Origin of the sequence: Nocardia sp. NPDC049220, assembly GCF_040647855.1 — a bacterium.
Taxonomy (GTDB): Bacteria; Actinomycetota; Actinomycetes; order Mycobacteriales; family Mycobacteriaceae; genus Nocardia.
Window position 1 is genome coordinate 57,672 of sequence record NZ_JBEZDA010000017.1, and the last position, 48,472, is coordinate 106,143.

Annotated in this window: 47 protein-coding genes and 1 tRNA gene (1 of these 48 running past the window's edge); 24 read left to right on the top strand and 24 right to left on the bottom strand. The window is 66.0% G+C overall.

Going from position 1 to position 48,472, the window contains the following annotated elements; translation table 11 throughout:
* Positions 1–1,498: the 5' portion of a 2-isopropylmalate synthase gene (leuA, locus tag AB0C34_RS26580; RefSeq protein WP_357078441.1), read on the bottom strand. It extends 296 nt beyond the left edge of the window; the window shows 1,498 of its 1,794 coding nt (coding positions 1–1,498); it begins with the start codon at positions 1,496–1,498; the stop codon falls past the left edge of the window.
* A gap of 270 nt (positions 1,499–1,768) precedes the next feature.
* Between leuA and AB0C34_RS26585 the strand changes: the two genes are divergently transcribed.
* The 4 genes from AB0C34_RS26585 to AB0C34_RS26600 all read left to right on the top strand — a co-directional run bounded on the left by AB0C34_RS26585 (position 1,769) and on the right by AB0C34_RS26600 (position 7,047).
* On the top strand, positions 1,769–2,536 hold the full coding sequence (locus AB0C34_RS26585; protein WP_357078444.1) for a sulfite exporter TauE/SafE family protein: 768 nt from the start codon (positions 1,769–1,771) through the stop codon (positions 2,534–2,536).
* Positions 2,537–2,750: 214 nt separating this feature from the next.
* Positions 2,751–4,370, top strand: coding sequence for an alpha/beta hydrolase (locus AB0C34_RS26590; protein WP_357078447.1), 1,620 nt, complete (start codon positions 2,751–2,753; stop codon positions 4,368–4,370).
* Positions 4,371–4,452: 82 nt separating this feature from the next.
* The gene (locus AB0C34_RS26595; RefSeq protein ID WP_357078450.1) at positions 4,453–6,072 is read left to right on the top strand and encodes a GMC oxidoreductase; all 1,620 of its coding nucleotides are present in this window, start codon (positions 4,453–4,455) and stop codon (positions 6,070–6,072) included.
* Between the two features lie 120 nt (positions 6,073–6,192).
* On the top strand, positions 6,193–7,047 hold the full coding sequence (locus AB0C34_RS26600; RefSeq protein WP_357078453.1) for an ion transporter: 855 nt from the start codon (positions 6,193–6,195) through the stop codon (positions 7,045–7,047).
* On the opposite strand, the gene AB0C34_RS26605 is transcribed toward AB0C34_RS26600, so the two are convergent.
* Entirely contained in the window at positions 7,025–8,236 is a 1,212-nt protein-coding gene (locus tag AB0C34_RS26605; RefSeq protein ID WP_357078456.1) for a low temperature requirement protein A, read from the bottom strand. The genes AB0C34_RS26600 and AB0C34_RS26605 overlap by 23 nt on opposite strands.
* Before the next feature lie 90 nt (positions 8,237–8,326).
* On the opposite strand from AB0C34_RS26605, the gene AB0C34_RS26610 reads away from it, so the two are divergent.
* The gene (locus tag AB0C34_RS26610) at positions 8,327–8,674 is read left to right on the top strand and encodes a sporulation protein (RefSeq protein ID WP_357078459.1); all 348 of its coding nucleotides are present in this window, start codon (positions 8,327–8,329) and stop codon (positions 8,672–8,674) included.
* A 3-nt stretch (positions 8,675–8,677) separates the two neighbouring features.
* Here AB0C34_RS26610 and AB0C34_RS26615 read toward each other — a convergent pair whose 3' ends face one another.
* Both AB0C34_RS26615 and AB0C34_RS26620 read right to left on the bottom strand, forming a co-directional pair.
* Positions 8,678–8,869, bottom strand: a complete 192-nt coding sequence (locus AB0C34_RS26615; protein WP_357078462.1) for a DUF1918 domain-containing protein — start codon at positions 8,867–8,869, stop codon at positions 8,678–8,680.
* A 65-nt stretch (positions 8,870–8,934) separates the two neighbouring features.
* Entirely contained in the window at positions 8,935–9,510 is a 576-nt protein-coding gene (locus tag AB0C34_RS26620; RefSeq protein WP_357078465.1) for a TetR family transcriptional regulator, read from the bottom strand.
* Between the two features lie 87 nt (positions 9,511–9,597).
* Between AB0C34_RS26620 and AB0C34_RS26625 the strand changes: the two genes are divergently transcribed.
* Positions 9,598–10,173, top strand: a complete 576-nt coding sequence (locus tag AB0C34_RS26625) for a dihydrofolate reductase family protein (RefSeq protein WP_357078467.1) — start codon at positions 9,598–9,600, stop codon at positions 10,171–10,173.
* Positions 10,174–10,211: 38 nt separating this feature from the next.
* Here AB0C34_RS26625 and AB0C34_RS26630 read toward each other — a convergent pair whose 3' ends face one another.
* Positions 10,212–10,625, bottom strand: coding sequence for a YjbQ family protein (locus tag AB0C34_RS26630; protein WP_357078471.1), 414 nt, complete (start codon positions 10,623–10,625; stop codon positions 10,212–10,214).
* Positions 10,626–10,788: 163 nt separating this feature from the next.
* On the opposite strand from AB0C34_RS26630, the gene AB0C34_RS26635 reads away from it, so the two are divergent.
* Entirely contained in the window at positions 10,789–12,054 is a 1,266-nt protein-coding gene (locus AB0C34_RS26635; protein WP_357078474.1) for an aspartate kinase, read from the top strand.
* A 2-nt stretch (positions 12,055–12,056) separates the two neighbouring features.
* The gene (locus tag AB0C34_RS26640) at positions 12,057–13,091 is read left to right on the top strand and encodes an aspartate-semialdehyde dehydrogenase (RefSeq protein ID WP_357078477.1); all 1,035 of its coding nucleotides are present in this window, start codon (positions 12,057–12,059) and stop codon (positions 13,089–13,091) included.
* Here the strand turns inward: AB0C34_RS26640 and AB0C34_RS26645 are convergent.
* The gene (locus tag AB0C34_RS26645) at positions 13,058–13,441 is read right to left on the bottom strand and encodes a hypothetical protein (RefSeq protein WP_357078480.1); all 384 of its coding nucleotides are present in this window, start codon (positions 13,439–13,441) and stop codon (positions 13,058–13,060) included. The two genes, AB0C34_RS26640 and AB0C34_RS26645, sit on opposite strands and share 34 nt — an antisense overlap.
* A 377-nt stretch (positions 13,442–13,818) precedes the next feature.
* On the opposite strand from AB0C34_RS26645, the gene AB0C34_RS26650 reads away from it, so the two are divergent.
* Positions 13,819–14,742 (top strand): aminotransferase class IV, encoded by a 924-nt coding sequence (locus AB0C34_RS26650; RefSeq protein WP_357078483.1) that lies wholly within the window; start codon positions 13,819–13,821, stop codon positions 14,740–14,742.
* Positions 14,743–14,854: 112 nt separating this feature from the next.
* On the opposite strand, the gene AB0C34_RS26655 is transcribed toward AB0C34_RS26650, so the two are convergent.
* Both AB0C34_RS26655 and AB0C34_RS26660 read right to left on the bottom strand, forming a co-directional pair.
* The gene (locus tag AB0C34_RS26655) at positions 14,855–16,213 is read right to left on the bottom strand and encodes a serine hydrolase (protein WP_357078485.1); all 1,359 of its coding nucleotides are present in this window, start codon (positions 16,211–16,213) and stop codon (positions 14,855–14,857) included.
* Positions 16,214–16,408: 195 nt separating this feature from the next.
* Positions 16,409–17,491, bottom strand: coding sequence for an aldo/keto reductase (locus AB0C34_RS26660; RefSeq protein ID WP_357078488.1), 1,083 nt, complete (start codon positions 17,489–17,491; stop codon positions 16,409–16,411).
* 173 nt (positions 17,492–17,664) lie between these two features.
* Here AB0C34_RS26660 and AB0C34_RS26665 point away from each other — a divergent pair, with 173 nt between their 5' ends.
* Entirely contained in the window at positions 17,665–18,558 is an 894-nt protein-coding gene (locus AB0C34_RS26665; protein WP_357078491.1) for an AraC family transcriptional regulator, read from the top strand.
* A gap of 4 nt (positions 18,559–18,562) precedes the next feature.
* Here AB0C34_RS26665 and AB0C34_RS26670 read toward each other — a convergent pair whose 3' ends face one another.
* Positions 18,563–18,859 (bottom strand): antibiotic biosynthesis monooxygenase, encoded by a 297-nt coding sequence (locus tag AB0C34_RS26670; protein ID WP_357078494.1) that lies wholly within the window; start codon positions 18,857–18,859, stop codon positions 18,563–18,565.
* A 603-nt stretch (positions 18,860–19,462) separates the two neighbouring features.
* Here AB0C34_RS26670 and AB0C34_RS26675 point away from each other — a divergent pair.
* Both AB0C34_RS26675 and AB0C34_RS26680 read left to right on the top strand, forming a co-directional pair.
* A complete protein-coding gene (locus AB0C34_RS26675; RefSeq protein WP_357078497.1) occupies positions 19,463–20,131 on the top strand; it encodes a hypothetical protein in 669 nt (222 codons plus the stop codon).
* A gap of 173 nt (positions 20,132–20,304) precedes the next feature.
* Positions 20,305–21,123, top strand: a complete 819-nt coding sequence (locus tag AB0C34_RS26680) for an SDR family oxidoreductase (RefSeq protein ID WP_357078500.1) — start codon at positions 20,305–20,307, stop codon at positions 21,121–21,123.
* A 35-nt stretch (positions 21,124–21,158) separates the two neighbouring features.
* Here the strand turns inward: AB0C34_RS26680 and AB0C34_RS26685 are convergent, their stop codons facing one another.
* Together AB0C34_RS26685 and AB0C34_RS26690 are read right to left on the bottom strand one after the other, a co-directional pair.
* Positions 21,159–21,653: a hypothetical protein gene (locus AB0C34_RS26685; RefSeq protein ID WP_357078502.1), complete on the bottom strand. Its 495-nt coding sequence runs from the start codon at positions 21,651–21,653 to the stop codon at positions 21,159–21,161.
* Entirely contained in the window at positions 21,650–22,873 is a 1,224-nt protein-coding gene (locus AB0C34_RS26690; protein ID WP_357078505.1) for a hypothetical protein, read from the bottom strand. Before AB0C34_RS26690 ends, AB0C34_RS26685 begins: the two co-directional genes overlap by 4 nt.
* A 275-nt stretch (positions 22,874–23,148) precedes the next feature.
* On the opposite strand from AB0C34_RS26690, the gene bla reads away from it, so the two are divergent.
* The 3 genes from bla (at position 23,149) to AB0C34_RS26705 (ending at position 26,522) form a co-directional block, all read left to right on the top strand.
* Positions 23,149–24,069, top strand: a complete 921-nt coding sequence (gene bla, locus AB0C34_RS26695; RefSeq protein ID WP_357078508.1) for a class A beta-lactamase — start codon at positions 23,149–23,151, stop codon at positions 24,067–24,069.
* 660 nt (positions 24,070–24,729) lie between these two features.
* Positions 24,730–25,935: a cytochrome P450 gene (locus AB0C34_RS26700; protein WP_357078510.1), complete on the top strand. Its 1,206-nt coding sequence runs from the start codon at positions 24,730–24,732 to the stop codon at positions 25,933–25,935.
* Positions 25,932–26,522 carry a helix-turn-helix domain-containing protein gene (locus AB0C34_RS26705; RefSeq protein ID WP_357078513.1) on the top strand — a complete coding sequence of 197 codons (591 nt, stop codon included), beginning with the start codon at positions 25,932–25,934 and terminating at the stop codon, positions 26,520–26,522. Before AB0C34_RS26700 ends, AB0C34_RS26705 begins: the two co-directional genes overlap by 4 nt.
* A 46-nt stretch (positions 26,523–26,568) precedes the next feature.
* Here the strand turns inward: AB0C34_RS26705 and AB0C34_RS26710 are convergent, their stop codons facing one another.
* The 5 genes from AB0C34_RS26710 to AB0C34_RS26730 all read right to left on the bottom strand — a co-directional run bounded on the left by AB0C34_RS26710 (position 26,569) and on the right by AB0C34_RS26730 (position 32,075).
* Positions 26,569–27,798, bottom strand: a complete 1,230-nt coding sequence (locus tag AB0C34_RS26710) for an FAD-dependent monooxygenase (RefSeq protein WP_357078516.1) — start codon at positions 27,796–27,798, stop codon at positions 26,569–26,571.
* 258 nt (positions 27,799–28,056) lie between these two features.
* Positions 28,057–28,758, bottom strand: coding sequence for an SDR family NAD(P)-dependent oxidoreductase (locus AB0C34_RS26715; protein ID WP_357078519.1), 702 nt, complete (start codon positions 28,756–28,758; stop codon positions 28,057–28,059).
* A 191-nt stretch (positions 28,759–28,949) separates the two neighbouring features.
* Positions 28,950–29,023 (bottom strand) — tRNA-Pro (locus AB0C34_RS26720).
* 59 nt (positions 29,024–29,082) lie between these two features.
* Positions 29,083–30,744, bottom strand: a complete 1,662-nt coding sequence (locus AB0C34_RS26725; RefSeq protein WP_357078522.1) for a hypothetical protein — start codon at positions 30,742–30,744, stop codon at positions 29,083–29,085.
* A gap of 368 nt (positions 30,745–31,112) precedes the next feature.
* Positions 31,113–32,075 (bottom strand): metallophosphoesterase, encoded by a 963-nt coding sequence (locus AB0C34_RS26730; protein WP_357078524.1) that lies wholly within the window; start codon positions 32,073–32,075, stop codon positions 31,113–31,115.
* Between the two features lie 142 nt (positions 32,076–32,217).
* Between AB0C34_RS26730 and AB0C34_RS26735 the strand changes: the two genes are divergently transcribed.
* Complete coding sequence (locus tag AB0C34_RS26735; protein ID WP_357078527.1) at positions 32,218–32,682, top strand: GatB/YqeY domain-containing protein; 465 nt, start codon at positions 32,218–32,220, stop codon at positions 32,680–32,682.
* Between the two features lie 61 nt (positions 32,683–32,743).
* Here AB0C34_RS26735 and AB0C34_RS26740 read toward each other — a convergent pair whose 3' ends face one another.
* The gene (locus tag AB0C34_RS26740) at positions 32,744–35,113 is read right to left on the bottom strand and encodes a transglycosylase domain-containing protein (RefSeq protein ID WP_357078530.1); all 2,370 of its coding nucleotides are present in this window, start codon (positions 35,111–35,113) and stop codon (positions 32,744–32,746) included.
* 369 nt (positions 35,114–35,482) lie between these two features.
* Between AB0C34_RS26740 and AB0C34_RS26745 the strand changes: the two genes are divergently transcribed.
* Positions 35,483–35,806: a WhiB family transcriptional regulator gene (locus tag AB0C34_RS26745; protein WP_063052033.1), complete on the top strand. Its 324-nt coding sequence runs from the start codon at positions 35,483–35,485 to the stop codon at positions 35,804–35,806.
* Between the two features lie 126 nt (positions 35,807–35,932).
* On the opposite strand, the gene AB0C34_RS26750 is transcribed toward AB0C34_RS26745, so the two are convergent.
* A complete protein-coding gene (locus AB0C34_RS26750) occupies positions 35,933–37,072 on the bottom strand; it encodes an ArsA family ATPase (RefSeq protein WP_357078533.1) in 1,140 nt (379 codons plus the stop codon).
* The gene (locus tag AB0C34_RS26755; protein WP_357078569.1) at positions 37,069–38,088 is read right to left on the bottom strand and encodes an ArsA-related P-loop ATPase; all 1,020 of its coding nucleotides are present in this window, start codon (positions 38,086–38,088) and stop codon (positions 37,069–37,071) included. The genes AB0C34_RS26750 and AB0C34_RS26755 overlap by 4 nt, the downstream gene beginning before the upstream one ends.
* Before the next feature lie 996 nt (positions 38,089–39,084).
* On the opposite strand from AB0C34_RS26755, the gene AB0C34_RS26760 reads away from it, so the two are divergent.
* From AB0C34_RS26760 to AB0C34_RS26770, 3 genes are read left to right on the top strand one after another with little or no spacing between them, the layout of a single operon-like run.
* Complete coding sequence (locus tag AB0C34_RS26760) at positions 39,085–39,246, top strand: DUF4177 domain-containing protein (RefSeq protein ID WP_327111756.1); 162 nt, start codon at positions 39,085–39,087, stop codon at positions 39,244–39,246.
* A 7-nt stretch (positions 39,247–39,253) separates the two neighbouring features.
* Positions 39,254–39,718, top strand: coding sequence for a RidA family protein (locus AB0C34_RS26765; protein ID WP_357078536.1), 465 nt, complete (start codon positions 39,254–39,256; stop codon positions 39,716–39,718).
* Between the two features lie 40 nt (positions 39,719–39,758).
* Positions 39,759–40,550: an MBL fold metallo-hydrolase gene (locus AB0C34_RS26770; RefSeq protein ID WP_357078539.1), complete on the top strand. Its 792-nt coding sequence runs from the start codon at positions 39,759–39,761 to the stop codon at positions 40,548–40,550.
* 74 nt (positions 40,551–40,624) lie between these two features.
* Here AB0C34_RS26770 and AB0C34_RS26775 read toward each other — a convergent pair whose 3' ends face one another.
* Entirely contained in the window at positions 40,625–41,299 is a 675-nt protein-coding gene (locus tag AB0C34_RS26775) for a Crp/Fnr family transcriptional regulator (protein WP_011206875.1), read from the bottom strand.
* 216 nt (positions 41,300–41,515) lie between these two features.
* A complete protein-coding gene (locus AB0C34_RS26780; protein ID WP_357078543.1) occupies positions 41,516–41,758 on the bottom strand; it encodes a hypothetical protein in 243 nt (80 codons plus the stop codon).
* A gap of 163 nt (positions 41,759–41,921) precedes the next feature.
* Here AB0C34_RS26780 and nth point away from each other — a divergent pair, with 163 nt between their 5' ends.
* The 4 genes from nth (at position 41,922) to AB0C34_RS26800 (ending at position 45,331) form a co-directional block, all read left to right on the top strand.
* A complete protein-coding gene (nth, locus tag AB0C34_RS26785; RefSeq protein WP_357078572.1) occupies positions 41,922–42,683 on the top strand; it encodes an endonuclease III in 762 nt (253 codons plus the stop codon).
* Positions 42,680–43,339, top strand: a complete 660-nt coding sequence (locus AB0C34_RS26790; protein WP_357078546.1) for a TlpA disulfide reductase family protein — start codon at positions 42,680–42,682, stop codon at positions 43,337–43,339. Before nth ends, AB0C34_RS26790 begins: the two co-directional genes overlap by 4 nt.
* An 85-nt stretch (positions 43,340–43,424) precedes the next feature.
* Entirely contained in the window at positions 43,425–44,141 is a 717-nt protein-coding gene (locus AB0C34_RS26795; RefSeq protein ID WP_357078549.1) for a CoA pyrophosphatase, read from the top strand.
* On the top strand, positions 44,138–45,331 hold the full coding sequence (locus AB0C34_RS26800) for a MarP family serine protease (RefSeq protein WP_357078552.1): 1,194 nt from the start codon (positions 44,138–44,140) through the stop codon (positions 45,329–45,331). Before AB0C34_RS26795 ends, AB0C34_RS26800 begins: the two co-directional genes overlap by 4 nt.
* Positions 45,332–45,391: 60 nt before the next feature.
* On the opposite strand, the gene AB0C34_RS26805 is transcribed toward AB0C34_RS26800, so the two are convergent.
* The 3 genes from AB0C34_RS26805 to nhaA all read right to left on the bottom strand — a co-directional run bounded on the left by AB0C34_RS26805 (position 45,392) and on the right by nhaA (position 48,196).
* Positions 45,392–46,327 (bottom strand): alpha/beta hydrolase, encoded by a 936-nt coding sequence (locus AB0C34_RS26805; protein ID WP_357078555.1) that lies wholly within the window; start codon positions 46,325–46,327, stop codon positions 45,392–45,394.
* A 46-nt stretch (positions 46,328–46,373) separates the two neighbouring features.
* Complete coding sequence (locus AB0C34_RS26810) at positions 46,374–46,880, bottom strand: phage holin family protein (protein ID WP_357078558.1); 507 nt, start codon at positions 46,878–46,880, stop codon at positions 46,374–46,376.
* Between the two features lie 101 nt (positions 46,881–46,981).
* Positions 46,982–48,196: a Na+/H+ antiporter NhaA gene (gene nhaA / locus AB0C34_RS26815; RefSeq protein ID WP_357078575.1), complete on the bottom strand. Its 1,215-nt coding sequence runs from the start codon at positions 48,194–48,196 to the stop codon at positions 46,982–46,984.
* Positions 48,197–48,472: the final 276 nt, after the last annotated feature.

The window sequence follows — 48,472 nt, forward strand, 5'->3', positions numbered from 1 at the left end:
CGGTCTCCGACGCGGTGACCTTCTGTCGCATCCGCTCCAGCGGATGGATCGGGCTCAGATACTCCTGGTGGAAGACGTCCCACATCTCCTTTGGTGTGACCTCGCCGCCCTCACCGTCGGTGATCCGCTGGATCGCTTGGGAGAATTCGATTTGCAACCGGCGCGGCAGGACCAGTCCGTGGTCGGTCTTCATGATGTAGGCGACTCCGCCCTTGCCGGACTGCGAGTTGACCCGGATGACGGCCTCGTAGGTGCGGCCGACGTCCTTGGGGTCGATCGGCAGGTAGGGCACTTCCCAGACGATGTCGTCGACGTCCGACCCGGCGGCGTCGGCCGCGGTTTTCATCGCGTCCAAGCCCTTGTTGATCGCGTCCTGGTGGCTGCCGGAGAACGCGGTGTAGACCAGGTCGCCGCCATACGGGTGGCGCTCGTGCACGGGCAACTGGTTGCAGTACTCGACCGTGCGGCGGATCTCGTCGATGTCGGAGAAATTGATCTGCGGGTCCACGCCGCGGGAGAACAGGTTCATCCCCAGGGTGACCAGGCAGACATTGCCGGTGCGCTCACCGTTGCCGAACAGGCAGCCCTCGATCCGGTCGGCGCCGGCCTGGTAGCCCAGCTCGGCCGCGGCTACCGCGGTGCCGCGGTCGTTGTGCGGGTGCAGCGACAGCACGATGGCGTCGCGGCGGGCCAGGTTGCGACTCATCCACTCGATCGAGTCGGCGTAGACGTTCGGTGTCGCCATTTCGACGGTGGCGGGCAGGTTGATGATCAACGGTTTGTCCGGCGTCGGCGCGATGATCTCGGAGACCGCGTCGCAGACCTCCTTGGCGTACACCAGTTCGGTACCGGTATAGGACTCCGGGCTGTATTCGTAGCGCCAGTGGGTGTCGGGGTAACGCTTCTCGACCTCCAGGCACAGCGTGGCAGCGTCGGTGGCGATCTTCCTGACCGCCGCCCGATCGGCGCGGAACACCACTTTCCGCTGCAGGATCGAGGTGGAGTTGTAGAAATGCACGATGACGTTCTGCGCACCGGCGCACGCTTCGAAGGTGCGTTCGATCAGCTCTGCCCGGCACTGGGTCAGCACCTGGATGGTCACGTCATCAGGGATCGCACCGTCCTCGATGATCTCGCGGACGAAATCGAAGTCGGTCTGGCTCGCCGACGGGAAACCGACCTCGATCTCCTTGAAGCCCATCCGCACCAGCAGGTCGAACATGCGGCGCTTCCGGGCCGGGCTCATCGGGTCGATCAGCGCCTGATTGCCGTCGCGCAGGTCGACGGCGCACCAGCCGGGTGCCCGGTCGATGACCTTGTTCGGCCAGGTGCGGTCGGGCAGCGTGATCGGCTCGACCTCCTCGGCGAACGGTCGATAGCGGAAGGTCGGCATCGAGGAGTTCTTCTGCCTGTTCCAGCCGGGCTGGTCAGCGGGAGCGGGTTTGCTCGGCACGGTGATGGTGCGCGTGCCGGATACGAAGGCGTCAGCGGGGGACATGGGCGATTTCTCCGAGGGTGTGGTGTTTCCCAAAGGGTGGGGTCGACCGGCGCAGCAATACCCCGCGGCGGGAGCCGGTCTGATCAGACCCCGTCGCGGCGGCCGAGAAGGAGTGCCCGCTGCATGATGTCCGAGAGCTTACCGTGCCGCGATTTCGGCGGAACGGGCGGTCCCGGCGTCGGATCATCCGATGACCCGGCTACCGTTCGGTTTGATAGTGGAAGCGCTTGTACGGACCCGGGGTCCGGCAGCACGTCGGAGGATTGTGCAATGACCTGGCTGCAGCAACTGGCCATCTTCGGTGCCGGTATCGCGGCGGGTGGTATCAACACAATCGTCGGCTCGGGCACTTTGATCACCTTTCCCATCCTGCTCGCGTTCGGTGTCCCACCGGTTACCGCGAATGTCTCGAACACCATCGGTCTGGTTCCCGGTTCGCTCAGTGGCGTACACGGCTACCGCCGCGAACTCGCTGGTCAGCGCGACAGGCTGATCCGAATGGGCACGGCGTCGCTGCTGGGCGGCAGCACCGGGGCGGTACTGCTCCTCGTGCTGCCCGCGGGCGCGTTCAAGGCTATCGTGCCCGTCCTGATCATCGTGGCTTTGGTACTGGTCGTGGTGCAGCCGCGGCTCGCGGGCTGGGTGAAGCGGCGGCGGGAGAACGACGGCACCGCGGCCCCGGCGCACGGCGGCGCGGTCCTGCTCGCCGCGATCTTCGCGACCGGTGTCTACGGCGGTTACTTCGGCGCCGCTCAAGGCGTGCTGCTGATCGGGCTGCTCGGCATCTTCGTGCACGAGGACATCCAGCGCCTCAACGGGGTGAAGAACACCCTGGCGCTGATCGTCAACGGTATGGCCGCCCTGATCTTCATCGTGGTCGCGGAGGTGGACTGGCGTGTGGTGGTGTTGATCGCGCTCGGCTCGATCATCGGGGGCCAGTTCGGGGCGCGGATGGGCAGGCGGATGCCGCCGACCGTGCTGCGCGCGGTCATCGTCGTGGTCGGTGTCATCGCGGTGTTTCGGCTGTTGACGTCGTAGCAGACAGGTGGTGCCCTGGCGAGTGGTCCGGTCGGCCTCCGCCGATGCGGGTGTGCCTTCGGCGCGCGGCGCGGCGACGAGCGCGGCGGCACGTGTGCGAACCGGAGAAGGGCCAGCGCCGTGCCCGATATCTGCCTCAGCGGCTGAATCTCAGGGTGCGATGTCACTCCTGAGGAGGACGACGGCGGCCATCGGCGCGGCACAGGATGATCCCGTGCGTAGCTGGAGGGCCGTCGTCGTCACCGCGCTGGTCGGGCTGCTGCCCGCACTGAGCGGCTGTGGTGGAACGCCGAGCAGGCATGATTTCGCCGTCGCGAACCTGGTCGCCCAGGCCGATGCCGTACCGACGCCACGGTTGGACTGGGCGGCCTGCGCGGAGCCGGAGTTGAGCAGGTTCCAGTGCGCGACCGTAGCGGTGCCGGTGGACTATGCGAACCCCGATGGGCCGACACTCGCGCTGGCGGTTCTGCGTCAGCGGGCCGCCGACCCCGAGCGACGGATCGGCACCCTGTTCACCGCGGCCGGCGGTCCCGGTGGATCGGGATTTCGGATGGCCGCGCGCGGCGAGTTGTCTAGCGACGAGATCGCGCGCAGATTCGACGTCGTCACCTTCGACCAGCGCGGTGTCGGACGCAGTGCGCAGGTCCGCTGTTTCGCGAATCCTGAACAGCAGCGGCGATTCTGGTCTGGGGCGCGGCTTCCGCCGGCGAATCCGGAACACGAGCGCGACGCCGCACGGGCCAGCCGTGAGTTGGCAGCGGGATGCGTCACGCACAGCGGAGCGTTACTCGGGCACCTGACCACCGTCGACGTCGCGCGTGACGTCGACCTCCTCCGTCGCGCGGTCGGCGATCCGCAGTTGAGTTACCAAGGTAGTTCCTACGCGAGCTATCTGGGTGAGGTGTACGGCGCGCTGTTCGGCGACCGGGTGCGCGCGTTGTACCTCGGCTCGATGGTGGATCCGGACACGTACACCAATGACACGCGCAGTGCGATCGAGGTCACCGCGAAAGGTACCGAAGAGGTGCTCGGCGAATTCCTGCGGTTGTGCGCCGCCGCGAGCCGCTTGCGCTGTGCCTTCGCCGCGGAGGGTGAGCCGAGCAACAGTGCGGTGCGGGGTGGTGTCGTCGAACCGGACCTTTCCGGTGCGCTACGTGCCCGCAATGACGCTGTGTTGCAACACTTGCGGGAGGCGCCGATCGTAGTCGGGGAGGGCGCGAGGGCGCGGGTGGTCAGGTACTCGGAGGTGGTGTCGTCGCACGCGCTCCTGCTGTACGACCCCGAGGAAGGCTGGCCCGCTCTCGCTGAACTGCTCGTCGAACTGGAACGCGGATCCGCGGGCGATCCGAGGATCGTCGGCGAGATACTGACGGCCACAGCGCAGTCATACGACTTCCTCGACTCGTTCACCGCAATTTCTTGCGCGGACAACATTTTTCCGCGTGACCCCGATCAATGGCCAACGCTCGCAACCGGACTCGCGAGTTCGAGTCCGACTTACGCTGCCTTCTGGCTCTATCTGCACCAAGCTTGCGCCTCGTGGCCTACTCCGCCCGAGGGAAATCCGCAGCGCTACGCCGGTCCGTGGATCCTGCGGTCGGACACCCCGGCGGTGCTGGTGAACAACCGTTTCGATCCGGTGACCCCGTTGACCGCGGCTCGGCGTGCTCAGCAGGAGTTGGTGAACGCGAGGCTGGTTGTCGTCGACGGCGGATATGGGCACACCACGGCCGGCGATTGTACCCGTCTCCTGCGGGAGCGCTACCTGATCGATCGACAGCTTCCCGCTCCCGGCGCGACCTGCCGAGCCGGCGCGCCGCCGTTCGGCGGGTAGGGCCGTACCCGGGAGACTGTTCACCACACGGGAATACCGGTAATCTTGCGCACCGCTATGGGTGATTTCGGAGGAGGCATGGTTGCGTAGACGCGCCTTGTTCAAGGCAGCGGGCGCAGCCGCGCTGCTCGGTACTGCGGCAACGACATTCGGCAACAATGTCGCTTCCGCGGATCCAGCGTGGAATGCTCTGTTCCGCACGCTGGTGCCGGAGATCTTCGCGCCACTTCCCGACCCGCCCGCGCACTCGCCCGCGATTGTTATCGGCTCCGGCTTCGGTGCCGCGGTGACCGCACTGCGGCTGGCCGAGGCAGGCGTCGCCAATACCGTTCTGGAGCGGGGCTCGCGCTGGCCCAACGATCCGTGGCGGGAGATTTTCACCGGCGACGATCTGCCCGACGGCCGCGGCTTCTGGCATCGCACCGAGTTCATCGGCGTCACCAAGGTGCCGATGCGGGTCGCCCCGTTCGGGGGCGTACTGGACTGCACCGAGTACCCGGGCATCGATGTCTGGCGAGCCGCCGCGGTCGGAGGCGGCTCGGTGATCTTCACCGGGGCCATGATCGCCCCGGAACGCCGCTTCTTCGACCACCTTTTCGGTGGCACGGTCGACTATGGCGAGATGGACCGCGTCTATTACCCGCGGGTCCGGGGAATGCTGCGGCTGAGCCCGATGCCCGCCGACATCTACAACTCCCCGCCTTTCGCGCATTCCCGGGCCTGGGACGAGCAGGTCCGCAAGGCCGGTTACCAACCGCAGGCCAGCGATTCGAACTTCACCTGGGATATCTTGCGCGCCGAGCTCGCCGGCGCCAGCAGGCCATCGGCCACGGCGGCTCGGAGCAATCTGGGCAACTCCAACGGCGCCAAGTTCGACCTCAACCAGAACTATTTGAAGTACGCGCAGAACACCGGCCGTTCCCAGGTCTACCCGGGGCACCGGGTAGACCTCATCGCGCAGGAGCCCGGTGGCCGCTACTCGGTCACCGTCACGAAATTGGCTCCCACCGGGGACGTGCTCGGCACTCGAACGTTGACCTGCGATCGGCTCTTCCTCGGCGCCGGCTCGATCGGTACCTCGGAACTGCTGGTACGTGCTCAGGCCACCGGGACGTTGCCGAACCTCAACGAACACGTCGGCGACGGGTGGGGCACCAATGGTGATGTCGCGCTCGCCCGCGGCGCGAGTGAAGGCGCTGGCAATGGCCAGGGTGTGGCGAGCGCAAGCCGGATCTTCGATGAATCCGAAGTGCCTTTGACCCTGGAGAGCTGGTATATCCCAGGTATCCCGTTCGAGACCGGCGCACTCGCCTCCCTCGGCATGGTCCTCGATCCGACCCGCGCCAGGTTCGGCTACGACAGGGCCACCAACCGGGTCGGGCTCAGCTGGTCGACGAAGAACCGGGACGACATCGTGGCCGCGGCCCGCGCGGTCGACCACCGCATCGCCGAGCGCGCGGGGGCGCTCAGCGAGTACGCCCAACTCGGATACGACGCGAACGCGCAGTTCACCGCGCATCCGCTCGGTGGAGCGGTGTTGGGGCGCGCCACCGACAACTATGGGCGCGTGCACGGCCATCCCGGCCTTTATGTGATGGACGGCGCCGCGGTGCCCGGCAGTACCGGAACGATCAACCCCTCGCTCACCATCGCCGCACTGGCGGAACGCAATATCGCGGCGATCGTTCGCGCGGGGAGCTGAGTCCGCAGGAGCGGCCGCGCCGCGGAACTCGAGGCCGAGGGCCTGATATTGCCAGTCCCGCCGAGCGGGATTTCCGCGTACTACTGTCGGCGGCATCGTTCGGCGTCGAAGGGATTCTCCGTGTCCGTTCCATCCACCAGTTCGGGTAGTCGTCGTATCGATCAGGCGCAGGAGTCGCAGGATTATCCGCGCAAGCCGCCCGCACTGTGGACCGATTTCCTGATGCTGACGCTGGCCGTGGTTTCCGTGGTGCTGGTCGCCTGGATCACCTTCTTCCCGGTCTCCGGTCATACCCATCGCGTGATCGTGCTGGTGGACTCGACGGTGTGCGCGGTGTTCGCCGCGGAGTTCCTGTGGCGCTGGCGCCGCGCGGGCTGGCCGTGGACCTTCCCGTTCGTCTATTGGTACGAGGTCCTCGGCATGATCCCGGTGACCAGTCCGTTCTTCCGCGGCTTCCGGTTGCTGCGGATCCTGGTCATCGTCGTCCGGCTCGCCAGGGTCGCCGATCGCGCCTTCGGTGACCGGGTGACCGCGGCGGTGGTGAATCGGTTCGTATCGACCATCGTGGACACCATCCGCCGTCCGATGACGATCGCGGTGATGGATGAGGTCGCTGACGTGCTGCGCACCGGCCACTACACGCGCAATATCGCCGCCGCGTTGGAGGAGAACCGCGCCGAGTTGGACGAGATGATCCTCGAGTTGATCAAGAAGGATCCGCAGGCTGGCCGGGTGCGTTACGTCCCGTTCCATGACGAGATCATCCGGCTGATCGCTGACACAACATTCCGGATCGTGTTCCAGGTGCTGGACGATCCGCGCACCGACGAGCTGGTGTCGGATATGTTGCGCGAGAACATCGATCAGATTCGTGACGCGGTCCGCGACGGCGTCCGGGTGGCGCCGTCCGCGTTCGGTCCGAGTCCCGCCGAGAACGGCATCCGGCATCAAATCAATCGTGTGCCGCGTGCCTGATCGCATCCCTCGACTGCGCGAATCGGATTGTCTCCCAACCGATCAGCGCGATGAGCACGGCGCATAGCAGCGACAGCGCTGCCAGTGCGGGCAGCGCGCAGGCCAGCGGGATGAGCGCGAGCAATACGACGATGGCCACCACGCGGGGCATGGTGACGGAGCCCGTGGCGTAGTGCTTGGAACCGACCAGTGCGATCAAATAGAGCGCGACGCCGCCGTAGAGCGCGTACAGCGGGATTCCGTACAGCGCGTCCCGCAGAGTGTGATGCGACGTGTCGCCGACGTAGTAGAGAACCTTTTTCAGTCCGAGCGACAGCGCGATGATTCCGACGATCATCGGGAAATGCCAAAAGGTGTAGGAACCTCGCGCGATCTTGATCTGCCGCGCGCCGTCGGCATGTTCCAGTTCGTGTTCCACCGACAGGGCGGACACATCGAAATAGGCCCACCAGAGCAGTCCGGAAATAGCGAGTCCCAGCATCGAGCCGAGCGCGATCGGCCAGGAAATCGGGAGCCCGGCCACCCCGATGCCGATCGAAACAATGGATTCGCCGAGGGCGACGATGATGATCAACCCGTATCGCTCGCTGAAATGCTTCCCGGAGTTCAACCGCCAGTCGGTGCCCGCGAACAGTGTCCACAGGTAGTCGCCGGCGACGGCGGCGATCCACAGCGCGACTTGGACGGCGCCCGAGGTCATCGCAGCGATCACCAGCAGCGTGGTGCCGATGGTGATCGAGCCGATCGACCAGCGCAGCACCTGGTTGCGCAATTGCGAGTCCTCGGCGCTGGCCAGCCAGAACATGCTGACGTGCACCAGTCGCACGATCAAGTAGGCGATCGCGAAAACCAGCGGACCGAACCAGCCGCCGGGCAGGTCCTGAAATGCCTCGGGGATGGTGAGCGCAGCGAGGAAACCGCCTCCCATCGCGGCGAACATCGCGACCCGTGCGATGCCTTCATCGGCGCGGACCACATTGCCGAGCCAGGAATAGGCGATCCACAACCACCACATCAGGGCCAGTACCAGCAGTGCGCGCAGCATGTTCGCCGCGCTGGTCTCCCCCGCGGCCAAATTGGTGACCATGGTGAACGCGAAAACGAGCACCAGATCGAAGAACAGTTCGAGTTGGGTGACCGAGGCGTCTTCGGCCACCGCTTGGAATCGAACTCGTTTGGAACCGATCATGCTGCACATCGTCGCACCGGTGTGTCCACCTACTATCGATAGGCTCGGTGCACACAACAGGACCCCGCCCGGCGGGGTGGGGAGGTTGCCATGAAATATTCCGATTTGCTGGCTCAGGCGCGAGATGCGATCACCGTCCGCCGGGTTTTCGGCGAGCCCTACGAATCCGACGGAGCAGTCGTTATCACCGCCGCATCGGTCGGTGGCGGCGGTGGCGGGGGTGGCGGGGGTGGCAACGGTCCCGACGGCCAAGGCGAGGGTGAAGGAGCTGCCTTCGGCTTCGGCGCCAAGCCCGCCGGCGTTTTCGTGCTGCGCGATGACAAACTCAGCTGGCACCCGGCTGTGGATGTCAACGCCATCATCGCGACGGTCGGCGCGGTGCTGATCGCCGGGATCGGTGCTTTCGCTGTGACGCGCCGCGGCAGGCGGCGCGCCTAGCGCTCAGTCGGACAGGGCGTGCTCGATGATCGCGTCCGGCCCGGGATATACGAGTGACTCGTGTCCGTCCGTGAAGCGCACCACGTAGGGTGGCGTCCCGTCCGGCCCGCGGACCTCGATGATCTCGGCCTCGTGATCAACTTCTCCCACAACGTGGCCGTGCACGCAGAGTCGGTCTCCCACATTCGCCATCATCGCCCCATTATCGAACGGGGTGAGGCGTGTCACAACCACCCGGCGGTAAATGGCGAGTGCGTGGCTCAGCGATCCGGGCCGACAACGCGCTCGACGGCGGCCTCGATCAGGTCTTGGCTCTGTTTTTCGGTGAACAGGTCCGGCAGTGTCAGCCGGTCGACGATCAGCCAGTTCAGTGCCAGATACAGCAGCACCGACTTCTCGTCGCCGGGCAGACCCGCCGCCAAGTGGTTGCGTACGTTGAATTCGATGTCTTCGCGTACCCGCGTGGTGAGTACCGCACGCAGTTCTGGTCGCCTGGTCGCTTCCAGGCGCAACTCGAGCAGCGCCAGGTAGCCGGTACGGAACGCCACGATCCGTCCGAATGTCTCGTTCATCAACTCGGTGATGTTCGCGCGATTCTTCGGTCCCTCGGTCAGCGTGGCCATGGTGGCCTCGCTCGGCTGCGACCGCTCGTAGAACCGGCTGCCCGCCTGGGTCAGTAGGTCGTCGCGATTGGCGAAGTAGTTGGACGCGGTACCCGGGGGCACCGCCGCTTCCTTGTCCACCGCGCGGAAAGTCAGTCCTCGCGCGCCCTCGCGCGCGAGGACTTCGATCGCCGCGTCCACGAGTGCTCGCCGCCGCTCGGGGTTCGTCCGCACTTGACACCACTCCATCCGTAGTACTAGCTTCAAATCACTACGATTAGAGTACTGCAAATGCAGTGATACAAAGGAGGCGGTTCCGCGGTGCGAAAGCTTGTCTACTACGTCGGTATGTCCCTGGACGGCTACATCGCGGGTCCAACTGGGGAATTCGACTTCTATCCGTTCGATGCCGAAATGGTGGCCTGGACCAAGGCCGACTATCCGGAGTTCATCCCGACGCACATACGCCCGCACATCGGAATGGCGGGAGACGAACCGAACAAACGATGCGACACCGTGGTGATGGGCCGCGGCACCTACGAGCCGGCACTGTCGATCGACGTGACCAGTCCATACGCCCACATGAAGCAGTACGTCGTGTCCAGCACTCTCGGCCGGATCGATGACCCGGCCGTCGAGTTGGTCGAGCGGGACCCGGTCGGGCTCGTGCGCCGGCTCGAGCGGGAAAAAGGCGGTGATATCTGGCTGGCGGGCGGAGGCAAACTCGCGGCCGAATTGCTCGGCGAAATCGACGAGATGATCATCAAGAGCTATCCGGTCGTCGCCGGTGGCGGCGTGCCCGCCTTCTCCGGTGCGTTCCGGCCAACGCTGTTCACCCCGACCGAGCGCAAGGAGTTCGGCAATGGCGCACTGGTCACCTGGTTCACCAGGGCTTGACGGTTCCGCGGGCCGGCGGGACGGGTGGGCCGGTACGCTCAGCCCGCGTCGGCGAGAAACGACAATCGCACCTGGCGGTCCGGATTGTCGATGTTGAGATCGACCACCGCGATCGACTGCCAGGTGCCGAGCGCGAGCCCGCCGTCGAGTACCGGAATCGTCGCGTACGGCGCGATGAGCGCGGGCATCACATGCGAACGCCCGTGTCCGGGCGAGCCGTGCGCATGCCGCCATCGGTCGTCGACAGGCAGTAGATCACCCAGGGCGGTCAGCAGATCATCGTCGCTGTGCGCACCCAATTCCAGTACGGCGACGCCGGCGGTGGCGTGCGGTACGAAGATGTGCAGCACCCCGTCGCCGCCCACCTCGCGGACGAATGTCGCGCATTGTGGCGTGATGTCCTGCACCACCTCGCGATGGCCGGTTTGCACCTCGAGCACTGTGGTCTTCACGCCCACATCGTCTCTCATTTCTCGCGGCGCGGAGGGTGTCATCAGAATCGGAGGCGACTGTAAGTTTTTGCACAGACCCGGTAGGTAGCAATAAATCGCTGGGCCGAGGCCGGTACTCTGAATCACCGTTACCAGCTTGTTGTCGATCTGGGAGGACCCTGTCGTGGCTCTCGTTGTTCAGAAGTACGGGGGATCCTCGGTCGCGACGGCCGAGCGTATCCGGCGTGTCGCTGAACGGATCGTGGAGACCAAGAAGCAGGGGCACGACGTGGTGGTGGTCTGCTCCGCCATGGGCGACACCACCGACGAGTTACTCGATCTCGCACAGCAGGTGGCGCCCACGCCGCCTGCCCGTGAGATGGACATGCTGCTCACCTCAGGTGAGCGCATCTCGAACGCGCTGGTCGCGATGGCCATCCATTCCCTCGGCGCCGAGGCCCGCTCGTTCACCGGCTCGCAGGCCGGCGTGATCACCACGCGAGCGCACGGCAACGCCAAGATCATCGATGTGACCCCGGGCCGCGTCCGCGCCGCGCTCGACGAGGGCCTCGTCGTACTGGTCGCCGGCTTCCAAGGGGTCAGCCAAGACAGCAGGGATGTCACCACGCTTGGTCGCGGCGGCTCCGATACCACCGCCGTCGCGCTGGCCGCGGCGCTGGACGCGGACGTCTGCGAGATCTACACCGATGTGGACGGTGTCTACACTGCCGACCCACGCATCGTGCCCGACGCACAGCGGCTCGAGCAGGTTTCCTACGAGGAGATGCTCGAACTCGCGGCCTGCGGCGCCAAGGTGCTGATGCTGCGCTGCGTCGAATATGCCCGCCGCTACAACGTGCCCGTGCATGTGCGCTCGTCCTACACCGACAAGCAGGGCACCCTAGTTTACGGATCGATGGAGGACATCCCCGTGGAGCAAGCACTCCTCACCGGCGTCGCGCACGACCGCAGCGAGGCCAAGGTGACGGTCGTCGGACTGTCGGACGAACCGGGATACGCCGCCAAGGTGTTCCGCGCCATCGCCGACGCCGAGATCAACATCGACATGGTCCTGCAGAACATCTCGAAGATCGAGACCGGCAAGACCGACATCACCTTCACGCTGCCCAAGGCCGATGGCGCCCGCGCGGTTGAGTTGCTGACCAAACGCCAGGGCGAGATCGGCTTCTCCCAGGTGCTCTACGACGACCACATCGGCAAGGTGTCGCTGGTCGGTGCGGGGATGAAGAGTCACCCCGGCGTCACGGCCACCTTCTGTGAGGCGCTGGCCGATGCGGGCGTGAACATCGACCTCATCTCCACCTCGGAGATCCGAATCTCCGTGCTGGTCAAGGACACCGAACTCGACGAGGCGGTCACGGTACTGCACAACGCATTCAACCTGGGCGGCGACGAGGTCGCGGTGGTCCACGCGGGGACAGGACGGTAGTCATGGGAATTCGAGTAGGCGTCGTCGGCGCGACCGGACAGGTCGGCGCCGTCATGCGCAGACTGCTGGAGGAGCGCAACTTCCCGGCCGACGAGGTGCGGTACTTCGCGTCCGCGCGCTCGGCGGGTAAGACGCTGCCGTGGCGCGGTCGTGAGGTCGTCGTCGAGGATACCGAGGTCGCCGATCCGTCGGGGCTGGATATCGCGCTGTTCTCCGCAGGCGCCACCATGTCCCGGGTGCAGGCCCCGCGCTTCGCCGCGGCGGGCGTCACGGTGATCGATAATTCCTCGGCCTGGCGCAAAGACCCCGACGTCCCGCTGGTGGTCAGCGAAGTCAACCCGGAGCAGGCTCGCAACCTGGTCAAAGGCATCATCGCCAACCCGAACTGCACCACCATGGCCGCCATGCCGGTGTTGAAACCGCTGCACGACATCGCTGGACTGCGTCGTCTGATCGTTTCCAGCTACCAGGCGGTATCCGGTAGTGGTCTGGCCGGTGTGGAAGAGCTGGCAGGCCAGGCGCGCGCGGTGATCGGCGACGCCGAGAAGCTGACCCATGACGGCCGCGCCGTCGACTTCCCCGCGCCGAACAAGTACGTGGCGCCGATCGCGTTCAACGTGCTTCCGCTGGCCGGTGCGCTGGTCGACGACGGCTCCGGCGAGACCGACGAGGACCAGAAACTGCGCAATGAGAGCCGCAAGATCCTCGGCATCCCGGATCTCGCGGTGAGCGGCACTTGCGTGCGCGTCCCGGTCTTCACCGGCCATTCGCTGTCGGTGAACGCTGAATTCGCCGAGCCGCTCTCGGTTGAGCAAGCCAAGAAGATCCTGGCCACGGCCCCTGGCGTGCGACTGGTCGACGTACCCACCCCACTCGCGGCGGCGGGCATCGACGATTCCCTCGTCGGCCGGATCCGCCAGGACCAAGGCGTCCCGGACGGCCGCGGCCTCGCGCTGTTCATCTCTGGCGACAACCTGCGAAAAGGTGCTGCCCTCAACACCATTCAGATCGCCGAGGTCCTACTCAGCGACCGCTGAATCACGATGGCTGCGGCGATTACTGCGCCCGCGGCACGCAGACACCTGCGGGTCTTGGAGTTGGCGGTGAACTTGCGTTCAGGTGAGCCGTGTCGGTCGTGCCAGCGGATGTCGGCGTCGATCGCGGCGCCGTGTTCGTGGCTGTGGTGCTCGGTGCTGTTCAACGCGAAACGCGGCACCGCGAATTCGGATTCGATCGAGTTCGCCGATGACGAGTAGGTCAGCAGGAACACCGATCTTACGTCGTCGGCCCAGTGGCGCCGGTAGTCGCCCGCAGTTTTCCTTCCGTTGAGCGTAGTCGAACGGTGGTCATCAGGGCGGAACAGCAGCCATAACACTGCGTTCAGCAAGAACTGCGCTCAGCGAGCAATCGGGACGTCAGCACCCCTACGGATTTCCTAGGGGTTGTCGGCTGCACTCCGGTGTTGATCGGCGGTGGACCACGGGCTGCGGAGGGCCCCGATGACCTGGGGTTGTCTGTTCGGTCCGCCGTTCACCGTACGCGCAGGCCGTCGAAGACGACGGCGAAGGTGCGGTCGCGCTGCGCAGGTGGTTGCGGTGCTGTGGGTAGCGAGGAAGGCGCCCTTGATGATGGTCTGGGTCCGCGGCGGCAAGGTTGTCTGTTCCGCGACTACATGGACACGGCCCGGTTCGCTCGCCCTGCCATGAGCTGACGAACGCGCAAATGCGCTCGCTTCGCTCGGTACGCCACTGTTAACCTGCGCCGATGGCGAACCCCCATCCTCACGTGTATCTCGGCGACCGGATCGTCGCGGCCGAAGCAGCCGCGGTCGGCGTCGCCTCCTCCGCGGTGCTGTACGGCCTGAGCGTCTACACCGTCTTCCCTGTGCATGTGGATGGGACGGCGCGCACCGCGTTCCGTCTGGAAGACCACTTCCGGCGACTCGAGGAGTCCTGCAAGATCATCGGGATCGATCGGTTCGCCGCGGAATGGGACTTCGCCCGGTTCCGCGCGACCGTGGTGGAATTGGTCGGTAGAAATGCTCCGGTCGAGGATGCATTCGTTCGCGCCACCGTGCACGTGGTCGAGTCGATTCCCGGCACCCGGGTGCGCGGCTGCGCGATCCAGGTCAGCATGTTCGTCTACGACGCGGTGCCGATTGTTCCGCAGCACGGCATGCGCCTGAAATCGAGTCCGTGGCGGCGTATTCCGGACAATGCGATCCCGTCGCGCGCCAAAGTCAATGGCGCCTACGTGAATTCGGTACTCGCCAAGCAGGACGCGATCGACAGCGGCTACGACGACTGTGTCTTTCTCGACGGCAACGGCCATGTCTGTGAACTGAGCGCGGCCAACATCTTCCTTGTCCGCAATGGCACCCTGATCACCCCCGACGTCTCCTGCGACATCCTCGACGGCATCAACCGCAGGACCGTCCTGACCCTGGCGGCCGAAGACGGCATTCCGATCGTCGAGCGCACCGTCGACCTCACCGAGTTGTACATCGCCGACGAAGTATTCGTCACCGGGACCTCTTCCGGCGCTGCCCCGGTCATCGAAGTCGACGGCCGCCTGATCGCAGACGGCACTCCTGGTCCGGTCGCCCAGTCGTTGCGCAAACGCCACCATGCCGCGTTGCGTTTCGACGAGATACACGGCTGGGTTACGCAGCTGCCTGCGACACAGTAGAAGTGAGCCCGGCCGGTGCCATACGCGCAGGACCGGCATTCGGCACCGCGACCGTGCGCCGGCAGCTCATGTCGTCGCGTGCGCCCTCCGACCCCCGGCATGCGGCACCCGCTCAGCGAATGCCCGGTGTCCGCGGATCGGGGCCGACGCAGACCAGGATGGCGCAGCCCGGCGGGATGTCGGTGAACGGCGGTGCCAGCGCGTTGTTCAGGCACGCGAAAACAGTGCAGCCCGGGTAAGCGGCGGGCCCGATACCGAAGACTGCGATCAGAAGGTTCACATCGATGAACCGCCTCGGGTCCAGCTGCAGCGGCGGCTCGACGTAGGGTCCAGGGTCGGGCACCGGCCGTTCGTCGAACGCCGCGAACACCTTGCGGAAGAACTCGTACGGCAGTTCCGCGATGTTCTGCAGAACCCCGGTGAAGCCCTGGTTGCTGACGTTTCCGAAGGCGCCCGTCCACACCACCGTGAGGTCGAGGCTGGGGATGATGAAAACGTTCTGCATGCCGAGCCCCGACATTGTGTACACATCGGCGGGCAAAAAGGCGGGGTTCTCTATGCAGCCGGCGCCGAGCCAGAACAGGTATCCGTAGCACGGGTTCGCGGGCGAGGGCTGCCGTGCTTTCTGCAGGTATTCGCCGGAGACGATCTGTCGCGCACCCCACTGCCCATTGTTGCTCACCAGCAGGCCGAGTTTGGCGAAGTCGTTCGGTGGGATCATCAGATGCGCGTAGCCATAGGTGTGTCCGGAGCGGTCGCGGGCCCAGTAGTAGTCGCTGCGGGGAATGCCGAGCGGATCGAACAGTTCACGTTGCGCGAACTGCTGCAGTGGTTCCCCGACCGCCCGTTCGAGCACATAGGCCAACAGGTCGACATTGCGCTGGCTGTAGGAGAAGGCGGTGCCAGGCGGATTGTCCAGCGGCACGCCCAGCGCCTGCACCGCGCTGTTCGGATCGATCGGGATCACGCCGGTTGCGCCCTCGGTCAACACCCCGACCTGCATTCCCGATGTCTCGGTGAGCAAGTTCTCCACCGTGATCGACCTGTGTACCGCGTCGCCGAGCCCGGCGGGCAGATAGCCGTCGATCGGTGCGGGGAGGTCGAGCTTGCCCTGGTCCCAGGCGATTCCGGCGAGCACGGAGACGATGCTCTTGGTCGCGCTCCAGATGTTCCATGCGACATTGCCGGTCTGATCGTTCGTCAGTCCCTCGCCGATCAGGCAGTTATGCCGGAATATCTGCACATTGAGCCGGTTTCGCCCGGCCGCGAAGGCGAGCGCCTCGTGGAGTCGCTCGGAGTTCAACCCGACCTGTTCCGGTGCAGCCCGCTCCAGGTCGCGGCCCGAGGTGACCGCGCACTGCACTTGGCCCGATGCTCCGTCGGTCGCCGCGTTCGCACCCACGGCGAACACGTCTCCCGCTACCAGCGATACCGCCGCAATCCCTGCCAGGAATCCACCGAAACGCCGCATGCGCACGAGGTTATCGCGATCGGCCGCTGATCAGCGGCCAACAGGCTGGTGCGGCGACCGAAACTTTGTCTGCGTCGCGACACGTCCGCGACCTGCTGCGTCGGCTCGTCGGCTGGGCCGCGCTAGATGACGAGCGAGTCCAGAGGCCGCGCGGATGCCACACGCACGGAGCCTGGTCAAGGTATTACGTTTCGATCAGTAGCGCGCGCTGTTGGCTCGCAACAGCGGGGACACATTCGATCGACGTCCGTCCACAGTGGCTCCGGCGAACTGGAGCGTCGGTGCCAACATCCTGTTGTTCTGGGCCGGGAAGTTCAGCGTGGGGGTCGACACCTCATCGAGAATGGCCCGCTGGGCATCGGTGAGCGTCGTGTCCAGAGCGTGCAGGTTGGCCTCGAACTGGTCCATCCGACGCGCCCCGACCAGGGTGGAGGTGATCCCAGGACGGCCCCGCACCCAGGCCAAAGCGACCGCGGCGGAACTGGCGCCCACCTCGCGGGCGACGGCGTTGAGAGCGTCTATCACGACGTAGTCGGCCGCGGTCGGCGCGCCGACCAGCTGCGCGCGGGTGGTGTCGATCCGGTCGGTGCCGGTGCTGGAGTACTTCCCCGACAGGAATCCACTCTTGAGCGGCCCCCATGGCAGTACGCCCATGCCCATGGCCTGGGCCATCGGTATCAACTCTCCTTCCGAGGTCCGCTCGAGCAGCGAGTACTCCAGCTGCAGCGCGATGATCGGCGCCCACCCACGTAAGCGCGCGACGGTGGCCGCCTCGGCCGTCGCCCACGCCGGCACGTCGGAGAATCCGATGTAGCGGACCTTTCCGCCGCTGACCAAGTCATCCAGGGCGCGGAGGGTCTCCTCGATCGGCGTGGTCGGGTCGAAATTGTGCAGCCAGTAGACGTCGACATAGTCGGTCCGCAAACGCCGCAGCGAGTTCTCGAGCTGTTGCACAATCGCTTTACGGCTGGGTCCACCGCCGTTGGGGTCGTTCTCGTAGAGGTTGCAAAAGAACTTCGTGCCGATCACCACCCGATCCCGCAGCGCGTGCTGCCCGGCGAAGTAGTCCCCGATGATCTTCTCGGAGTGGCCGTTGGTGTAGATGTTCGCCGTGTCGATCGAGTTTCCGCCGCGGTCCAGATACGCGGCGAGGATGCTGGTGGACTCCGCCACGCTGCTGCCCCAGCCGTGATCCTCGCCGAATGTCATCGTGCCCAAGGTGAACGGACTGACTCGCAGTCCCGAGTGGCCGAGCGTGACATAGGAATCGAGTGGCATCGCCGAGCTCCTTTCGTTGCTGTTCGAGACGCCATCGGGCCGCCCCGCTGTACTCCTCCAGTCAAGCCCGCCGCGCTGTGTTCGCCTAGACCGATGTCGGCGGATGATTGCACGATCCGCTCAATATTGTCCGGATCATGCCTTGCGCCCCGGCCGTTCCATGGTTCACTGGCATGATGCGCCATCTGGATGAACTGCGAAGCCGGATCGCCCGACTCGCCGCTGGCAGCCCGAGCCCGTTATGGCTGGAGGGAATGACGGTGTTCTCCTCCGAGCGCGTGACCGAACCGCTCGGGTTCGTCACCGAGCCTGTGCTCGCTCTGGTCGTCCAGGGAGCGAAACGGTCTGCTCTCGGTGACCACATCTTCGATTACCACACCGGCCAGTACCTCGTTGTGACTGTCGATCTTCCGCTGACCTCGCAGATCACCCGCGCCACACACACTGAGCCGTTCCTGGCGTTCGGGCTGCCGCTGCGACCAGAACTCATCGCGCAACTGCTGATCGAAGCCGGCCCCACCGTCGTGCCGCCGCACGACGGTCCGGGTATCGCGATCAGCGACGCCGCCGACGAACTACTCGATGCCGTCGTCCGGTTGCTGCGCCTGCTCGACGAGCCACGTGACGGCGCGGTGCTGGGGCCCGGCGTGCGCCGCGAAATCCACTGGCGACTGTTGAACGGACCCCAGGCGGCCATGATCAGGCAGATCGGCCTGGCCGACAGCCGCCTTGCCCTCGTCGCCCGCGCGATCGGGTGGATCAAGACCTACTACGACCAGGTGATCCGCATCGACGACCTCGCTGACGTCGTCGGTGTGAGCGTCTCCTCGCTCAACCGACACTTCCGCGCGGTGACGGCCATGAGTCCGCTGCAATACCAGAAACAGCTCCGATTGCAGAAGGCCCGCATTCAACTCATCGCAGCGCCGAACGACGTGGCCGCGATCGGCTACGCCGTCGGGTATGACAGCCCGTCGCAGTTCAGCCGCGAGTATCGGCGCATGTTCGGCGCCCCACCTGGTCGGGACGCAGCGCGCCTGCAAACTGTGGCAACCGTCCAGGATTGAACGCTCACAGCTTGGCGGCGAGCACGTCGAGTTCGCTGATCTCCGGTGGTGCGGCGAACAATTCGTCGGCGCGGGCGCCCAGCGCCTGCCCGACCGCACCGTTCAGATGCGCTGTGCGCGCGGCGTCGTCCGGGAAGGCGTCGATGATGCCGTAGGTGGACGGGCCGAAACGAACGGCGAACCAAGGTTTGGTGCCGGGTTCGCGCTCCACAAGCGGAAGGGCGGAAAGCAGGAACTCCTCGACCGCGTCTTCCTTGCCGGATTTTGCTTCGAGACGAACAAGCAATGCCTTGGTTGCCATGATCTGCCTCCTCGATCGCGGGGGTCTCGCGGCTGGCCGAGCGGAATTGTCGTCGCGTTTCGCCGGTGGTTGCTGGTCTGGTCCGGGCCCGTCTCTTCGCGTTGCCGTGTAGTCACTGTGCGTATGCCCAAATCTCACAGGCGGATGAATCATCTGTGCGAGTCTCTGATGTCGTCGGTGTGTCTGCCGACAGAACGGGTTGTGCGAACGGTCCAGTTATCACGCTGGACCGGTTCGAGGGGCGTCGGTAGGTATGCTACGAATCTGATCGAATCGGCTGTTCAGAGTGTTATCGCTAGTGTGAAAGCTTACCGTCAGGGCGGGATGTGCCTGGTCTGCGTCCTGCGAGTCGCCTCAGGTAAACCCTTAGCTACTCTCACTGTTGGGAAAGATCTACGCTGCCGTAACTGGATGATTGCCATATCTTTGCCATGAGCCGCTGAATGGCGGGAACGGGAGGATCCGTCGATTCTCGGCCGATGAGGTGCGTGGCAGGTGGGCCCAGAAGAATTCGGGGGGCTGCCGTTGGCGCGTGTTATGGCGGAAGTTGCCGGGATTGCCGTCCGTGCCGTCGACGGAGTGGCTGAGACGACGGTCCGCCCATTGCGAAGTATCAGCGAGACACTCGATCTCGGTACCAGGAGGGCTGTCGCCACCGATGGGGATGGTGTTGCCTTCTTCGACACTCCCACGCTCCAGCTCGGCCGGGCGAGGGAAGGGCGCGATGCTGAAGGCGTCGAATACTGGGAGCCCGGTGCTCGAGACTGGAATGAGCCCAGTGCACGGCAATTCGACATGCTCGAGATGGGGGATGGATATATCGGGGAGGACGTCCCAGGGCGAGTGTCGGCCTCTGGCGTCCACTACTGCCGCAACGACTGGGATCGGCTGCCGTTTCGTCTCCACGTGGGCGACGACAACCTCATCTACGACGCGAACGGAAGGTTGTTCGATACCAGGGAGGGAAAATTGATCGACGATTTGGGCCGTCGGAAACGCCGAGCGATCTTTGTGATGGATGCCGACGGAAACTTCTACGCCTCGCTTTTCGGGAAACGACGTGTCTTCCAGCACTCCAGTTTTTTCGCAGGCGAGCCGGTAGCGGGGGCCGGCGTGATCCAAGTCGTGAACGGCGAGCTGCGGATGCTCAGCGACGACAGCGGTCACTACCTACCGGAACGGCGCCACATGATGCAGGTGGTAGACCGCCTGCGTGAGTTCGGCGTGCGCGTCGATCCGGATCATGTGTTCATCAGGGACGGTGGAGGGTGAAGTAGGCACCGGCTCCAGCCGTGGCGGCGGCATCCGGAACATCGCTGCACGCAGTGGACCCGCGCCGGCGTTTCCCAGCATTCGCCCAAGTGCAGCATCGATTGGCGTAAGTTGCCTGATCAGCCAGGTTGAAAGCTTGCTGAGAGCGCACCCGACACGGCTACCGTGATCATATGAGCAAAGTGTGGTTCATCACCGGAGTCTCCCGAGGATTCGGCCGGGAATGGGCACTCGCCGCGCTGGAGCGGGGTGACAGCGTTGCCGGCACCGCGCGCGATCTGAGCGCGCTCGACGATCTGGTCGTCGAATACCCCGACACATTCCTGCCGCTGCGGTTGGATGTGACCGATCGAACGGGGGACATCGCCGCGGTGCAGCAGACCGTCGATCGGTTCGGGCGGCTCGACATCGTCATCAACAATGCCGGCTACGGGCAGTTCGGCATGATCGAAGAACTCAGCGAGGAGCAGGTGCGGGCGCAGTTCGAGACCAATGTGTTCGGGGCGCTGTGGGTCACCCAGGCGGCGTTGCCGATCCTGCGGGCACAGGGCAGCGGTCACATCATTCAAGTCTCCAGCATCGGCGGCATCACCGCATTCCAGAACCTTGGCGCGTACCACGCGTCGAAGTGGGCAGTGGAAGGGTTCTCGCAGTCCCTGGCGCAGGAAATCTCCCCCTTCGGTATCCACGTGACCCTGCTCGAGCCCGGCACGTTCGGCACCGAATGGGCTGGTCTTTCGGCCCGGCACGCCACCCCGAACTCGGCCTACACCGCCGTCCGAAAGGCCAGGGCCGCCCAACGTTCGGCGGTGCCCAGCGGCGATCCTGCCGCTACCCGCGCCGCGATCCTGGCCGTGGTCGACGCCGAGCAGCCGCCGCTGCGCATGTTCCTCGGCGAGTTGCCGCTCGCCATCGCCACCGCGGACTACGAATCTCGCCTGGAGCTGTGGCGCAGGTGGCAGCCGATCGCCGCTGCCGCACAGGGTGATTGACATATCGCGACGTCGGCGGGATGGGCCACGGGCGGTCATCGTTCGTCGAGCAGCCGCAGAATCTCTGCGCGCAATGCGGCGCGAACGCGTTCTGCGGATGCGGCGGGTAAGCCGGCCTCGACCAACGCGGCAGACACACTGTCCGAGGCCGTCCATGCGATATCGTCGGCCGTCATCTCGGATTCCTGCGCAAGGATGGAATCTGTTTCCGTCCACGCCGATTCGGCTGCGGACACGGCCTCGTCCAGCTCGGCATCGCCACTGGGCGACGCCATGGCCTTCGGCACATCCCTGCGCACGCGGCGACCGATCGCAGTGCCGATCCGCTGCAACACGGTCTGGGTGCCGGTCTTCGATTCTTCCTTGATGGCTTCGGCTATTCCGTCCGCGACGTTTTGCAACAGCCACAGGCCCACCACGACCGCCAGCGTGGCGGGGTCGAACCGGACTTCGCCCGGCGGTTGCAGATGCGGAAGATCAATGGCCAGTTCATCCGCGACCGCCGCAGCCGCTGCCTCGATGTCGCTCATGTGCCACCCTTCGTTCCTCGCAGCAGGTATCCGCGCGCCGACCTCGGCCGATGCAATGCGGTCTCATCTCCGACAAGAATTCTTCGCATGGCGCGATCGTCGCCGGCGCTGAGCGCCTGGGCGATCAACTCGCGGTCCACATCCAGCCAATAATCATCGAAATCGAACCACTGGTGGAACATCCCGTCCACGAAGCGGACGGCCAATTCGTCCGCGACACGAAAGATCCGCGCCTCCGGTGAATCCACGCCGCGCGGTTCGATCGATTCGATCAGGCAGCCGGCCAGTGTTCGAGCGGCGTGCAGATACGGATACCCGTCATAGAGCAACTTGGCGAACCGGCCTCGATCGAAGGTTTCCAGATCCCGTGCCGCACGCTGTAGTTGCTCGCCACAGTCGAGGAGCCCGGCTGCCAGGTCCGCCACCACCTCGGAGAATCCTTCTCGGACAGCGCGTGCGATCACCGGTTCGATCGGTTGCGACGTGACGATCTGCCGGTCGGCATGCATCAGATACGTTGCCCAGAGCAACGGGCCATCCGGTCCCGCGCACTGTGCTATGCCACTGGCCAGTAAGATTCCGATCAACACGTCCGCGGCGGTCGCGCCGTCGACCGAGCCCACCTCCCGCTCAGCCCACAACACTCCCATCAGCCGCTGTTGCTGTGCATTGACGAGATCCAACGGCGCCATTCCGGGTTGCGCGATACTGCCCAACTGCAGTTCCTTCGTAATGGTGAGTAGACCACGCCGAATTGGCGCCACCGCATCAGCGGCCGTGATCGCGATCGCATTCCGCATGAACTGCAGCAGGTAGGCGGTTTGTTCGTCGGCGCAGGGGATCCGCCACGCGCGATGGGTCAACGCCATCAGGCGGTCACGAGCCGGGGTTCGCGCGAGATCGACGTCGACGGTGCGCCACTCGATCGCGCTCGGCGGCGCGACTCGGTGTAGCCGGCCGGACCTGTCCGGCCGGACCTCCGCCCATCCCTCCCGAATGAGTTCGTCGCCCTGGTGTTGCCGGATTCGTGCCGACATACCCGCGATACCCTGCTGAGGATCTTCGGCGACCGCTTCGAGGTCTCGCTGCGCGGTCTCGGCGTACTGCTCGAGGAGTTGGAGACTCCCGTTGAGGTAGGTCGGGTGACTGCCGACGAGAGCGCACGCCAGCAACGGTGCTTCGGAGAGCCACGCCTCATCGCTCTGCGGTAATGACCACACGCCGGAGCCCCCTTACGCTGGCGGATGCGCCCAATCTATCCGACCAGGCTGTGTCCCAGCGGCCTATTGGCCGCGGTCGTCGCGACACGCTGGATCGGTGCCGCACCTCTTGGCAAGTGGGAGCCCTGTGCCGCGGGCATGGTCGTGGAAACCGCGGGTCCTGCCGCCGCCCGGTGCGGTCATAGCTCAGGCATCGAGGCAGTAGGGGTACGCGACTTCGGTGTGTCCGGCGCAACGTGTTTGCTCGGCGACTGCTCAGCTGTCAGAGTGTGGGGATGCTCCGGCTGACGCGTAACGCACGAGTGGGCCTGGCCGCCGCCTCGGCCCTGCCACTGCTCCTCGCGTGTGGCGCGAATTCCGATGTGCCGCAACTTGATCCAGTAGTCGCGAGCGCACAGGCGAATCCTGCGGCGAGTTTCCGGCTGGCCGAGCTGGAGAACCGATTCGGTGCCCGGATCGGTCTGTTCGCGGTCGACACCGGCACCGACAAGATCGTGACCAACCGTGCTGACGAACGCTTCCCGCTGCTGTCCACCTTCAAGACGCTCGCGGTCGCGGCGCTGCTGAAGGCGCATCCGCTCGATACCGGCTACTTCGACAAGGTTGTTCCCATCGGCGCGGCCGACCTGGTCGACAATTCGCCGTCCACCAGCGCGAAACTGGATCAGGGCATGACCGTCGCTCAGCTGGCCGAGGCCGCGATCACCCTGAGCGATAACACGGCGGGTAACTTGCTGCTGCGCGAGCTCGGCGGCCCGGCGGCGTTCACCGCGTTTCTGCGTACGCTCGGCGACCAGTCGGGCCGGCTCGACCGCTGGGAAACGGATCTGAACAGCGCGGTTCCCGGCGACGAGCGCGACACCAGCACGCCGACAGCGCTGGCCGCGGACTACCGGGCCGTGGTCCTCGGCGACGTGCTCGACGAACGAGAGCGCGACCAGCTGACCACCTGGCTGAAATCGAACACCACCGGCGGCCCGCGGATTCGCGCCGGGCTGCCGGCGACTTGGACCACCGGTGACAAGACCGGCACCGGCTCCTACGGTTGCGCCAACGACATCGCGGTCACCTGGCCTGCCGGCGGCGGAGCTCCGATCGTGATCGCGATCCAGACCCGCAAGTCGGATGTGCACGCGGAGCCGAACAATGACCTGCTCGTCGAGACCACGAAGGTGGTTGTAGATGCCCTCCGATGACTCGGCTGGGCTCAGACGTTCGACGGTCTGCGCGTAGACCGGGCTGCTCGCTTCCCAGGGGCTACGACGAATGTCATCCAAGCGGAGGGACCGGAGCGGAATCGGTCGCGCGAAGGCGGTCCGAGTCATGACGACTCTCCCCAATCGGCGAGGTAGTGGCAATCCTACGACCGATTGTTGTATGCCCGGTTCGATCCGGCCGGGTTCCGACTATCTACAGCAGGCCCCACCAATACACGAGGCAGGCCAGCAACCAGACCACCGCGGTTTCCATCGTCGCTCCCACTCTTTGCAGTGCACTCGCCTCCATCATCCCGCGAACTGGGCCCACGTGGTGACACTCAGCTGGTCCCGCTGTGAAGAGCGCGTCTACCTGCGCTTTTCTCGTGTGACATCTTCTCGAGTTCGTGCCGGGCATGCCTGCGCATTCCCTAATCGGCACTGGACCGTCGCACGAAGGGCGGAGGTGATCGGCAAGCCGAACCACCCCCCGCCCCGGCGCGGGAGCGAGTCGCCAAGGGGGTGCAGCGGGGGCGAACTCTGGCTCCACGGGTTCCGGTTGGGTAGGGGACGGTGGGCCCCGACGAGTGGTGATCGGGCCGTTCGACTGACTTGAAACACGTTCGAGACAACATGCGCATTTTGTCTTACGTTCTTTACATGCTGATCGATTCGTATCGGCCAGTTTTTCAGCTGTGCTCTGGTCCGTCGTGGCGGTCGCCGTGGGGGATGTACGCTGCACTCCGCGCGCACGATCCGGTGCACCACGTCGTTCTGGCCGGGCGGTCCGAGAACGACTACTGGGTGCTCACCTGTCACGACACCGTGTACGCGGCGACGCGTGACAGCACGACGTATTCCTCGCGCGACGGACTGACCGTGGAGTACGGCGAACTCGGCTTGGCCGACAATCCACCATTGGTGATGCAGGATCCCCCGCAGCACACCGAATTCCGCAAGCTGGTCGCCCGAGGGTTCACGCCGCGTCAGGTCGCGCAGGTCGAACCGGTGGTCCGCCGGTTCGTCCGCGATCGCCTGGACCGGATCGCCCGTGCTGGCGGGGGCGACATCGCGAAACAGCTGTTCAAGCCGCTGCCGAGCATGGTGGTGGGCTATTACCTCGGGGTGCCCGCGCAGGACCGGGATCGGTTCGACGGGTGGACCGACGCGGTGGTCGCGGGCAGCATCGACCGTAGGAACCCTCGGGCGCAGGCGGCCTCGATGGCGATGATGGGGTACTTCGCCGACTTGGTCAGGCGTCGGCGTGCCGACCCCGGTGCGGACACGGTTTCGCTGCTCGTGCAGGCCGGGATGGCCGTCGACGACGTGGATACCCGCGGCCTGGTGCAGATTCTCGCCTACGCCTGGACCATGGTCGCGGGCGGAAACGATACGACGACGGGCCTGCTCGGCGGCGCGGTGCAGCTGCTGCAGCAGTACCGGGAGCAGCGTGCCGCCCTCGTCGCCGACAAAGACCGGATCCGGATAGCCGTGGAGGAATTCGCCAGACTCACCTCGCCGGTGCAGGGCTTGGCGCGCACCACGACGCGCGATGTCGAACTGGACGGCGTGGCGGTGCCGGCGAACCGAAAGGTACTTCTGGTGTTCGGTTCTGCGAATCGGGACGAGCGGGTATTTGGCGCCGCCGACCTCGACATCGATCGAGATCCGCAGCGGATACTCACCTTCGGGCACGGACCGCACCATTGCCTCGGAACGGCCGCCGCGCGGATGCAGGCCCGCGTCGCCCTGGAGGAGTTGCTCGATCGGTTCCCCGACTACGCGGTGGATATCGACGCGGTCGAGTACGCGAACGGTCCTTACGTTCGCAGGCCGATCACCGTCCCGTTTCGGTGCGTCGCATGAGCGAAGACTGGTTGGCCGGCGGTCGCTTCGAATTGGCGAGCGAGCGCATCCTCGACGCGGTCCGGATGCTGTTCATCGACAAAGGGGTCAGCGGAGTCGGGATGGCCGAGGTCGCTGACGCCGCAGGCTGTTCCAGGGCGACGCTGTACCGCTACTTCGAAAATCGGCAGTCGCTCTACGTGGCCTTCGCGAGCAGAGAGGCACGCCGCGTGGTTGAGCGGGTGTGGCACGACCGCGCGTTCCCGACGAGTGCCGAACGAGCAGAGCAGCTACTCGACCTGTTGACCGCGTTGCTTGCCGAGGTGCGCAAGACGCCGTACCTGGCGGTGTGGTTCGAGCCGTCCAACGCCGGAATCGTGGCCCAACTGTCGAATTCGCCGGGTGTGGTCGACGCGCTCGCCGCGACCTTCGTCTCCGGATTCCGCCCCGCCCTGCCACTGCCGGCCGCCCAGCGTGTCGGCCGGTGGATGGTCCGGGCGATGGTGTCACTGTTGATGCTGCCGGGTGCCAGCGAAGACGACGAGCGCGCCATGCTGCGAAACTTCGTGTTGCCGTTCTTGCTCGACGACCGCACCGCGATCGATTGACGATTGGTAGGTCGAGACCGTCGGGCGCACCGGCTGGGTCCTCGGCTCAGCGACCGATGGTCGATGCGGAGTAGTCGGGCAGGACATAGGACTCGGTCTTGGCGAGCATCTTCAGCATGACCGGACGCATCGGCTTCGACGCCATCAGTTTACTGACCGTCTGACCGGCGCGGATGCCCAAACGGGTCTTGGGAGTCATGACATTCAGCCCACCGGGCGGCAGTTCCTGTGCCGTCTTGACGAAGGGACGCAACACTTCTTCGTAGCGGGTGAGGGCCTGCTCCGGAGCGCCCGCGTGGGTAGCGATCTCACCGGCGAGGACGTACGCGCCGACCAGCGCCATGGCAGTGCCCTGACCGGTGAGCGGCGAGCCGCAGTAGCCCGCGTCGCCGAGCAGTGCCACCCTGCCCGCGACCCAGGTCGGCATCTCGATCCGGGACAACTCATCGAAGTAGAAGTCCGGGGCATCGGCCATGGCAGCGGCTACCCGGGCCGACTCCCAGCCTCCGCCGGCCAGCCGGTCGCGGATCAACTGCTGCTGGGTCGTAATGTCACGGCGCAGTCGGGGATTCGCCGGGCAACGCACCATGATGATCGCCTTGCAGGTAACCGGGTCGGCATCCGGGCGCAGACCGACTCCGGTGGCGCCGACCAGTGAGTGCATCGTGAACCAGTGCGGCTCCAGATCATTTGGACGCGGCAGGGTGAAGAAAGACATATATCCGCCCAGGTAAGTGGCGAACTGCTCTTCGGGACCGAACACCATCTGGCGCGTGGCGGAGTGCAGTCCGTCCGCGCCGATCACGACGTCGAATCGTTCGGCGGCGCCGGAGGCGAAGGTCACGTCGACGCCCGCACCGTCCTGCTCGATCTCGGTGATCCATTCCCCGTATCGGTAGTCGACGCCGCCCTCGGCGACGAGCAGGTCGAGCAGCACCTGGTTCAGGTCGCCGCGGGTGATCTCGATTTCGGCGACCGCACCCTTGCCTTCCAGGAGATCGGCCGCCATGCGGAAGGTTTCGCGGCCGTCGGCGTCGACAAACCGCATGCCGCGTTCGTCCAGTTGGCACTCGCGGATGCCTGGCATCATTCCCATCCGCTCGGCGACCTCGCGGCTTGGTCCGCGCAGGTCGACCGCCTGGCCGCCCGGCCGCGGTGTTGCGGCGCGCTCGACGACGGTTGCCCGGATCCCGGCCCGAAGCAGTTGCAGCGCAACGGCGTTACCGCCGATGCCGCCACCGGCGACGAGAACGCGGGGCTGACTGATGACGCTCATGGTCCAATCCTTCGACTCAGACTGCTTATTCAAATGTCTTAGACGAATGTCTAACAGATGTTGGCACGTCTGTCTAGTACAAACGTCTAATACGCTTGTCTCTGAGCGCTGGTATTTGTCGCAAAAGTCCAGGAGCCCGACACCCGGTGCCGATCGATGGGTCCGAGGGGGCGGTGAAGGTATACGGCCGATGAGTTCACTGCGCAACGCTGAGCCGATAGGTGAGGCTGCCACGGACCGGCGTCGGCAGTCTCCGGCTCAAGGCACCGGCTCCGCCGCGCCGTCGAGCCGGACGACCTGTCCGGTCATTTTCGCCGCATCGCCTACCAAGTATGTGACCACATCGGCGGGTTGTTTCCTCGCTGCGAGGGCGGCCGCGAGCTCTGGGTCGACGGCCTCGGCAGTGCCACGGCCGACCGTGTTGACGGTGATCTGCCGCGCCGCGAAGTCCGCGGATACGGCACGACCGAGTTGCTCTATGGCGCCCCGGGCCGCGCCATAGACCGCGCCATTCGGGCTGACGGCGTCGCACACGGTGACGATTCGGCCGCCATCGGCCAGATGCTGCAAGGCGAGTTGCAAGCCGTGGAACACGCCCCGAACCGTCACCGCGAAGCTATCGAACGATTCGCCGCTGATCTGTGCGAACGGTTCGGCGTCCGGCACCGTCGCGGTAGTGACCAGTATGTCCCACCGGCCGTAGTCCTCGAGCAGCACCTGCACCAGTTCTTCGTACTCCGTGCGGTCACCGATATCCGCCGCAAGCCCGACCGCGTCACCCTCGGAGGAGGTGATCTCCTCGACCACATCCGCAGCCGCCTCGGGGATGTGTGGATGATGGATCACCACCCGCGCCCCCTGTGCGGCAAGCGCTTTCGCGATCGATCGTCCGACCCCGGTGTAAGCCTCGGTGACCAGCGCGACCTTCCCAGACAGGGCCCCATCGACGGGCATGCTCATGTGCGGACCTTTCGCCGAGTGCACACGTATCGCCTCAGGATGGTATTCGGTCCGGTGTGCCTCATCGCCGCAATGACCGGCTCTCGACCACCATCGCTCCGGTTCGTCGGCCCAACGTCTCTGTTTTGGCAACAAAGAAGGCCCCCGACCATCGAAATGGTCGGGGGCCTTCTTGTCGTCTCAACCACGAGTCGGGGTGACAGGATTTGAACCTGCGACCTCTTCGTCCCGAACGAAGCGCGCTACCAAGCTGCGCCACACCCCGTGAAGTGAACCTGCGTAGCTTACAACAGGGTGCGGCGAGTCGTTAAACCGGCAGGTCAGTCAGCTCTCGAGGGGCCGGATGCTGGCGAAGATGCGCTTCGCGGTCTCGGCGTCGAGGGCATGGGGGACTCCGGTGTCGGCGGCGACCACCATGACGAAGTTTCCATTCTCACTCGGGAATGCGACCGTATATATCGAGTACGTCGTAGCGCAGCCGGGTTTGGCCTGGGCAACGGTGCCTTTGGTTTCCACGAACATGCCGTTGCGCGACCCGTCCAGCGATGCCAGCGGCACCGGAGCGCTCGGGTTTCCAGGCGTGTTCTTGTAGGCGAGCGTGGCCGTCTTCGTGCCGAGTTCAGTTGCCGCGGTTGCCGAATCGGTGCTGTTCGAGCCGGTGAGGAAGGCGATGGTGCGGGTGGAGCCGGGACAGTAGCCCTTACCCTCGCTGGCGTAGCCCTTGCCCACTACCGCGTTGGGTGGTTCGCCGAAGCCGCCGACGGTGCCTCGGGGAGCGACGGTCCAGTCAGCGGGAACGTCGTAGGCCGCGCCGCGGTCCGGTGCGACAACCACTTGGTAACCCGGGATGAGCGGACTCTCGTTTCCTGCCTTCGCGGTGGCCGTCGGCGTGGACTTGCTCGTCGTCGGTGCGGCGGACTGCGGGCTCGCGGTGGTCGTGAGCGCGCTCACCATGGAGGGCGCGTTCCGCTGTGCGGAATCGTCCGACTTGCGAGTGGTCAGTGCCACCACCGTCACCGCGGCAACGACCACAAGCAGTACGGCCAACCCGCTCCCGACCACCAGCAATGTCTTGCCTCGGCCGCTGGAGCTCCCCTTCGGCGCGAAACCGGGGTTCGGCGCCATTGTCGGAATTGGTGGCGGTCCATCGAACTGCCCGTACGGGCCGGTGTCGTAGCCGGAACGGTATCGCTCCAGCGGGATCACCTCTGCGTATCGCCCTTCCTGCCCACCTTTCCCCGGCTGAGTGCCTGCGTTCGACCAGCCCGCGGCGGACGCAGGATGGTTGAACGCACCGAGAGGTTGTCCGAGCATGGTCGGATCGTCTGCGCCATGGCCTGTCGTGGACAAACCGACACCGTATTGCCATGCTTCGAGCGGAGGCGAGTGCTGCGCGCCGAAGGACGGGGCCGCTATCGTCGGGTCGTTTCGACCGGTCCAGTCCTGACCAGGCTGCTGATCTCCGCCCGGCGGCCAGCCGCCCAATGACTGCGCCAGCATGGTCGGGTCGGCTTCGCCGTATGCGGATTGTGGGCTCGATGTCCAGTACGAGGGCGGCTCCTGCCCCCTGACCGACGGGGCCAGAAGCGTGGGGTCGGCCTGTGCGGCGGTGTTCGGCGCAAAACCGCCACCTGGAGCCCAGGAAGGCGAGGCGGAGTGTGTTTGCCACTGAGGGGCGGGCTGTCCGTCCGCCCCGGGCTGCCATTGCATGGTGGGGTCGGGATTCGCCATCGGTCCGGACGCCGGCAGGTTCAGGTGGCCGGGTTGTTGCGGGCCGAGTGTCCGTCCCACGTCACCCGCGCTCGGCGGTTGTGGATCGGGCGCGACATGCGGTTCACCCGTCGGCTCGAGCGCACCGGCTCCCGGCCACTGCGAAGTCGGGGCGAATCGGTCGTAGTGCGGTTGGGCCTGGTGGTCGCCCCTTGTGCCTGGTGGCTGCGGTGGCGCCGGTCGACCCGAATCGCGCTCGCTCGTCTGCTCATCCATGCGCCGCCATGGTGTGGCGGCGGGCCTGCCGGGGTCGTGGAATGCCGGGGGCCCGTCCGCGCCGTGTCCCCACTGCACGGTCGGAGGCGCTTGCCCGTCGGTACGGGTACCGTCCGACCAGCTCGAGGCGTCGGAATAGGGTTGCCCGGGCGGTGGCTGGGGCGGCCGAGGCGCCGGATGTGGCCCCGAGTTCGGCAGTGCGCCAGCATCGTCGCGAGCCTGGTCGGAGTGGGGATGCGCTGGTCCGAACGGCTGTCGCCGCGGAGCCCATGGCGCATCGGGCCGCCCTTGAACCGTCGGGTCGTCGCGCCGGTCGTCGAATCCACTCACCGTTATCCCCTACCTGACACACGTCTCGGCAGGCGACCTTAGCGGGCGACGGCCTCCGATGCCGATACGCCATGGCCAGTGGTGGCACCCGGCCGCTTCGGCGGTGCCGCCACCAGCGTCAACAGGGTCGCCTCCGGTCGGCAGCAGAATCGGTACGGTGCCCACGGTGAGGTGCCGATGCCCGCGGAGACGTGCAGTTGGGTGCGCTCACCCCATTTGGACGGACCCTTTACTCGAGACCGGTCGATGCCGCAGTTGGTGACAAGCGCGCCATATCCGGGCAGGCACAGCTGGCCGCCATGCGTGTGCCCGGCCATCACCAAGTCGTAGCCGTCCTCGGCGAAGCGGTCCAGCACCCGCGGCTCGGGTGAGTGGGTGAGACCGATCCGCAGGTCGGCCAAGGGGTTCGGGGCGCCCGCGACGGTGTCGTAGCGGTCACGCTGTAGGTGCGGGTCGTCCACACCGGCGGTGGCGATCCGGATACCCGCCACTTCGAGGTCGCGGCGGATATGGGTGAGATCGAGCCAGCCACGTTCGGTGAAAGCCGCCCGCAGGTCTTTCCACGGCAGTGGAGCGCCGAAGGTGCGGCGGTGGTTCTTGTTGAAATACTTCAGCGGGTTCTTCGCGACCGGTGCGAAATAGTCGTTGCTGCCGAAAACGAAAAGGCCTGGGCGGGAGAGCAATCCGCCCAAGGCCTGGACAACGGCGGGCACCGACTTCTGGTGCGAGAGGTTGTCGCCGGTGTTGACCACCAGATCGGGCTCCAGCCGGTCCAGTTCGCGCAGCCACTGCTGCTTGAGTTTCTGGCTCGGCATCATGTGCAGATCGCTGATATGCAGCACACGCAACGAGGACGACCCCGGCGCCAGCACGGGCATGGTCGCCTCCCGCAGTACGAAGGCGTTGCGTTCGACCAGCGCGGCGTAGCCGATTCCGGCCACCGCGGCACCGGCGGCACCCAGTGCGGTCGTGCGGACAGCAGAGGTCGAGATCACGGGCATTTGCCCAGCATAGGTGACCCCGTGCGAAGGTGCCGAGTGTGTTTCCGCACAAGCACTCGCTGCGACGCGGGAAGACGGGGGAAATTCGACGGCAACGCAAATGTGGTGGGCTCGCCGGGACGGACCGGCTAGCGTGAGCTGCATGTCGGAACTCAAATCGCAGCTGCGGACGGACATGACCGCCGCGATGAAAGCCAAGGACACGCTGCGCCTTTCTACCTTGCGGATGTTGCTCGCGGCGATCCAGACCGCCGAGGTCGCCGGCGCGCAGGCGCGGGAACTCTCCGACGCCGAGGTCGTCGCTGTGCTGCAGAAGGAGTCGAAGAAGCGCAACGAGTCCGCCGAGGTTTACACCCAGGCCGGGCGCGGCGAATTGGCGGCGAACGAACACGCCGAGGCGCGCGTCATCGACGAGTACCTACCGACCCAGTTGACCGACGCCGAGGTTGCTGACGTCGCCGACACCGCGATAGCTCAGGTAGCCGAGGAATCCGGCGAGCGCCCCGGCATGCGCCAGATGGGCCAGGTCATGAAGATCGCCACCGGCCTGGCGGCGGGCAAGGCCGATGGCTCGCGGATCTCCGCCGCCGTGAAGGCGCGACTCTAAAGGCACGCACACCGCGAAAGGGGCCGCGAACCGGGTGTGTGGTTCGCGGCCCCTTCGGTGCTCAGCGGGGGAACGGGATAGGGATGGGGATCGGGGGCAGCCGCGGCGGGGGCGGCAGTCCGGGCACCCCGGGCGGCGGCGGGGGCGGCCCCGGCGGCGGCGCCTCACGCACGGTGCCGTCACTGATGTAGAGCGTGATCACCGAACCGGGGATCGCTGAGCCGTTCGGTGCGGTGCCCATCACCGTGCCCTTGGGTTGCGACCCGGCGCCAGTCACCGGCGATACCTGGAAGCCGGCGGAGACCAGTGCGGAGGTGGCCTCGCCCTGGTTCTTGCCGACGACGTCGGGCACCTGGGCGTTGTTCGCGCCACGCACGTACTTGTCATCGAGCGGCGGCAGCCCGGGCGACGGGAACAGCGGGATCACCGGTTTGATTGCGTTGAACCAGGTGCGGGCGGGTTCATTACCGCCGAACAGGTTGCCATCGCCGCAACTGTGCAACGGGAACGAGCAGATCTCGCCGGGTGTCGGGCTGTCGCCGTAGATGTAGGCCGCGGCGGCCAGCGAGTTGGTGAAGCCGAGGAAGGCCGACGAGCGGTGGCTCTCGGTAGTTCCGGTCTTGCCGGACAGTGGAAAGTTCCAGCCCGCCGACCGGGCCGCGCCCGCGGCGGTGCCGCTGATGTCGTCCTTGCTCATCGCGTTGGCAAGAGTGTTCGCCAAGCCGGGCTCGACGACCTGCTCGCAGGCCTGCTGGGTCAGCGGCACCTGCCTGCCCTCGCGGTCGACGACCTCCTTGATCGGGTTCGGCGCGCACCATCGGCCACCCGAGGCCAGCGTAGCGGCGACGTTGGACAACTCGAGCGGGTTGATCGCGACCGGTCCCAGAGTGAAGGAGCCGAGGTTCTGGTCCTTGATCATGTCGGCCAGGCTCTGATTGCCGTGGCCGGACGTCCCCGCCTCGGTGTAGGTGCGCATACCCAGCCGGATCGCCATATCGACGGTCGGGGTCACCCCGACGGCCTGGATCAGCTTGACGAACGCGGTGTTCGGCGACGTGGCCAACGCCTCGGTCACCGACATCGGCGAATTGTATTTGCCCGCGTTCTCGACGCAGTAGGTGGCGGGCGGGCAGCCACGGGCGCCGCCGTTGCCCATGCCTTTGGCTTCGAACCGGCCGGGTACGTCGAGTTGGGCGTCGATGCCGAGGCCCTTTTCCATGGCGGCCGCGGTCGTGAAGAGCTTGAAGATCGAGCCCGCGCCATCACCGACCAGCGAGTACGGCTGCGGCTGCACGGTCTCGTTCGCGTCCCGGTCCAGTCCGTAGGTGCGACTGCTCGCCATCGCGATCACCGGGTGCGAGTCACGCCCCGGCCCCACGACCGACATGACCTGTGCGATGTCGTCGAGGCTTGGGTTGGCCGCCTCGCTCACCGACCGCTTCACCGAGTCCTGCACGGCGGGATCGAGGGTGGTCTTGATCAGGTAGCCGCCTTTGTCGATCTGTTCGCGGCTGATCCCGGCGTTGGCGAGGTACTGCAACGCGTAGTCACAGAAGAAGCCACGGTCGTTGGCTGCGATGCAGCCGCGCGGCAGGCCCTTGGGCTCGGGCAGCACACCCAGTGGCTTGGTCTTGGCCTCGCGAAACTCCTCGGCACGGCTGGGGATGTTCTGGATCATGGTGTCCAGCACCGTGTTGCGCCGGGCCACTACGCCGTCGGGGTTGGTGTAGGGGTTGAGCTTCGAAGAGCTTTGCACCATGCCGGCGAGCATCGCGGCCTGCGGCACGTCCAGCTCGGCTGCGTCGACACCGAAGTAGGTCTTCGCGGCGTCCTGGATGCCGTAGGACGAGTTACCGAAAGGGACGAGGTTCAGGTATCGGGTGAGGATCTCGTCCTTGGTCAGTTCGCGGTCTAGCGTGAGCGCCATCCGGATCTCCCGGATCTTGCGGGCCGGGGTGGTCTCGATGGCGGCACGTCGCTCGGCGTCGGTCTTGGCGACCACGAGCAGCTGGAAGTTCTTCACGTACTGCTGATCCAGCGTCGACGCACCCTGCTGGACCTCGCCGCTGGTCGTGTTGGTGAGGAACGCGCGCAGCGTGCCCTGCCAGTCCACGCCCTCGTGTTCGGCGAAGCGTCGGTCCTCGATGGACACGATCGCAAGCTTCATGTTGTTGGAGATCTTGTCGCTGGGAACCTCGAACCGGCGTTGCTCGTACAACCAGGCGATCGGATTGCCTGCCGCGTCGACCATGGTCGAGACCGCGGGCGCCGTTCCCTCCACCAGCTCGGAGGAGACGTTGTCGACGGTATCGGCGGCGCGGTTGGAGACGAATCCGAATCCGCCTGCGAGCGGGAACAACAACCCGGCGACGAGCACGGCGGCCAGCGCGCAGCTGCCGGCCAGCCTCGCGAGCGTATGTGTGATCGGCACGACCCCAAGACTACGGGTTGCGCTCCGGGTGTTCGTGGCGGCATTTGTCCTATGCCGGGAGCTGGTGGTTCGCGACCCGAAATGGGCGTGTCGCGGATTTGTCTCTGGCGTGTCGGGGAACGGCCTGATGGGAATCTGCCTGACCTTCCTGTGTGCACTCGCCAATGCAGGGACGGGCGTACCAGTAAATCTCGGGACGGTCTTGCGCAAGCGCTATACCTTTACCTAGATTGAGAACCCAGTGTGATAGAGCTAACACTCAAAGTGGAATGTGGTGCACTTCGTAGCGGGGTTTGGGTTGCTGCGGCGGTGACACGCGATTCTGGAGCGCCGTTGACCCGGTGTTCGGACTGCAAAGGGGCACACCAAATGCAAATGACAACCCCCATCGCTCGATTGGACGTAGAGCAGGCCGAAGCAAGGATCGCCTGGGTAGCCCAGGCTCGATGCAAGGAAGTGGATCCCGATCAGTTGTTCGTCCGCGGCGCGGCCCAGCGCAAGGCGGCGACGATCTGCCGGCACTGCCCGGTGCTCATGCAGTGTGGTGCCGACGCCCTCGACAATCGCGTCGAGTTCGGTGTGTGGGGCGGCATGACCGAGCGGCAGCGGCGCGCGCTGCTCAAGCAGCATCCGGAGGTGACGTCCTGGGCCGATTTCTTCCAGGCCCAGCGCCAGCATCAGGTAGCGATGTAATCCCTGCGAGACCCAGTCCAGCAAGCGACAGTCCCAGAACAACGAAAACCGAGCCCGCGCAAGCGGGCTCGGTTTTCTTTCGGGGTCAGCTACTTGTGGCGCGCCCAGGACGGCCGCGCGCGAGTGTCAGACGGAGGCCCGGACGGTGCGGGTGAGCTGATCGCCGACGACCCGCAGTGCGTCGAGATCGGACACCTCGAACGGAAGCGCAGTGACCGTGACGATCGGCACTCGCGGGTGTGCGCTGGTGAAGCGGTGCAATAGATGTTGTTCCCGTCTGTCGGTGGCCATCCGGTGCGCATGGACGCGCAACACCGCCGCGCTGAGCGGATCGGACTCGACAAGCTGGTCGGCGGCGGTGAGCGCGTGATCGGCCGGCAAGGAACTGAGCGCCGGATGCGTCCGGTTCAGGACCAACCCGGCCAGCGGCATGCCATCGCTGGAGAGGCGGTCGACAAAGAACGAGGCTTCCCGTAATGCGTCTGGTTCCGCGGCTGCGACCACCAGGAAGTGCGTACCTGGTTTAGACAGCATCGCAAAGGTGCGATCGGCTCGGTCCTGGAACCCGCCGAACAGCGAATCCAGTGACTGTAGGAAGTTCGACGCGTCCTTGAGCATCTGCCCGCCGACGATGGTGGACACCGCGCGCACCGCCAGGCTCATCGCGCCGGTCACCAACCGGGTGACACCGCGGCCCGGCGCCATGATCACCCGGATCATCCGACCGTTGAGGAAGTTGTTCAGCCGTTTGGGCGCGTCCAGGAAGTCGAGGGCATTGCGCGAAGGTGGGGTGTCGACCACGATCAGGTCCCACTCACCCCGGTGGGCCAGTTGGCCCAGTTTCTCCATCGCCATGTACTCCTGCGTGCCGCCGAAGGAGGACGCGACTGTCTGATAGAAGGGGTTCGCGAAAATCTGCTCGGCCTTTTCCGCGCTGGTGTGCTCGAGCACCATGTCGTCGAAGGTGCGACGCATATTGAGCATCATTGCGTGCAGCTCGCCCTTGGCCTCTGGGCCGAGTGTCACCCGCTGCGGGCTGTTGTCCAGCTCGGCGACGCCGAGTGACTGGGCAAGTCGGCGGGCCGGGTCGATGGTGAGCACCACCACCTTGCGCCCCTGTTCGGCCGCGCGCAGCGCGATCGCGGCAGCTGTGGTCGTCTTTCCCACCCCGCCGGAGCCGCAGCAGACCACCACTCGGGCCGACTGGTCGCCGATGATCTGCGAAACATCCAGCGGGGTAGCCACGGAGGGGCTGGGCGTGCTCATCGGACTCCCTGCGCGCTGAGGTGTTCGGCTAGTTCGTAGAGGCCGCCCAGGTCCATCCCGTCCGCAAGAGCGGGTAAGTAGAGGCGGGGCACATCGACCTTCGCCAACTCCGCCGCGCTGTCGTCCTGCGCCTGTAGAGTGGCCGAGTGTTCGACCGTCTCGGTGATCAAACCCTGGAAATCGCTGTCCGACAACGTGATTCCCGCAGAGATCAAGGCAGCTCGGATGACGTCGCCGTCGAGATCACCCTGCGTGGCCTGTGCGCGCAGGTCGGTGGGTAGCAGGCCTTCGGTCGCGCGGTTCACGATCACCGCCCCGATCCGCAGGTCGGCGGCGGTCAGCTCCGCGACGGCGTCGGCGGTTTCCTGTACCGGCAGCGCCTCCAACAAGGTCACCAGGTGAATCATCGTCTGATCCGAATGCAGCAGTCTGGAGACGCCCTCGGCTTGCGAGGCGATCGGCCCACCTTTGGCCACCTCGGCCATGGCCTGGGTGACGTCGAGGAAGCTGGCGATCCGGCCGGTGGGCGGCGAGTCCACCACGATCTCGTCGTAGACCCGCTTGCCGGACTTGTCGGCCCGGACCGCGCACTCCTTGATCTTGCCGGTCAGGATGACGTCGCGGAGCCCGGGCGCGATCGTGGTGACGAACTCGATGGCGCCCATCCTGCGCATCGCCCGGCCGGCGAACCCCAGGTTGTAGAACATGTCGAGGTACTCGAGAAAAGCGTGCTCGATGTCGAGCGCGAGCGCGACCACTTCGCCACCACCGTCGGCGGTGGCGATTCTGGTCTCGGTGGGTGGTAGCGGCGGCAGATCGAACAGCTGCGCTATCGACTGCCTGCTTTCCACTTCCACCAGCAGCACCCGGCGGCCGCCGGCGGCGAGCGCCAGCGCCAGCGCCGCGGCAACCGTCGACTTGCCCGTACCCCCCTTGCCGGAGACGTAGTGCAAGCGGGCCTTTTCCGCGCGTTTCGGCCACCCGGTGTCCGGCCCCGGCTCCGCCGAAAGAGGCACTGCTGTTGGTACTCCCACGATCGGAGCCTATAACCCGTTCTGAGATCACGCCCGAAGGCTCCGGTTAGCACCTGGGTCCCGGACCCGGCAACTATCTCGGACAGTATTCGGTGCTCGAGACGGACGACACATGCTTCGGCATCAGCGTTGACGCGAGCTTTGCCACCAGGTCGGTGACGCAGATCATCGTCTTGACTCGCGGAAAAGCGGAGTTCGGTGCCGACGCCACCGTGGGGCGACCTGGTCAAGCAGGCATACGCGCACCACAGCAGCGCATACAGCGGGGAACTGACTGCGCCGCACGGACCGTCGATTCCCCCGCCTGGAGAATTCAGGACATGCCAACTGCCACGCCAACAAGCCACCACAGACATGAGGTGACGAAGACAACAGTCCCGAACTCGATGCCGGGGCAGCCACCCGCTTCGGTGACCACCCTTTCGGAATAGCACCTTCCAGCGCCGCCAACCGCGCCGAGTAACCAACCACTCCGCCACGCCGACTTCCCAACCACCGCACTCGACAACACCGTGATCCGCAAGCCGCCACCAACCGAAACCGTCGACTTCCCCTTCCGAGCACAGCCTCCCCAACACCCCCGAACAAACACAAACTCATATACATGCTGGCCGATGTTCTAGTTCCGACTGTATGTCCACGTCGTCGATGGCCGCCGGGCATCGCTTCAAGACACCCGTGGATGGGCGCACTGCCGACGCAACTGCAATACACCAGGAGCAATGACACGAGTTGCCACACACCTGCCGGCGAACGTAGTCATGCGGCGGCTCGGCGGGCACGGGTCAACCACTATCCGACTACCGTCGACAACTCTCCACGGTTATGGGTGGCAGTGGTCACCTAATCAAGCATTCTCCGGACGCGAGCCACACAGGGGCCGCGAACTCGCAGCGCCGCAGACGCCGCCGAACCAACACAGCCGCGAACCCGCAGCGCCGCAGGCACTGCGAAACCAACACGGCTACGCTCTCGCACATGAGTGATGCGACCTTGTGGGAGTACGCGACCGTGCCGTTGTTGACGCACGCGACCAAGCAGATTCTCGATCAGTGGGGTGCTGACGGCTGGGAGCTGGTCACCGTGCTGCCCGGCCCGACCGGCGAGCAGCACGTTGCCTACCTCAAGCGCCCCAAGTAGTGAAGGGATGACAGTGACTCAGTGGGAGAAGAACCTCGCCGAACTCGGGCTGACCCTGCCCGCCGTCGCGGCCCCGGTCGCGGCGTACATCCCCGCGATTCGGACCGGGTCGCTTGTCTACACCTCTGGACAGGTGCCGTTCGTGGACGGTCGCCTGTTGATGGTCGGCAAGGTCGGTGCCGAAGTCTCGCTCGAGGCGGCCAAGGACGCGGCACGGCAGTGTGCGCTGAACGCGCTGGCCGCGGTGCACGATCTGGTCGGGCTCGACGCGGTGGTGCGGATCGTGAAGGTGGTCGGGTTCGTAGCTTCCGCACCGGGATTCGGCGACCAACCGACTGTCGTCAACGGCGCTTCGGAGTTGCTCGGCCAAGTCTTCGGCGACGCGGGCAGGCACGCGCGTTCCGCTGTGGGCGTGTCCGAACTGCCGTTGAACGTTCCGGTCGAGGTCGAATTGATCGCTGAGGTGCGTTAGACCGGAAGTACCGGCATCCGTTTCTACCCCGAGGTTTGCGATGACGCCGACACACCCCGCTTATGGGCAACTCCGACAGGTCACCGAGACGGCCGCGGTGCTGCTGGCCGACAATCCGGGGCAGATGACCCTGGAGGGGACCAATACCTGGATCCTGCGCGCTCCGGGGCGGTCGGACTGTGTGGTGGTCGACCCGGGGCCTCGGGACAAGTCGCACAGCATGGCAATCGCCGAGGCCACCGGCGGCGACATCGCCCTCACCTTGATCACCCACCATCACCATGACCACACCGGCGGCATCGATCGGCTTGCCGAGCTGACCGGAACGCCGGTGCGGGCCAGGGATCCCGGCTTCCTGCGCGGATCGGACGGTGCGCTGGAGAACGGCGAGGTGATCGAGGCGGCGGGTCTACGGATCACGGTGTTGGACACGCCGGGCCACACCGGCGACTCGGTCAGCTTCGTACTCGACGACGCGGTGTTGACGGGCGACACCATCCTCGGTGCCGGCACGACCGTGCTGGACTCCAGCGATGGCGCGCTGGCCGACTACCTGGCGTCGCTCGACAAGCTGGTCGAGGCGGGCAGGGGCAAGGCACTGTTGCCCGCACACGGCCCGAATCATCCCGACTTGGAGCCGATCGGGCGGTACTACATCGCGCATCGACGGGAGCGGCTCGACCAGGTGCGTGCGGCGCTGCGAGAACTCGGGCCGGACGCTGGCGCGATGGCGGTGGTGCGCAGGGTGTACGCCGACGTGGACAAGCGGTTGTGGTTGGCAGCGCGCAGTTCGGTCCAGGCACAGCTGGAATACCTGCGCGTGCACGGCTAGCCCGAACACGACAGAAACACGCCGGGTTCAGTGCAACGCTGGGCCCGGCGTGTTGCGCGGGGTCGGAGCGAGTGTCAGCGCGCGCGCCGCGCGAGACGCTCGGAGTCGGAAATAAGCACGCTCTTACCCTCGAGGCGCAGCCAGCCGCGGTGCGCGAAGTCGGCGAGCGCCTTGTTCACGGTCTCCCGGGAGGCGCCGACCAACTGGGCGATCTCCTCCTGGGTCAGGTCATGGGTGACCCGCAGGGCGCCCGCTTCCTGGGTACCGAACCGCTGGGCGAGTTGCAGCAGTGCCTTGGCGACTCGGCCGGGTACGTCGGTGAAGATCAGGTCGGCGAGGTTGTTGTTGGTGCGGCGCAGGCGACGGGCGAGCACGCGCAGCAGTTGCTCGGCGATCTCGGGTCGCTGGTCGATCCAGGATTTGAGGGCGTCACGGTCCATGGTGACGGCGCGGACCTCGGTCACTGTGGTCGCGGTGGAGGTCCGCGGGCCCGGATCGAAGATCGACAATTCACCGAACATGTCGGACGGACCCATGATGGTCAGCAGGTTCTCTCGGCCGTCGGGTGAGCGCCGACCGATCTTCACCTTGCCGGACGTGATGATGTACAGCCGGTCGCCGGGCTCGCCCTCATTGAAGATGACGTGGCCGCGCGGGAAATCGACGGGCTGCAGTTGTTTGGCGAGGGCGGCCACCGCAGTGGGCTCGACGCCCTGGAAGATGCCTGCTCTGGCGAGGGCCTCGTCCACGAATGTGCTCCTTATGGGGAATGGCTCTGTACTGGGCCGAAGCGACTCGGCCAACAGCGGAGTCTACGCGGCATGATCACAGCGTAGTGACAGACACCACGTAACGAAAGGATTGCGTGGCGCAGCGCAGAACCGTATCAGTTCCCGATCGACGGCGTCGCGAGTCCCTCCGTGGTCAAGCCGGTGCCGCTGCTGAGACCGTCGCTCGCTGTCGTGTCAGCTCGCTCGGGCCACATCCATCTCCTCGCCGCGCGCGCGGCGTCGGCGCTTTCGGGCTACGGCGGCGGGGAGGCCGAGCTTCGTCAGCTCCTTCACCTCGGCGTTGCTTGCTTTGTCCAGGTACTGCTGAACCTCTTCGTCGGGTTCGAGAAGCTTGCGGAGCCGATTCTCGACCCGCTCCATACCCAGTGCGAACAGCATCAACAGCACTGGGAAGAGCACCACAGCGAGTCCTTGCATGACGAGCAGTAAACACTGTCCAGGTCTCAGATGGAATACGGCAAGTCAACGGGAACGACACCGTTGTCTGCCGGTTCCGTATGGTGGACGCGTGCGAGTCTCTCCCTCCGTTGCCACCGGGAACGGGTCTCCGTCTGCCTCCGAGGCGGGCGATGCGCGGCCGATCGCCGCACCGGCTCAGAAGCGCAAAACCCGGGCGCGACAAGCGGAAACCCAGCTCGGTCTGGTCCGTCGGGCGCGCCGGATGAACCGGGAACTCGCGGTCGCATTTCCGGACGCGCATTGTGAACTCGACTTCACCAGTCCGCTCGAATTGGCGGTCGCGACAATACTTTCCGCGCAGTGCACCGACGAGCGCGTGAATCTGACCACTCCGGCGCTGTTCGCGCGCTACCCCGACGCCCGCTCCTACGCCGAGGCAAACCGCGCGGAGCTGGAGGAATACATCCGACCCACCGGGTTCTATCGCAACAAGACCACGTCGTTGATCGGGCTGGGGCAGGCGCTGCTGGAACAGTACGACAGTGAGTTGCCTCACACCCTGGTCGAACTGGTCCGTTTGCCGGGCATCGGTCGAAAGACCGCCAACGTCATCCTGGGCAATGCCTTCGGGGTGCCCGGCATCACGGTCGACACTCATTTCGGCCGTCTGGTGCGTCGCTGGCAGTGGACCTCCGAGGAAGATCCGGTGAAGGTCGAACACCTCGTCGGTGCGCTGATCGATCGCAAGGAATGGACGATGCTGTCGCACCGCGTGATCTTCCACGGGCGGCGGGTGTGCCATGCCCGCAAGCCCGCGTGCGGCGCCTGCATCCTGGCGAAGGACTGCCCTTCGTTCGGCATCGGGCCAACCGATCCGGCGGCCGCGGCCAAACTGGTGAAAGGGCCGGAGCGGGAGCATCTGCTCGAGCTGGTGGGCCGGTGAGTTCGGAACCATCCAGCGGGAAAGGCGCGGGACCAGCGTGGCGGTGGGGGATTGTCGGTGTGATCGCGGTGGTGGCGCTCGCGGTGGCATTGTGGCCGCGAGGGAGCGATGGCGAGGGGAACCCGGGTCGACAATGGCCGACCGGAGCGGATTCCGGAGTGTCGAGCGCCCTTCGCGCCGAGGCGGGCCTGGCGGCCTGCCCGCGACCCGCAGCAGGCGCCGCCGGGAACGGCCCACTGGCAGGCATCACCCTGGAATGCCTGGCAGACGGTCGGCCGATGGATCTGGCGGCAGCTACGGCGGGCAAGCCCGCGCTGCTGAATCTGTGGGCCTACTGGTGTGCACCGTGCGCTCAGGAGTTGCCTTATTTGCAGCAATACGCACAACGCGCAGCGAACGCGATTACGGTGCTGACCGTGCACAGCGACCCTGATGAGGCCAAAGCACTGTCTCGGCTCAGTGGACTGACGGTGAAACTTCCTGGCGTGCTCGACGGTGACTCGCGGGTGCGTGCGGCCGTCGGCGCCCCCGCGGTGCTGCCGATTTCGGTGCTCGTGCGGTCGGATGGGTCGGTCGCAGAGGTGGTGGTGCGGGCATTCAACGGGGTCGAGGACATCGCGAACACCGTCGCGGGTGAACTCGGAGTGGCCGCATGACACAGTGGGCGGACGGATCGGTTGTGGAGGTGTCGGTGCGGGCGTTCACACGGGTCGGCGGCATAGTGTGTGGGGGAGGTGTGCGATGACCATCCCTGTGCCGCAAGATATCCCGAAGTGGCTGAGCAGGACGGCGGATCCGGCCGTCGATACCGCGGATACTTTGACGACCGCCCGTGCGCTGCGCAGGGTCATGACCGTGACGCCGACGTCCAGGCAGGCCGCCGTGCTCGTGCTGTTCGGCGGAGCCCCCGAGGGTGACCCGAACGCACCCGGTGGACTGCCCACCGACGCGGAGGTGCTGCTCACACAGCGCGCGTCCACCATGCGTCAGCATCGCGGCCAAGTCGCGTTCCCCGGTGGTGCGGTGGACCCTGGCGATGCCGGGCCGATCGACACCGCGCTACGCGAAGCGTGCGAGGAGACGGGGCTGGACGGTGCGGGCGTTCAACCCATCGCCGTGCTTCCGACGCTGTTCGTTCCGGTGTCTCGGTTCGACGTGACGCCGGTGGTCGCGTACTGGCGAACGCCTAGCGAGGTCCGTGTGGTCGATGAGAGCGAGACCGAGCGGGTCGTTCGCGTTCCGGTCGCCCAGTTGCTCGATCCGGCGAACCGCTTCTTGGTCAACACTGCGCTGGGCTACCGGAGCCCGGCCTTCCAGGTGGACGGGATGCTGGTCTGGGGCTTGACCGGCGGCATCCTCGCCGGGATCTTCCGGGCCGGCGGCTGGGAACTGGAATGGGATCACGAGGATGTTCGTGATCTGGAGACCGCACTCGCCGCCGTGGGGATGACGCTATGAGTTCGTCGGCCTGGCTCGACATCGCGGTCGTGCTGCTCGCGCTGCTGGCCGCCTCCTCGGGGTGGCGGCAGGGCGCGGTGGCCTCCGCGCTCGCCTTTCTCGGTGTGGTGCTCGGTGCGGTCGCGGGCATTCTGATCGCGCCACACATCCTGGTTCACGTCGACGAGGGACGCACCAGGGTGTTGACCGGTGTGCTGCTCATCGTGGTGCTGGTGATCGTCGGTGAAGTCGCGGGCATGGTGCTCGGCCGCGCCGCGCGCAGCGGCATGCGCCACCCGGTGACCCGCAGTGTGGACAGCGCGGTCGGCGCCGTGCTGCAGGCGGTGGCTGTGCTGGTCACCGCCTGGCTGTTGGCGTTGCCGTTGGCCACGTCATCGCAGCCGGCGATCGCGACCGCGATCAATGGTTCGCGGGTGCTCGCCGACGTCAACGACGTCGCGCCGAACTGGCTGCGCCGGCTGCCCAACGAGTTCTCCAAGTTGCTCAACACCTCGGGCCTGCCGGACGTGATCGGTCCGTTCGGCCGCGCGCCGATCGCGGCTGTCGAGCCGCCCGATCCGAGTGTGCTCGCCAGCCCGGTTGCGGCGTCGTTGCAGCAGAGTGTGCTGCGCATCCGCGGTGTCGCGCCGAGTTGCCAGCGGGCGCTGGAGGGTTCGGGCTTCGTGATCGCGCCCGAACGGGTGATGACCAACGCCCACGTGGTCGCGGGCACCACCAGCGTCGCGGTGGACACCCCGCGCGGCCCGCTGGACGCCACCGTGGTGCTGTTCGACCCGTCCAAGGACGTTGCGGTGCTCGCGGTGCCTGGACTGACCGCTTCGGTGGTCCCACAGGCGCCCGCACCTGCGCGCTCGGGAGACAGCGCGATCGTGCTCGGTTACCCGGGCGGCGGCCCGTACACCGCGAGTGCGGCGCGTGTCCGCGAGACGCTCGATCTCACCGGACCGACCATCTACCGCAACGGCACTGTGGAGCGTGAGGTCTACACGGTGCGTGGCCAGGTGCGGGCGGGTAATTCCGGAGGGCCGCTGGTGGATACGGATGGTCAAGTGCTCGGCGTGGTCTTCGGCGCCGCGGTCACCGACGACGACACCGGTTATGTCCTCACCCTCGCGGAGGTCCATGCGCAGCTCGACGCGGCTGCCGGGATCTACGATCCGGTCGACACCGGGGCGTGTGTCCTCAGCTGAATCGGCGTCCCGGCCACGCACGTGGCCGGGACACCGATCGCCGGTAGACGGCAGGAGGGTTCAGCCGAGAAGTTTGGACAATTCCGTCGTGACGGCGTCCGGGTTTTCTTGATGGGCGAAGTGGCCAGCCGCGGGAATGCTGACCAGGCGCCGCTCGGGCGAGAGAATATGGCCGCGGCGGACCGTGCCTGCCAGGACATAGGGGTCGAGGTCGCCGCGCATGGCCAGCACTGGAATGTGGATCGGTTCGCGCATGGTTGCCATGAATCGGCGGCCGTCCGGACGCCACTGGCTGCGGAACGCCCAGCGCTGGTACTCCAGCGCGCAATGTGCGGCGCCGGGAATCTGGATGGCCGACCGCATCCGCCGCGCGGTGTCGACGAATTCGGCGGTGCCCGACCAGCCCACGCTCACCCGCTGTCGCAGCAGCCGTTCCACCTCGAAGCCGGCCGCGGTGGTCAGCAGGTGCTCGCCGTAGCGCGGCGGCTGGTAGCGAAGGAAGTTCGGCAGCCAGGCCGCGCGCTGGCGGCGGGTGCGCAAGACGGCGGTCTTCAGCGCCGACGGATGCGGCGAGCCGACCAGCGCAATCGAGCGGACCAACCGTGGATGCAACACCGCGGTGGTCCAGCAGACCAGCCCGCCGTCGGCGTGCCCGACCAACGTGGCATCGGTGTAGCCCAGCGCGCGGATGAGTCCTGCGACGTCACCCGCCAGCGTCCAGCCGTCGTAGCCGCGTGGCGGTTTGTCGCTGTCGCCGTAACCGCGTAGGTCGACGGCGACAGCGCGATAGCCGAGTTCGGCCAGACTGGTCAGCTGGTGACGCCACGACCACCAGAAGTCCGCGAAGCCGTGCAGCAGCACCACCAACGGTGCGTCGGCGCGTTCGGTGGCCGCCTCCACGATGTGGAATCGAATGCCGTTGGCATGGACATCCCGATGGGTCCATGGTCCGTCGTAACGGACGCTGGACGGATCCGGAGGCGAGTTCGACAACACGCCGATCGAGCCTAGTAGTCGCGGTACCCGGAGGCGAAAAGCGCGCCTAGTAAGCCCGCTTCTCCAGTGCGAGATGGCCGTCATCGGCGGCCGCGCCCAGGCTGTGCGGCAGCACTGTGCGCGCCTGCTTGAGCGAGTCGATCGTCTTCTCCGGCGCGCGCAGTTTCTTCACTCGCCGGTAGCCGAGGAACGCGAGCGCCGCGGTCGCCACGATCATCAGCAGGAAGACGATCAGGAACGCGGCCCAGCGCACCAGCCATACGTCGAGTAGTTCACCGATGAAGAAGAAAAAGAAGAAGGTGCTGAACAGCAGGACGGTCAGCGCGAGGATGAAATAGACGCTGCCCTGCAGAGCCTTCTTGATCTCGCCGGTGACTTCCGCTTTGGCCAGTTCGACCTCGGCACGGACCAGGGTCGACATCTGCTCGGTGGCATCGCGGACCAGACTCCCGAAGCTCGCCGAGCCCAGGGGATCCGCGTCCGACAGGGGAATGGAGGTCACTGTACGACCGCGCTGTGCGTCGTTCCCGTTACCGCCGTGGTTGAAACTCACTTGGTCGACCCTTCTCCCTGTCCCTGCACTGCTTCGACTCCATTCGATGTGCGGTGCTCGCGGTGCCCTACGTGGCCACGCAGGTTTCCGCCTGCCCCGCATTATTCTTCTCGTTGTAGCCTTCGCGCGTCCCGCCGCGCTTGGTGGGCACGCCCACGCCGCAACAGTAGCGCCGAACCGGCGAGCGACGCCGCCATTGATGTCACCAACACAGCGGCCTTCGCCAGTTCGACGGAGCCGACTCCGACGTCGGCCAGCGCGAGTTCCGCCATGAGAAGGCTAACCGTGAAGCCGATCGCGCCGAGCACCGACAGGGCGAACATGTCCCGATAGCCCAGAGCCATCGGACGCTTGGCGATGCCCAACCGGATTGCCACCCAGCTGATCCCGAAGATGCCGACGGTTTTGCCGATCAGCATGCCGAGAATCACGGCCAGCGCCAGCCTGTCGGTAAACAGTTCGCCGAACACCGTGGTGTCCAACGGAACTCCCGAGGCGAACAGCGCGAACAGTGGAACGCACAGCCCGGCGGAGATCGGCTGGAGGATGTGCTCGAGGTGGGTGGCGGGCGCGGTCTCCTCGCCCTGGTCCGGTCGTACCCTGGTGAGCAGGCCGAGCGCCACGCCGGCCATGGTCGGATGGATCCCCGCCTCGTGCAGCGCGTACCAGGACACCAGCGCCAGCGGGAGATAGAGGAACGGTGTGCGTATTCGTTGGTGCTGGGCCAGCGCCCACCCGGCTGAGCAGGCCGCCGCAACCAGCAGCCACAGCATCGACAGCGTGGCGGTGAACAACACCGCGATCAGGATGATCGCCATCAAATCGTCGACCACCGCGAGACTGAGCAGGAACACCCGCGCGCTTGCCGGAATCCGTGAGCCGGTCAGCGCGAGCACGGCCAGCGCGAACGCGATGTCGGTGGCGACCGGGATGGCCCAGCCACGCTCCATACCAGGGACACCGAATCCGACCGCCGCCGCGATCAGCGCTGGTGTCACCACGCCGCCGACCGCGGCGATGATCGGCAGGGCAGCCCGCTTGCGATCGGCCAGTTCGCCGACGACGAGTTCGCGTTTGAGTTCCAGACCCGCGACGAAGAAGAAGACCGCGAGCAAGCCGTCCTCGGTCCAGTCGGCCAGGGTCGACTCGAGGTGCAGCGGCCTGATCGACAGGACGGTCTGGGTCATCGTCACGTAGCTCTCGCCATACGGCGAGTTCACCCACAGCAACGCAACGGCAGCCGCTATTAGAAGCAGTGTTCCACCGGCGGTTTCGGTCCGAAGATAGCGGGTCAGTTCCGAACGCACCTGCGTGATCACGGTGAACCTTTCGGCGGGATGATCAGGACGAGCGGACGTCTCCCGCCGGATTGGCTGTCGGGTAAACGGACGCACGCCGACCAGACTTCCCGGCACACCTTACGCAATTCTAACGCGAACGGCCGGTGACGGATCCGGATTCCGGATTCCGCCACCGGCCGTAGACCGCCGCGTGCGCCCGTTGTGGTCAGGTTTTGTTGGTGTGGATGGTGTGGAGGATGGTGGGGTCGAGGAGGGTGGAGGTGTCGCCGGGTTGGCGGCCTTCGGCGATGT

Bases quoted from the DNA above. Each gene is read 5' to 3' on its own strand.
- AB0C34_RS26585 (WP_357078444.1), top strand. From the start codon at position 1,769: ATGACCTGGCTGCAGCAACTGGCCATCTTCGGTGCCGGTATCGCGGCG.
- AB0C34_RS26605 (WP_357078456.1), bottom strand. From the start codon at position 8,236: ATGATCGGTTCCAAACGAGTTCGATTCCAAGCGGTGGCCGAAGACGCC.
- AB0C34_RS26610 (WP_357078459.1), top strand. From the start codon at position 8,327: ATGAAATATTCCGATTTGCTGGCTCAGGCGCGAGATGCGATCACCGTC.
- AB0C34_RS26615 (WP_357078462.1), bottom strand. From the start codon at position 8,869: ATGATGGCGAATGTGGGAGACCGACTCTGCGTGCACGGCCACGTTGTG.
- AB0C34_RS26640 (WP_357078477.1), top strand. From the start codon at position 12,057: ATGGGAATTCGAGTAGGCGTCGTCGGCGCGACCGGACAGGTCGGCGCC.
- AB0C34_RS26650 (WP_357078483.1), top strand. From the start codon at position 13,819: ATGGCGAACCCCCATCCTCACGTGTATCTCGGCGACCGGATCGTCGCG.
- AB0C34_RS26655 (WP_357078485.1), bottom strand. From the start codon at position 16,213: ATGCGGCGTTTCGGTGGATTCCTGGCAGGGATTGCGGCGGTATCGCTG.
- AB0C34_RS26660 (WP_357078488.1), bottom strand. From the start codon at position 17,491: ATGCCACTCGATTCCTATGTCACGCTCGGCCACTCGGGACTGCGAGTC.
- AB0C34_RS26665 (WP_357078491.1), top strand. From the start codon at position 17,665: ATGATGCGCCATCTGGATGAACTGCGAAGCCGGATCGCCCGACTCGCC.
- AB0C34_RS26670 (WP_357078494.1), bottom strand. From the start codon at position 18,859: ATGGCAACCAAGGCATTGCTTGTTCGTCTCGAAGCAAAATCCGGCAAG.
- AB0C34_RS26680 (WP_357078500.1), top strand. From the start codon at position 20,305: ATGAGCAAAGTGTGGTTCATCACCGGAGTCTCCCGAGGATTCGGCCGG.
- AB0C34_RS26685 (WP_357078502.1), bottom strand. From the start codon at position 21,653: ATGAGCGACATCGAGGCAGCGGCTGCGGCGGTCGCGGATGAACTGGCC.
- bla (WP_357078508.1), top strand. From the start codon at position 23,149: ATGCTCCGGCTGACGCGTAACGCACGAGTGGGCCTGGCCGCCGCCTCG.
- AB0C34_RS26700 (WP_357078510.1), top strand. From the start codon at position 24,730: ATGCTGATCGATTCGTATCGGCCAGTTTTTCAGCTGTGCTCTGGTCCG.
- AB0C34_RS26705 (WP_357078513.1), top strand. From the start codon at position 25,932: ATGAGCGAAGACTGGTTGGCCGGCGGTCGCTTCGAATTGGCGAGCGAG.
- AB0C34_RS26710 (WP_357078516.1), bottom strand. From the start codon at position 27,798: ATGAGCGTCATCAGTCAGCCCCGCGTTCTCGTCGCCGGTGGCGGCATC.
- AB0C34_RS26715 (WP_357078519.1), bottom strand. From the start codon at position 28,758: ATGAGCATGCCCGTCGATGGGGCCCTGTCTGGGAAGGTCGCGCTGGTC.
- AB0C34_RS26725 (WP_357078522.1), bottom strand. From the start codon at position 30,744: ATGGATGAGCAGACGAGCGAGCGCGATTCGGGTCGACCGGCGCCACCG.
- AB0C34_RS26730 (WP_357078524.1), bottom strand. From the start codon at position 32,075: ATGCCCGTGATCTCGACCTCTGCTGTCCGCACGACCGCACTGGGTGCC.
- AB0C34_RS26735 (WP_357078527.1), top strand. From the start codon at position 32,218: ATGTCGGAACTCAAATCGCAGCTGCGGACGGACATGACCGCCGCGATG.
- AB0C34_RS26745 (WP_063052033.1), top strand. From the start codon at position 35,483: ATGCAAATGACAACCCCCATCGCTCGATTGGACGTAGAGCAGGCCGAA.
- AB0C34_RS26750 (WP_357078533.1), bottom strand. From the start codon at position 37,072: ATGAGCACGCCCAGCCCCTCCGTGGCTACCCCGCTGGATGTTTCGCAG.
- AB0C34_RS26760 (WP_327111756.1), top strand. From the start codon at position 39,085: ATGAGTGATGCGACCTTGTGGGAGTACGCGACCGTGCCGTTGTTGACG.
- AB0C34_RS26765 (WP_357078536.1), top strand. From the start codon at position 39,254: ATGACAGTGACTCAGTGGGAGAAGAACCTCGCCGAACTCGGGCTGACC.
- AB0C34_RS26770 (WP_357078539.1), top strand. From the start codon at position 39,759: ATGACGCCGACACACCCCGCTTATGGGCAACTCCGACAGGTCACCGAG.
- AB0C34_RS26780 (WP_357078543.1), bottom strand. From the start codon at position 41,758: ATGCAAGGACTCGCTGTGGTGCTCTTCCCAGTGCTGTTGATGCTGTTC.
- AB0C34_RS26795 (WP_357078549.1), top strand. From the start codon at position 43,425: ATGACCATCCCTGTGCCGCAAGATATCCCGAAGTGGCTGAGCAGGACG.
- AB0C34_RS26800 (WP_357078552.1), top strand. From the start codon at position 44,138: ATGAGTTCGTCGGCCTGGCTCGACATCGCGGTCGTGCTGCTCGCGCTG.